This is a genomic window from Mesorhizobium sp. M0296 (genome assembly GCF_040321675.1).
GTDB lineage: Bacteria > Pseudomonadota > Alphaproteobacteria > Rhizobiales > Rhizobiaceae > Mesorhizobium.
On record NZ_JAMYRZ010000011.1, the window covers coordinates 109,152 to 166,822 of the forward strand.

At 64.2% G+C, this 57,671-nt stretch carries 48 protein-coding genes (2 of these 48 cut by a window edge); 26 read left to right on the forward strand and 22 right to left on the reverse strand.

All coding sequences use genetic code 11. The features are described from left to right. The 6 genes from lepA to NKI97_RS13520 form a co-directional block, all read left to right on the forward strand. On the forward strand, nt 1-139 hold the end of the coding sequence (lepA, locus tag NKI97_RS13495) for a translation elongation factor 4 (RefSeq protein WP_352451835.1). It extends 1,667 nt beyond the left edge of the window; the window shows 139 of its 1,806 coding nt (coding positions 1,668-1,806); the start codon falls outside the window, past its left edge; its stop codon occupies nt 137-139. Nucleotides 140-406: 267 nt separating this feature from the next. Next, complete coding sequence (locus NKI97_RS13500; RefSeq protein WP_352451834.1) at nt 407-919, forward strand: hypothetical protein; 513 nt, start codon at nt 407-409, stop codon at nt 917-919. Nucleotides 920-1,197: 278 nt separating this feature from the next. Next, entirely contained in the window at nt 1,198-1,572 is a 375-nt protein-coding gene (locus tag NKI97_RS13505; protein ID WP_352834621.1) for a hypothetical protein, read from the forward strand. Between the two features lie 426 nt (nt 1,573-1,998). Next, a complete protein-coding gene (locus NKI97_RS13510; RefSeq protein WP_352457281.1) occupies nt 1,999-2,622 on the forward strand; it encodes a CDGSH iron-sulfur domain-containing protein in 624 nt (207 codons plus the stop codon). A gap of 245 nt (nt 2,623-2,867) precedes the next feature. Continuing rightward, nucleotides 2,868-4,895, forward strand: a complete 2,028-nt coding sequence (locus NKI97_RS13515; protein ID WP_352834623.1) for a hydantoinase/oxoprolinase N-terminal domain-containing protein — start codon at nt 2,868-2,870, stop codon at nt 4,893-4,895. A 129-nt stretch (nt 4,896-5,024) separates the two neighbouring features. After that, nucleotides 5,025-7,196, forward strand: a complete 2,172-nt coding sequence (locus NKI97_RS13520; RefSeq protein WP_352834625.1) for a malate synthase G — start codon at nt 5,025-5,027, stop codon at nt 7,194-7,196. Between the two features lie 374 nt (nt 7,197-7,570). On the opposite strand, the gene NKI97_RS13525 is transcribed toward NKI97_RS13520, so the two are convergent. The 4 genes from NKI97_RS13525 to NKI97_RS13540 all read right to left on the reverse strand — a co-directional run bounded on the left by NKI97_RS13525 (nt 7,571) and on the right by NKI97_RS13540 (nt 11,819). Continuing rightward, a complete protein-coding gene (locus NKI97_RS13525; protein ID WP_352834655.1) occupies nt 7,571-9,103 on the reverse strand; it encodes a YifB family Mg chelatase-like AAA ATPase in 1,533 nt (510 codons plus the stop codon). Nucleotides 9,104-9,270: 167 nt separating this feature from the next. Further along, nucleotides 9,271-10,212: a glutathione synthase gene (gene gshB, locus NKI97_RS13530; protein WP_352749621.1), complete on the reverse strand. Its 942-nt coding sequence runs from the start codon at nt 10,210-10,212 to the stop codon at nt 9,271-9,273. Nucleotides 10,213-10,428: 216 nt separating this feature from the next. After that, nucleotides 10,429-10,803 carry a GtrA family protein gene (locus tag NKI97_RS13535; protein WP_352834628.1) on the reverse strand — a complete coding sequence of 125 codons (375 nt, stop codon included), beginning with the start codon at nt 10,801-10,803 and terminating at the stop codon, nt 10,429-10,431. Nucleotides 10,804-10,811: 8 nt separating this feature from the next. Beyond that, nucleotides 10,812-11,819 carry a glycosyltransferase gene (locus NKI97_RS13540; RefSeq protein WP_352472814.1) on the reverse strand — a complete coding sequence of 336 codons (1,008 nt, stop codon included), beginning with the start codon at nt 11,817-11,819 and terminating at the stop codon, nt 10,812-10,814. Nucleotides 11,820-11,948: 129 nt separating this feature from the next. On the opposite strand from NKI97_RS13540, the gene NKI97_RS13545 reads away from it, so the two are divergent. The 6 genes from NKI97_RS13545 to NKI97_RS13570 all read left to right on the forward strand — a co-directional run bounded on the left by NKI97_RS13545 (nt 11,949) and on the right by NKI97_RS13570 (nt 18,445). Further along, a complete protein-coding gene (locus tag NKI97_RS13545) occupies nt 11,949-13,751 on the forward strand; it encodes a GtrA family protein (protein WP_352834630.1) in 1,803 nt (600 codons plus the stop codon). Nucleotides 13,752-13,883: 132 nt separating this feature from the next. After that, the gene (locus NKI97_RS13550) at nt 13,884-14,651 is read left to right on the forward strand and encodes an SDR family NAD(P)-dependent oxidoreductase (protein ID WP_352749613.1); all 768 of its coding nucleotides are present in this window, start codon (nt 13,884-13,886) and stop codon (nt 14,649-14,651) included. After that, nucleotides 14,651-15,601, forward strand: coding sequence for a 2-dehydro-3-deoxygalactonokinase (locus NKI97_RS13555; RefSeq protein ID WP_502895044.1), 951 nt, complete (start codon nt 14,651-14,653; stop codon nt 15,599-15,601). Before NKI97_RS13550 ends, NKI97_RS13555 begins: the two co-directional genes overlap by 1 nt. Continuing rightward, entirely contained in the window at nt 15,598-16,236 is a 639-nt protein-coding gene (locus tag NKI97_RS13560) for a 2-dehydro-3-deoxy-6-phosphogalactonate aldolase (RefSeq protein ID WP_023679860.1), read from the forward strand. Before NKI97_RS13555 ends, NKI97_RS13560 begins: the two co-directional genes overlap by 4 nt. Beyond that, the gene (locus NKI97_RS13565; RefSeq protein ID WP_352834658.1) at nt 16,236-17,117 is read left to right on the forward strand and encodes an SMP-30/gluconolactonase/LRE family protein; all 882 of its coding nucleotides are present in this window, start codon (nt 16,236-16,238) and stop codon (nt 17,115-17,117) included. Before NKI97_RS13560 ends, NKI97_RS13565 begins: the two co-directional genes overlap by 1 nt. Nucleotides 17,118-17,386: 269 nt before the next feature. Beyond that, entirely contained in the window at nt 17,387-18,445 is a 1,059-nt protein-coding gene (locus NKI97_RS13570; RefSeq protein ID WP_352834633.1) for a D-alanine--D-alanine ligase family protein, read from the forward strand. Here the strand turns inward: NKI97_RS13570 and NKI97_RS13575 are convergent. From NKI97_RS13575 to dnaK, 6 genes are all read right to left on the reverse strand, one after another. Then, nucleotides 18,442-18,729, reverse strand: a complete 288-nt coding sequence (locus NKI97_RS13575; protein WP_352539832.1) for a DUF1330 domain-containing protein — start codon at nt 18,727-18,729, stop codon at nt 18,442-18,444. The two genes, NKI97_RS13570 and NKI97_RS13575, sit on opposite strands and share 4 nt — an antisense overlap. Nucleotides 18,730-18,899: 170 nt before the next feature. Further along, nucleotides 18,900-19,613 (reverse strand): orotidine-5'-phosphate decarboxylase, encoded by a 714-nt coding sequence (pyrF, locus tag NKI97_RS13580; protein WP_023679855.1) that lies wholly within the window; start codon nt 19,611-19,613, stop codon nt 18,900-18,902. Beyond that, nucleotides 19,610-20,206, reverse strand: coding sequence for an NADPH-dependent FMN reductase (locus NKI97_RS13585; protein ID WP_352449616.1), 597 nt, complete (start codon nt 20,204-20,206; stop codon nt 19,610-19,612). Before NKI97_RS13585 ends, pyrF begins: the two co-directional genes overlap by 4 nt. 60 nt (nt 20,207-20,266) lie before the next feature. Beyond that, nucleotides 20,267-20,872 carry a phospholipid N-methyltransferase PmtA gene (pmtA, locus tag NKI97_RS13590; protein ID WP_023679853.1) on the reverse strand — a complete coding sequence of 202 codons (606 nt, stop codon included), beginning with the start codon at nt 20,870-20,872 and terminating at the stop codon, nt 20,267-20,269. 117 nt (nt 20,873-20,989) lie between these two features. Beyond that, on the reverse strand, nt 20,990-22,120 hold the full coding sequence (gene dnaJ / locus NKI97_RS13595) for a molecular chaperone DnaJ (RefSeq protein WP_023679852.1): 1,131 nt from the start codon (nt 22,118-22,120) through the stop codon (nt 20,990-20,992). A 213-nt stretch (nt 22,121-22,333) separates the two neighbouring features. Then, the gene (gene dnaK / locus NKI97_RS13600) at nt 22,334-24,250 is read right to left on the reverse strand and encodes a molecular chaperone DnaK (protein ID WP_023679851.1); all 1,917 of its coding nucleotides are present in this window, start codon (nt 24,248-24,250) and stop codon (nt 22,334-22,336) included. Nucleotides 24,251-24,820: 570 nt separating this feature from the next. Between dnaK and NKI97_RS13605 the strand changes: the two genes are divergently transcribed. The 4 genes from NKI97_RS13605 to NKI97_RS13620 all read left to right on the forward strand — a co-directional run bounded on the left by NKI97_RS13605 (nt 24,821) and on the right by NKI97_RS13620 (nt 32,924). Continuing rightward, a complete protein-coding gene (locus NKI97_RS13605; protein WP_352449615.1) occupies nt 24,821-26,782 on the forward strand; it encodes a hypothetical protein in 1,962 nt (653 codons plus the stop codon). A 10-nt stretch (nt 26,783-26,792) separates the two neighbouring features. After that, nucleotides 26,793-30,461, forward strand: a complete 3,669-nt coding sequence (locus tag NKI97_RS13610) for a DUF7929 domain-containing protein (protein ID WP_352834635.1) — start codon at nt 26,793-26,795, stop codon at nt 30,459-30,461. A 221-nt stretch (nt 30,462-30,682) separates the two neighbouring features. Beyond that, nucleotides 30,683-31,360, forward strand: a complete 678-nt coding sequence (gene rpe / locus NKI97_RS13615) for a ribulose-phosphate 3-epimerase (RefSeq protein WP_352449613.1) — start codon at nt 30,683-30,685, stop codon at nt 31,358-31,360. Between the two features lie 40 nt (nt 31,361-31,400). Beyond that, nucleotides 31,401-32,924: a malonate--CoA ligase gene (locus tag NKI97_RS13620; RefSeq protein ID WP_352449612.1), complete on the forward strand. Its 1,524-nt coding sequence runs from the start codon at nt 31,401-31,403 to the stop codon at nt 32,922-32,924. A gap of 2 nt (nt 32,925-32,926) precedes the next feature. Here the strand turns inward: NKI97_RS13620 and nagA are convergent, their stop codons facing one another. The 4 genes from nagA to NKI97_RS13640 are packed head-to-tail and all read right to left on the reverse strand — an operon-like array spanning nt 32,927 to nt 36,784. After that, nucleotides 32,927-34,099 (reverse strand): N-acetylglucosamine-6-phosphate deacetylase, encoded by a 1,173-nt coding sequence (gene nagA / locus NKI97_RS13625; protein ID WP_352449611.1) that lies wholly within the window; start codon nt 34,097-34,099, stop codon nt 32,927-32,929. Then, a complete protein-coding gene (locus NKI97_RS13630) occupies nt 34,096-35,127 on the reverse strand; it encodes an SIS domain-containing protein (RefSeq protein ID WP_352449610.1) in 1,032 nt (343 codons plus the stop codon). Before NKI97_RS13630 ends, nagA begins: the two co-directional genes overlap by 4 nt. Beyond that, on the reverse strand, nt 35,124-35,906 hold the full coding sequence (locus NKI97_RS13635) for a GntR family transcriptional regulator (protein ID WP_352449609.1): 783 nt from the start codon (nt 35,904-35,906) through the stop codon (nt 35,124-35,126). The genes NKI97_RS13630 and NKI97_RS13635 overlap by 4 nt, the downstream gene beginning before the upstream one ends. After that, nucleotides 35,903-36,784 carry a glucosamine kinase nucleotide-binding domain-containing protein gene (locus tag NKI97_RS13640; RefSeq protein WP_352449608.1) on the reverse strand — a complete coding sequence of 294 codons (882 nt, stop codon included), beginning with the start codon at nt 36,782-36,784 and terminating at the stop codon, nt 35,903-35,905. Before NKI97_RS13640 ends, NKI97_RS13635 begins: the two co-directional genes overlap by 4 nt. 199 nt (nt 36,785-36,983) lie before the next feature. On the opposite strand from NKI97_RS13640, the gene NKI97_RS13645 reads away from it, so the two are divergent. The 7 genes from NKI97_RS13645 to NKI97_RS13675 all read left to right on the forward strand — a co-directional run bounded on the left by NKI97_RS13645 (nt 36,984) and on the right by NKI97_RS13675 (nt 43,752). Then, nucleotides 36,984-37,943, forward strand: coding sequence for an N-acetylmuramic acid 6-phosphate etherase (locus NKI97_RS13645; protein WP_352834638.1), 960 nt, complete (start codon nt 36,984-36,986; stop codon nt 37,941-37,943). Nucleotides 37,944-37,945: 2 nt separating this feature from the next. Further along, nucleotides 37,946-39,205 (forward strand): ABC transporter substrate-binding protein, encoded by a 1,260-nt coding sequence (locus NKI97_RS13650; protein WP_352449606.1) that lies wholly within the window; start codon nt 37,946-37,948, stop codon nt 39,203-39,205. Nucleotides 39,206-39,445: 240 nt separating this feature from the next. Next, on the forward strand, nt 39,446-40,369 hold the full coding sequence (locus tag NKI97_RS13655) for a carbohydrate ABC transporter permease (protein ID WP_352449605.1): 924 nt from the start codon (nt 39,446-39,448) through the stop codon (nt 40,367-40,369). Between the two features lie 8 nt (nt 40,370-40,377). Beyond that, nucleotides 40,378-41,217 carry a carbohydrate ABC transporter permease gene (locus NKI97_RS13660; RefSeq protein ID WP_352449604.1) on the forward strand — a complete coding sequence of 280 codons (840 nt, stop codon included), beginning with the start codon at nt 40,378-40,380 and terminating at the stop codon, nt 41,215-41,217. After that, nucleotides 41,214-41,681 carry a DUF4304 domain-containing protein gene (locus NKI97_RS13665; protein ID WP_352449603.1) on the forward strand — a complete coding sequence of 156 codons (468 nt, stop codon included), beginning with the start codon at nt 41,214-41,216 and terminating at the stop codon, nt 41,679-41,681. The genes NKI97_RS13660 and NKI97_RS13665 overlap by 4 nt, the downstream gene beginning before the upstream one ends. Nucleotide 41,682: 1 nt before the next feature. Continuing rightward, nucleotides 41,683-42,738, forward strand: a complete 1,056-nt coding sequence (locus NKI97_RS13670; protein ID WP_352449602.1) for a Gfo/Idh/MocA family protein — start codon at nt 41,683-41,685, stop codon at nt 42,736-42,738. Nucleotides 42,739-42,753: 15 nt separating this feature from the next. Next, on the forward strand, nt 42,754-43,752 hold the full coding sequence (locus NKI97_RS13675) for an ABC transporter ATP-binding protein (RefSeq protein ID WP_352834643.1): 999 nt from the start codon (nt 42,754-42,756) through the stop codon (nt 43,750-43,752). 209 nt (nt 43,753-43,961) lie between these two features. Here the strand turns inward: NKI97_RS13675 and NKI97_RS13680 are convergent, their stop codons facing one another. The 5 genes from NKI97_RS13680 to NKI97_RS13700 all read right to left on the reverse strand — a co-directional run bounded on the left by NKI97_RS13680 (nt 43,962) and on the right by NKI97_RS13700 (nt 50,310). Further along, the gene (locus NKI97_RS13680; protein WP_352449600.1) at nt 43,962-44,807 is read right to left on the reverse strand and encodes a fumarylacetoacetate hydrolase family protein; all 846 of its coding nucleotides are present in this window, start codon (nt 44,805-44,807) and stop codon (nt 43,962-43,964) included. Nucleotides 44,808-44,973: 166 nt separating this feature from the next. Continuing rightward, entirely contained in the window at nt 44,974-45,705 is a 732-nt protein-coding gene (locus NKI97_RS13685; RefSeq protein WP_254815741.1) for an SDR family oxidoreductase, read from the reverse strand. 178 nt (nt 45,706-45,883) lie between these two features. After that, nucleotides 45,884-48,256, reverse strand: coding sequence for an aldehyde dehydrogenase family protein (locus NKI97_RS13690; protein ID WP_352449599.1), 2,373 nt, complete (start codon nt 48,254-48,256; stop codon nt 45,884-45,886). A 13-nt stretch (nt 48,257-48,269) separates the two neighbouring features. Next, complete coding sequence (deoC, locus tag NKI97_RS13695; RefSeq protein ID WP_352834646.1) at nt 48,270-49,319, reverse strand: deoxyribose-phosphate aldolase; 1,050 nt, start codon at nt 49,317-49,319, stop codon at nt 48,270-48,272. A 163-nt stretch (nt 49,320-49,482) separates the two neighbouring features. Next, the gene (locus NKI97_RS13700) at nt 49,483-50,310 is read right to left on the reverse strand and encodes a ferredoxin--NADP reductase (protein ID WP_352449597.1); all 828 of its coding nucleotides are present in this window, start codon (nt 50,308-50,310) and stop codon (nt 49,483-49,485) included. A 218-nt stretch (nt 50,311-50,528) separates the two neighbouring features. Here NKI97_RS13700 and NKI97_RS13705 point away from each other — a divergent pair, with 218 nt between their 5' ends. From NKI97_RS13705 to NKI97_RS13715, 3 genes are read left to right on the forward strand one after another with little or no spacing between them, the layout of a single operon-like run. Then, nucleotides 50,529-52,613 carry a hydantoinase/oxoprolinase family protein gene (locus tag NKI97_RS13705; RefSeq protein ID WP_352449596.1) on the forward strand — a complete coding sequence of 695 codons (2,085 nt, stop codon included), beginning with the start codon at nt 50,529-50,531 and terminating at the stop codon, nt 52,611-52,613. 1 nt (nt 52,614) lies between these two features. Beyond that, nucleotides 52,615-54,330, forward strand: a complete 1,716-nt coding sequence (locus NKI97_RS13710) for a hydantoinase B/oxoprolinase family protein (protein ID WP_352449595.1) — start codon at nt 52,615-52,617, stop codon at nt 54,328-54,330. Continuing rightward, nucleotides 54,302-55,045 (forward strand): hypothetical protein, encoded by a 744-nt coding sequence (locus NKI97_RS13715; protein WP_352449594.1) that lies wholly within the window; start codon nt 54,302-54,304, stop codon nt 55,043-55,045. The genes NKI97_RS13710 and NKI97_RS13715 overlap by 29 nt, the downstream gene beginning before the upstream one ends. Before the next feature lie 27 nt (nt 55,046-55,072). Here the strand turns inward: NKI97_RS13715 and NKI97_RS13720 are convergent, their stop codons facing one another. The 3 genes from NKI97_RS13720 to NKI97_RS13730 all read right to left on the reverse strand — a co-directional run. Then, entirely contained in the window at nt 55,073-55,729 is a 657-nt protein-coding gene (locus tag NKI97_RS13720) for a methionine ABC transporter permease (RefSeq protein ID WP_352449593.1), read from the reverse strand. Continuing rightward, the gene (locus tag NKI97_RS13725; RefSeq protein WP_352449634.1) at nt 55,710-56,774 is read right to left on the reverse strand and encodes a methionine ABC transporter ATP-binding protein; all 1,065 of its coding nucleotides are present in this window, start codon (nt 56,772-56,774) and stop codon (nt 55,710-55,712) included. Before NKI97_RS13725 ends, NKI97_RS13720 begins: the two co-directional genes overlap by 20 nt. 134 nt (nt 56,775-56,908) lie before the next feature. Further along, nucleotides 56,909-57,671, reverse strand: partial view of a MetQ/NlpA family lipoprotein gene (locus tag NKI97_RS13730; RefSeq protein ID WP_352449592.1) — the 3' portion only. 86 nt of this gene lie beyond the right edge of the window; only the last 763 of its 849 coding nucleotides appear in the window; its start codon lies beyond the right edge, outside the window — the gene reads right to left on this strand; it ends in the stop codon at nt 56,909-56,911.

Consider the following 57,671-nt stretch of genomic DNA (forward strand, 5'->3'; position numbering starts at 1 on the left):
CAAATGCTACGGCGGCGATGTCTCACGTAAACGCAAGCTGCTCGACAAGCAGAAAGAGGGCAAGAAGCGGATGCGGCAGTTCGGCAAGGTGGATATCCCGCAGGAAGCGTTTATCCAGGCCTTGAAGATGGGCGATTGAGAAGCCGGTTGGCGCGCACAGCGCGCCAAGCCATCGATCCAGTGAATCGATGGCAGGCTTCGAAAGCGGGGGAGCTGCCGGAAGCAGTGGGCCCCCGCCAGCGCGGCGCTGAAGCTGCATGGTGGAGCATGGTGGAGATTGGGCAGAAGAGTGCGACAGGTCAGCAAGCTGGATACGCGCCGGCCATTGCGACCCTTCAGGACAGCGGACCATCATTGGAGAATGCCCCATCCCGAAGTATCCTCGCGTCGGCTTGGGGAGACATCAATGCGTTCCACCTTGGACACCATTGCCGCGATCGGCCTCGCCATCGGCGGCGCTCTGGGCCTCGCCGGCACCTTCGTCGAGAGCGCGCCACTCCGCGAAACGCTCTGGACGATCGACGGCGTGGCGCTCGTGGTGGCGACCGCGCTGCTGACGATGAAGTATCAGCGGCAGGGCAATGACTGGGTGGCGGCTGGATTTTTGACCTTTCTCGCCGGCGAAAGCCTGCTGCTCTCCGGCAATGCGGCCGGGCTTGAGGCCAGCGTGCCCTCCTATGTCGGCGGTATCTCGCTTTGGGCGGCGGCGCTGGTCATGGTCAGCGCGCCGAAAACCTTCGCGCTGTGGATGCGGCTTACCGCTGTCGTGGCGGCTGTGCTGTTTGTCGTCTCAGTGGGCCTGATCCTGTGGGGTGCGCCTTTGCTGCCGACCTCGACGCCGCTGCCCGCTGCCGGATATCCCTTCCTGGTGCTCACATTCATCGGCTGGATCTGGACGCTGCTGAAGCCCAGCCGGTGAGGCCAGTCGGACCGCCCCCTCTCCGGCCTTCGCGGCCACCTCTCCCCCACTTCGTGGGGGCGAGGAACCCAGGTCTTGTGAGGCTTCGGCTATTGGCATTTCCTCGCCCCACGAAGTGGGGAGAGGTGGGTTGCGAAGCAAACCGGAGAGGGGTCTTCCTTGGCAACGCTGCGCCTTTCGCGATGTGCAAATGGCGCACCCCCTTCCACCCATCCCGCCGCCATGCCATGTTCCCCCTCGCGGCCGGGCAGGCCGCTTCATTCCGGGGGGAAATCATCATGTCGTCCTACGCTTTCGGGCGCCGCGTCGCCGCGTCGCTGTTCATTGTCACGCTGTTTGCGCCCGTCGCGGATGCCGGCGATGTCACCTTCGAGATCAAGAACAGCCATCCGAACGCCATGCGCGTCGAGCTCTACAGCCAGGATCGCGATCATGTCTGGCCGGGCAACAATCAGGATTACTATCTCAACGATGGCGAGACCAAGTCGATCCCGCTGTCCTGCAGTGACGGCGAATCGATCTGCTACGGCGCCTGGGTCGACGGCGACGAGAACACCTATTGGGGCGTCGGCCCCGGCAATACGGAAAAGTGCGACGATTGCTGCTACACCTGCAGTGGCGGCGAGACCGAGGAAATCGATCTGGTTCCGTGACGTGGCAGATCTCCCCCCTTGAGGGGGAGATGTCGCCAAAGGCGACAGAGGGGGTCGCCGCGCATAGAGCGCCAACCTGTTCTGCAGTAGTAGGCCGAGTCCGGTCGTGCCGACCCCCTCTGGCCGCTGCGCGACCATCTCCCCCTCGAGGGGGGAGAGGGCCGTCCCGCGAGTGCAGGCCGGCAACGGAATTCAAAGCTGAAACAAAAAACCCGCCTCGGCGGGCGGGTCGTTGGAGCCAATTGGCACCATGCGTAAATTAATAGCATAGCTGCCGGCACAAAGCAAGAACAAAATGTGGTGCTGCGAGCAAAAAATGCGAATTCCCTTACCGCCGCGCCCGAGGTCGGCCCTCACGAGGGGGAGAATGCTGCCTTGACGTCGTCCCGACTGTCGCCATAGCGTAGTCCGACAGGAGACCCACCCATGGCAGTGGTCGAAGGCGAGAACATCGACATCGGCTTTTCGGGAAAACGTTGCATCCATTCGCGCAACTGCGTGCTTGGCGATCCGCATGTTTTCGTGCCCAACGCGCCCGGCCAGTGGATCCACCCCGAGGCGGCCAGCGTCGAGAAGATCGTGGCGCTCGCCGAAGCCTGCCCGTCCGGCGCCATCACCTATATCCGCAAGGATGGCGGGCCGCAGGAACAGCCGCCGGTGGTCAACATTGTGCGCATAAGGGAAAACGGTCCGCTGGCGCTGCATGCCGAGATCGTGCTGGGCGGCGAAACGTCTTACCGCGCCACGCTCTGCCGCTGCGGCGCCTCGGAAAACAAGCCGTTCTGCGACGGCAGCCACGCCAAGACGGGCTTCATCGCCACCGGCGAGCCGGCGCTGAAGGACACGCCGGCGCTGGAAGTGCGAGATGGCCCGCTCACCGTCACGCCGACGACCAACGGCCCGCTCAAGCTCGAAGGCAATGTCGAAATCGTCACCGGCACCGGCCACACGGTCGACCGTACGCAACGCGCCTTCCTCTGCCGCTGCGGCCACTCCGCCAACAAGCCGTTCTGCGATGGCTCGCACAAGCGCGTGGGGTTTGTGGGGTAGCCTAGCGATCTCCCCCCTTGAGGGGGAGATGTCGCCGAAGGCGACAGAGGGGGTCGGTACGTCCTGACGCCAACGCCATCGCGGCCAGAGAATGCCGGGGCTCCACGCGAGACGACCCCCTCTGGCCTGCCGGCCATCTCCCCCTCGAGGGGGGAGATTACGCTGCCTTGGCCCAGCCATCGCGGCTTTATCGGCCCGTTCATATCCGGTAAGGGGCGGGGCAAGAGAATTCTCCGGACCCGCCAATGACCGCCAAGACCAAATCGCCACCCCTGTTCCTCGGCATCGACACCGGCGGCACCTATACCGACGCCGTGCTGTGGTCGGAGGCCGGCGGGCCAAGCGGCAAGGTGCTGGCAAAGGCCAAGGCGCTGACGACACGGCACGATCTGGCGGTCGGCATCTCCGGCGCGGTCGATGCGGTGCTCGAAATGGCCGGCACCGACCCGGCAGCGATCAAACTGGTGTCGATGTCGACGACGCTAGCCACCAATGCGCTGGTCGAGGGCCAGGGCGGCCGCGTGGCGCTGGTGATGATTGGCTTTGCCGAAGGCGACCTTGCCCGCGACGGGCTGAAGGCGGCGCTCGGCACCGACCCGGTGGTGTTCTGCCCCGGCGGCCACGATGTCCATGGCAATGCGGCAACGCTCGATCTTTCCGGGCTGGAGGCAGCTTTGCCGGAACTGGAAAAGTCGGTATCCGGCTTTGCCGTCTGCGCCTATTTCGCCACCCGCAACCCGGCGCATGAGCTAAGCGCGCGGAACCTGATCCGCGACAGGACCGGCCTGCCGGTTACCGCCAGCCACGAACTGTCGGCCAAGCTCGGCGGCCCGCGCCGGGCGCTGACGACATTGCTCAACGCCAGGCTGATCTCGATGATCGACCGGCTGGTCGCGGCAACCGAAGGCTTTTTGGCCGCGCGCAACATCGCCGCCCCGCTGATGGTGGTGCGCGGCGACGGCGCTTTGGTCTCGGCCGCCTTTGCCCGCCAGCGGCCGATCGAGACCATCCTGTCCGGCCCGGCCGCCAGCCTCGTCGGCGCCCGCCACATGACCGGCCTCGACAATGCGGTGGTCTCCGACATCGGCGGCACCACCACCGACGTTGCCGTGCTCGACAAGGGCCGGCCGCGGCTTGATCCGGAAGGCGCCACCGTCGGCGGGTTCCGCACCATGGTCGAGGCCGTCGCCATGCGCACCTTTGGCCTCGGCGGCGATTCCGAAGTGGCGCTGGAGGACGGCGTGCTCAATCCGAGAATCCTGCTCGGCCCGCGCCGCCTGGTGCCGCTGGCGCTGGCCGGCATGATACATGGCGAGGCCGTCACATCAGAGCTCGAACGCCAGCTGCGCGCGCCCAACCCCGGCCGCATGGATGGCCGGCTGGCTGTGCGCACCGGCGTGCCGGAGCGGCTGGCGGCCGGACTGACCGGTGCCGAAGCCAAGCTTTACGAGTTGATCGGTGCCGTGCCGCAGGCTCTCGACAGATTGCTGTCCTCGAACGCCCAGAACGCCACCTTGAACCGGCTGGTGTCGCGCGGGCTGGTGCATGTCGCCGGCTTCACGCCGTCGGACGCCGCGCATGTGCTGGGCAGGCAGGCCAATTGGGATGCCGCCGCGGCGCGTCTGGGTGCCGAGCTGTTCGCGCGCAGGCGCGACGGCCGCGGCCAGTTCATCGCCGCCTCGCCGGAGGCGATCTCGGAACGGGTGCTGACCGCGCTGACCCGCCTGTCGGCGGAAGTCATCCTCGAGACCGCCTTTGCCGAGGACGGGCTGGATGGCGCGGCGACCGTCGCCCATGCCCTGGTCCAGCGCGCCGTCGACGCGCATCCCGGCATCGCCCGCTTGAGCGTCGCGCTCGACCGTCCGGTGATCGGCCTCGGCGCCTCGGCGCCGCTGCATTATGCCGGCCTGGCCGAGCTGGTCGGCAATCGATGCGTGGTGCCGCAGGATACCGATGTCGCCAACGCGCTCGGCGCCGTCGTCGGCCAGGTCCGGGTTTCGGCCGAGGCGCGGGTCAGCCAGCCCAAGGAAGGGCTGTTCCGCGTTGCCTCAGGTGAAAGCGTGCGCGATTTCAACGACGAGGCGGCGGCAATCGCGGCAGCGGAGAAAGATGTGCGCGCGATTGCCGCCGGGCGGGCGAAGGACGCCGGCACCGACAGCGCCGAGATCGAAATCGCCAGCGAATACCGCGTCTCCACAGTAGAGGGCCAGCGCATGTTCATCGAGGCGCATGTCGTGGCGGTGGCGTCGGGACGGCCAAGGATTGCGGTGTGAGCGCGTAATCGCCCCCCTCGAGGGGGGAGATCGGCAGCGAAAACGCCCTACCTTCACCCTGAGCTGAATTGACCCTGCCACCGTGACATGCCAAAGGCCCGGCCTAGCCTTTCGTCTGGAGAAGCCCTGATGACCGATCGCGTCGAGATCGCCGGATTGCGGATTGCCCGCGAGCTTCATGATTTCGTCGTGAACGAGGCGCTGCCGGGCACCGGCATCGAGGCGGAGGCATTCTGGAACGGTTTTTCGGCGATCGTCCATGATCTCTCGCCAAAAAACCGGGCACTGCTCGAAAAGCGCGATGCCATGCAGGACAAGCTCGACCGCTGGTATCGCGACAATGGCGCGCCCGTCGACATGGAGGCCTACAAGACGTTCCTCCGCGAGATCGGCTATCTGCTGCCCGAGGGGCCGGCGTTCGGCGTGACCACCGAAAATGTCGACCCGGAAATCGCTTTGGTTGCCGGGCCGCAGTTGGTGGTGCCGGTGATGAACGCGCGTTATGCGCTGAATGCTGCCAATGCGCGCTGGGGCTCGCTGTACGATGCGCTCTACGGCACCGACGCTATCCCGGAGACGGCCGGCGCCGAGCGAGGCAACAAATTCAATCCGGCGCGCGGTGCCAAGGTCGTCGCCTGGGTGAAAAGCTTCTTCGACGAGGCGGTGCCGCTCACCACAGGCAAATGGGCCGGCGTCAACGGGCTTTCGGTCGCCAACGGCATGTTGCGGCTCGGCGAGGGTGCCGGCGCCACCACGCTTGCCGACCTCAGACAGTTTGCCGGCTATCGCGGCGATGCCGCCGACCCCGAAGCCGTGCTGCTCACCAAGAACGGCCTGCACATCGAAATCGTCATCGACCGCAACAACCAGATCGGCCGCACCGATCCGGCCGGCATTGCCGATGTCGTGCTGGAATCGGCACTGACCACCATCCAGGACTGCGAGGATTCGATCGCCGCAGTGGATGCGCAGGACAAGGTGCTGGTCTACCGCAACTGGCTCGGCCTGATGAAGGGCGACTTGGCGGAGGAGATCACCAAGGCCGGCAAGAGCTTTGTCCGCAGGCTCAACCCCGACCGCTCCTATACCGCGCCCGATGGCGGCACGCTGACCTTGCCCGGCCGCTCGCTGATGCTGGTCAGGAATGTCGGCCACCTCATGACCAATCCGGCGATATCAGACCGCGACGGCAACGAGGTGCCGGAAGGCATCCTGGATGCGGCGCTGACGGCGCTGATCGCGCTGCACGACATCGGCGTGAACGGGCGCCGCGCCAATTCTCGCGCCGGCTCGATGTACATCGTAAAGCCCAAGATGCACGGGCCCGACGAAGTTGCCTTCGCCGTCGAGATTTTCGACCGCGTCGAGGCGCTGCTCGGCGTGCCCAAAAACACCCTCAAGATGGGCATCATGGACGAGGAGCGGCGCACCACTGTCAACCTCAAGGAGGCGATCCGCGCCGCGAAAGAACGCGTCGTCTTCATCAACACCGGCTTCCTCGATCGCACCGGCGACGAGATCCACACCTCGATGGAAGCCGGCCCGATGATCCGCAAGGGTGACATGAAGCAGGCCGCCTGGATCGCCGCCTACGAAGCCTGGAACGTCGACACCGGGCTGGAATGCGGGCTGGCCGGCCACGCCCAGATAGGCAAGGGCATGTGGGCGATGCCCGACCTGATGGCGGCGATGCTGGCCGAGAAAATCGCGCATCCCAAGGCCGGCGCCAACACCGCTTGGGTGCCGTCGCCGACGGCGGCGACGCTGCACGCCACCCATTATCACAAGGTCGACGTCCATGCCGTGCAAGCGGCGCTGAAGAGCCGGCCCAAGGCAAAACTCGACGACATCCTGTCCGTGCCCGTCGCTGTCCGGCCGAACTGGTCTCAGGCGGACATCCAGAAGGAACTCGACAACAACGCGCAAGGCATTCTGGGCTATGTCGTGCGCTGGATCGACCAGGGCGTCGGCTGTTCGAAAGTGCCAGATATAAACGACGTCGGCCTGATGGAGGACCGCGCCACGCTGCGCATCTCCTCGCAGCACATCGCCAACTGGCTGCATCACGGCGTCTGCACGCCCGAGCAGGTCATGGAGACGATGAAACGCATGGCGGCGATCGTCGACCGCCAGAACCAAGGCGATCCGCTCTACCGGCCGATGGCGCCGGATTTCGACAAGTCCATCGCCTTCCTCGCCGCCTGCGACCTGGTCTTCAAAGGCCGCATCCAGCCCAACGGCTACACCGAGCCGGTGCTGCACGCACGGCGGCTGGAGCTGAAGGCGCGGGATAACGGCTGAACCGAAAGCACGATGCACGCAGGCCAAGGGTAAGCGCCGGCGTCCCCCTCCCCCTTGAGGGGAGGGTGGCCCGAAGGGCCGGGTGGGGTCGCCAATGCAGTGCGCCAACCCAATTCTGACGGTGCGCCCTAGAGCAACGGACGCCCAGATGGAATCAATTCTCTTTCCGGGATGGCGAGACAAACCACGCGAAAGGTGGCGAGCCCGATGTCGTGCACCGGCAGAATGATCCCATCTGAATGTCCGTTGCTCTAGGAGGAGCATCGCAACGCTCCGCACCTCGGTCGGTTTCGAAATGCGACAGGCCGAGCGTCTCACCGGCGACCCCACCCGGCCGCTTCGCGGCCACCCTCCCCTCAAGGGGGAGGGGAACGTCACGCCGCTTGTGCCATCCGTTCCGAGCTCATGCGGTAGGAAATCGCTTCGGCCAGATGGATGCGGCCGACCGTCTCGCTGGCCTCGAGATCGGCCAGTGTCCGCGCCACCTTCAAGACGCGGTGATAGGCCCGCGCGGAAAAGCCAAGCTTTTCGCTGGCGTCCCTGAGCAGCGACAGGCCGGCGGCATCGGGAATGGCAATCTCCTCGATGACTGACGGCGAGCAATGCGCGTTGGTGGTGGCGGAGGTCGCGCCGAGCCGCTCGAAGCGCTCTCGCTGGATCGTCCGCGCCCGCGCCACGCGTAGTGCCACGGCTGCGCTCTTCTCCGCCCGGTCCGGCCGGATCAAATCGCTGGCCGAGACCGCCGGCACCTCGATCCTGAGATCGATGCGATCGAGCAGCGGGCCGGAAATGCGCGCCTGGTAGTCGGTGCGGCAGCGGTCGCCGCGCAGGCAGCGATAGCCAGGCTCGCCGGCCATGCCGCAGCGGCACGGGTTCATCGCCGCGACCAGCTGGATACGCGCCGGGTAGGTGACGCGATGATTGGCCCGGGCGATCATGCAGTCGCCGGTCTCGAGCGGCTGGCGCAACGCATCGAGCGCCTGCGGCGAGAATTCGGGGAACTCGTCGAGGAACAGCACGCCGTGATGGGCAAGCGAGGCCTCGCCCGGCCGCACGCGCAGGCCGCCGCCGACCATCGCCGCCATCGAGGCCGAATGGTGCGGCGCGCGGAACGGCCGCCGGTCTGTGAGTTTTCCTTCGCCGAGTTCTCCGGCCACGGAGGCAATCATCGAAACTTCGAGCAATTCCCTGGGCGCCAGCGGCGGCAGGATCGACGGCAGCCGCTGCGCCAGCATCGATTTTCCCGAGCCCGGCGGCCCGACCATCAAAAGATTGTGGCCGCCGGCCGCCGCCACCTCCAGCGCCCGCTTGGCGGTCTCCTGCCCCTTGATGTCGGCGAGATCGGGCAGGTCGCGCGCCGCGGCATGGATGCCGGCTTCCGGCCGCGACAGAACCTGCGTGCCGCGAAAATGATTGGCGATGGCGATCAGGCTGCGCGGCGCCAATATGTCGAAATCCTTGCCGGCCCAGGCCGCTTCCGGCCCGCAGGCGAACGGGCAGATCAAGCCCTTGCCTTCGGCGTTGGCACCGATTGCCGCCGGCAGCGCGCCAGCCACCGCGGCGATGGTTCCGTCGAGCGACAATTCGCCAAGCACGACATAGCCGGCCAGCATGTCGCCCGGAATGGCGCCGAGCGCCGCCATCAGCCCGAGGGCGATCGGCAGATCGTAATGGCTGCCTTCCTTGGGCAGGTCGGCCGGCGCCAAATTGACGGTGACCTTCTTCGACGGCATCGACAGGCCGGATGCATGAAGTGCTGCCTGCACCCGCTCGCGGCTTTCGGCTACAGCCTTGTCGGCAAGGCCGACGATGTGCATGTTGACCTTGCCCGGCGCGATCATCACCTGCACGTCGACCGGCACGGCCTCGATGCCCCGGAAAGCAACCGTGCGAACCCGCGCCACCATGTCTTCACCCCGGATGCAGGCTTTGCCCCAAGCCTTTGCGATCATGCCGCGAACGGCGTCACCGGAGACAACCACAGATTTCCGGCGAAGGCAAGAACATTTGGGGAACAGCTGAGCGCCACGGCTGCAATGGTCCGGAACGCGGCCGCTTCCAGAAGCAATGTACGCTAGTTGCGCTTCTCCTCGACGGCATCCCAGAACAGGCTGGCGATGTCGGCGCCGCCGAAGCGCTGCACTTCGCGTATGCCGGTCGGTGAGGTCACGTTGATCTCGGTCATGTAGTCGCCGATGACGTCGATGCCGACGAGGATGAAGCCGCGCTCCTTCAGCGAGGGACCGATGCGGGCGCAGATCTCGCGTTCGCGTTCCGTCAATTCGGTCTTTTCGGCGCGGCCGCCGACATGCATGTTGGAGCGCGAATCGTGCTCGGCCGGCACGCGGTTGATGGCGCCGACAGGCTCGCCGTCAATCAGGATGATGCGCTTGTCGCCAGCCCGCACCTCCTTCAGATAGCGCTGCACGATGTAGGGTTCGCGGAACAACTGGCCGAACATTTCGAGCAGCGAGGCGAGGTTGCGGTCGGCCTCGTGCAGGTGGAAGATGCCGGCGCCGCCATTGCCGTAGAGCGGTTTGACGATGATATCGCCGAACTCCTTGCGGAAGGCTGCGACCTCGAGCGGGTCCTTGGTGATCAGCGTGTCCGGCATCAGGTCGGGAAATTCAGTGACGAAGATCTTTTCCGGGCTGTTGCGCACCCAGGCAGGGTCGTTGACCACCAGGGTCTTCGGATGGATGCGCTCGAGGATATGCGTGGTGGTGATGTAGTTCATGTCGAAGGGTGGATCCTGCCGCAAAAGGATGACGTCCATCTCCGAAAGATCGGTGCGGACTTCTTCGCCCAGCGAATAATGATTGCCCTTATCGTCGCGAACCTGCATCGCCTCGATACGGGCAAACACCTTGCCGTCGCGCAGCGACAGCCGGTCGGGCGTGTAGTGGAACAATTGGTGGCCGCGCCGCTGCGCCTCCAGCGACAGCGCAAACGACGTGTCGCCGGCTACCGACACGGTGGAGATGTGGTCCATCTGGACGGCGACTTTCAGGGGCATGGCAGCTCTCCGGCGCACTTGGAGCGATCCACTTGGACGCACAAAGTACGCTCCAACATTTTTTGAATCCATGCATCGTGCTTTCCGAAAATCGATTCCGATTTTCGGGCCGATGCATCGACGACAGCGATATAAGGAAATCGGCGGCTTCTGCCAATCGGCCAAGGTCACGATGAGGCTACGCTTCGCTTGGCGCAGACCTCGACGCGATAGTTCTCAGCGGTCGAACACCAGCTTGGAATAGCCGAGGAAGGACAGCGCCATGGCGACCAGCGAGGCGACCGCAAGGGCTATGAGCGGCGACACCATCGGCAGTGCGAACAACATGACGCAATAGACGAGATAATTGACGACGCTGGTGGCAATGCCGACGCCGCCGTAGCGTGCGCCCTCTTGCGCGACGCCGCGGCTGGAAGGCGAGAAGGTCAGATGGCGGTTGATCAGCCAGGTGACGGACAGGGCAAAACCGATCGAGATGATGCGAGCCGCGAAGGGGCCAAGCGGCGCTATCGCCAACACCAGCCAAAGCGCCGCCGCGTCGGCGACGAAGCCGATGCCGCCGGCGACCATGAAGCGGGCGAGGCGTCCCATTTAGGGCTCTAAGCCGCCCGCGGGGTCTTGCGCGGTCCGGTCTTCAAAGTCGCGAGCGCACTTGCACGTTCACGTTCGACGCGACCGGAAGGCATCGACAGATAGAAGATGCGCTTCTGCTCGGCCCGGCCGCGCGACACCGAATCGAGGATCACGCCGGTCACCGCCGCCAGCATCGACAGCAGCAGCAGGCCGACCGACAGAACCCAGGTCGGCATGCGCGGCACAAGCCCGGTTTCGGCGAACTCGATCAGCACCGGCGCCATCAGAAACAGGCTTGATGCCAGGAAGAACACCGAAAAAGCGCCGAAGAAACGCAGCGGCTGCGTCTCCTTCATCAGCATGGCGAACATCCACAGGATCTTCGCGCCGTCGCGAAAGGTCGACAGCTTCGACGAGGAGCCTTCCGGCCGGCGGCCATAGTCGAGCCCGATCTCGCTGACCGGCAATTTGAGCTGCGAGGCGTGCACCGACATTTCGGTCTCGATCTCGAAACCGCCGGAAACGGCGGGAAAACTCTTGACGAAGCGCCTGGTGAAGGCGCGGTAACCCGAGAAGATATCGGTAAAGTCCGAGCCGAACAAACGTTTGTAGAGGCTGTTGAAGATGCGGTTGCCGAAGGCGTGGCCTGTCCTGCCGGCATCGTTGGCGACGCCGCGCCTGGTGCCCACCACCATGTCGGAGCGCTCGGTCAGCAGCGTGTTGATCAGTTGCGGCGCGTCCTCCGGCGCATAGGTGCCGTCGCCGTCGGCCATCAGGTAGATGTCGGCCTCGATGTCGGCGAACATGCGGCGCACGACATTGCCTTTGCCCTGGCGCGGCTCGCGCACCACGATGGCGCCGGCGGCGCGGGCTCGGAGCGCCGTCAGGTCGCGCGAATTGTTGTCGTAGACATAGATCGCGGCGGCAGGCAGCGTTTCGCGAAAGCGCCGCACCACTTCGCCGATCGTCAGCTCTTCATTGTAGCAAGGCAGGAGCACGGCGATGCTCGGCTCATGGCGCACTTCTTGTGGCATATTCGTCTCCGGATGCCCTGTGAGGCCCCTGACCGCTCAAGCGCCGGCCTCGCTCGGGCGGCTTTACTATTTATTGAAGCTGTTAAGGCTAGGTTTAAACCGCCCCGTATTCCTTCCAAAGGTCCCGATATGAGCACAGCCGACGATGGCGCCTCCATTTGGAGGTCCGATATCGCGCTGGCGCTGCTTGCCACGGTGCTGGCGCTTGCCGTCAATGCCTTTGTCGGCTTCCCGGCACTGACCAATGCCGGCGGCGACAACGACAATCTGCTGCGCCTCGTCGAAGTTCGCGACATGCTGGCCGGCCAAAGGTGGTTCGATCTCCACCAGTACAGGATGGGCCTGGAAGGCGGTTTCGTCATGCATTGGTCGCGGCTGGTCGATGCGCCGATCGCGGCCATCATCATGGCCGTATCGGCCCTGACCGGCAGCGCGGCCTTTGCCGAGAATGTTGCGCAAGTGCTGTGGCCGGCGCTGCTCTTTTGCCTGACCGTGTTTTTCACCGCTCGCGCCGTACGCAGCTTTGCCGGTGACAGCGCCGTGCTGCCCGCTGTCGTGATCGGCGCTGCCGCACTGTATTTCCTCGGCATTTTTTCGCCTGGCGCGCTCGATCACCACAATGTCCAGCTGATGCTGAGCATGGCCAGCCTGAGCCTGTTGCTTGAAGCGCCAACGCGCAGGCCGGCGGCATTGCTCTCCGGCCTGTGCGCCGGATTGATGCTGGCCGTCGGCATGGAGACCGCGCCTTATGTGGCCACCATCGGCGCCTCCGTTGCCATGCTGTTTGCTCTCGGCGCCAATGGCGAGAGGCTGATCGCCAGGGATTTCGGCCTCGGCTTTGCCGGCGTGTCCGCGCTCGTCTTTGTCGCCACCATTGCGCCGTCTGCCTGGGGTCAGGCGCAATGCGACGCCTTCTCGACCGTGCAGTTCGTCGTCGCGGCGATTGCCGGAACCGGCCTTGCGGCGATAGCGTCGGTCGAGCCCGCCGGCCGCACGCGCCAATGGCGCATCGCCTCACTTGGCCTGCTTGCCCTGCTATTGGGCGCTGTCGTCGCCTTGTTGTTCCCACAATGCCTGGCAGCGCCCTATGCCAACCTCGACCCGCGCCTCAAGGAGCTATGGCTTGATCACATCGACGAGGCGCAATCGCTGTTCAAGCTGCTCGCTGAAGATCCGGCCGGGGTGGTGGCGCGCTATGCCACGCCGCTCATCGCGCTCGTGCTGATGGCGCTTCGCCTTGGCCGTGGCGGCTGGCGGCGGCAGGACAGCCTTGTCGGCGCGCTGCTTGCCGTGGCCTTCATCGTCAGCGCCTGGCAGGTGCGCGGTTCGACATTCTCGATCGCCTTCGCTGTCATCCCGCTTGCCGCCTGGATTGCCAAATGGCGTCAACGGGCAGAGGCCAGCGCGTCGCGCAGCGTGGCGCTGCGCATGGCTGCCGTCTGGCTGGTTTCGGTGAATGCGGTCTGGACTGGGGCTGCCGCGGCGACCTCGGTCGCCTTCGACGACAGCAACACCACGGCGGATAATGGCGACGGCACCGATGTCGCTTGCCAGCGCATGGCCTCCTTTGCGGCGCTTGGCCGCCTGCCCGGCACCACCGTGCTGGCAATTTCCAATCTCGGATCGCCGATCCTGGCCTATTCCGGACATCGCGTCTTCGCCGGGCCCTATCATCGCAATGTCGCCGGCAACCTGCTGGCGCTCGATGCCTTCCTTGGGTCCGATGCCGATGCCAGGACGGTCGTGGCGGATCATCACGTCGGCCTCGTCGCGCTGTGCCCCGGCAGCGCCGAGAGCAAGCTCCTCGCAGCCAAGGCGCCGGCAGGCTTTCTTGCCGGGCTGATGCGCGGCAGCGTGCCGGAATGGCTTGAGCCGGTTGCCGGGACCAGCGGCGCCGCCGTCGAATTGTACCGCGTCCGGCTGGGCAGCTGATCGATCGGCAGCCCGTGCGGCCTTTTGTCGGACATAAGTCCTGACAATCCACTCTTTCGCCCTTGCCCGCCCGACATGGCTGGATAGGATGCGCGCCGGCCGACCGCGATTATTGGACCGGGAGAGAATTTCATGATGCCATCGGCACGCTTTGCCGACCTCGAAGGTGCTTCGGTGCTGATCACCGGCGGCGGCTCCGGCATTGGCGCTGCCTTGACAGAAGGCTTTGTCGGCCAGGGGGCAAAGGTCGCCTTCATCGATATTGCCGACCGTCCGAGTGTGGCGCTGGCCGATCGGTTAGAGAAGGAGCTGGGCCGGCGGCCGCTCTATCTCAAGACCGACATACGCGACATTGAGGCGTTGCGGCTATCGGCGGCTAAAGCCGCCGAGGCGCATGGCGACGTGACCGTGCTGGTCAACAATGCCGCGCAGGATGACCGTCATGCCGTCGAAGATGTCACGGTGGAGTTCTGGGACAACAACCATGCCATCAACCTGCGCCCGCATTTCTTCAGCGCACAGGCGGTGGCGCCGGGCATGAAGCGGGCCGGCGGCGGATCGATCATCAATTTCACCTCGACCTCGTTTCTCATCAACCATCCCGACATGCCGGCCTATACCGCCGCCAAGGCCGGCATCGTCGGCCTCACCAAGGGTCTTGCCGGCAAGCTCGGCGTCGACGGCATTCGCGTCAACGCGATCGCGCCCGGCTGGGTGATCACCGAGCGGCAGAGAAAGCTCTGGGTCACCGAAGAAGCGCTCGCCGCTCATGTCGCCAAACAGTGCATCAAAGAGGTGATGCAGCCGGAAGACATTGTCGGCACTGTGCTGTTCCTGGCGTCGGATGCCTCACGCATGCTGACCGCGCAGATGCTGATCGTCGATGGGGGGTTCCTGTGATCTCATCGAGCAAGGCAGCTTCCGTCGCGGCCGTCGACTGGGGCACCACCCGTATGAGGGTCTGGCTGCTCGATGGCGCCGGCAAGGTTCTCGCCGAGCGGCGCGGCGATGACGGGCTGATCACCGCCCAGGCTAAAGGATTTTCGTCCATTCTCGAAGGGCATCTGGCTGCCTTGGGCGCAGCCGAGGCGCTGCCGGTCATCATTTGCGGCATGGCCGGTTCGCGCCAGGGCTGGCTGGAGGCGCCATATGTCAGCGTTCCGGCGCCGATCGGCGCCATTCTCGCCGGCGCTGCCCGCATCCCCGGCCAGCGCCGCGACATCCGCATCGTGCCTGGCCTTGCCCAACGCCTCGTTGACGCACCCGACGTCATGCGCGGCGAGGAGACGCAGCTTACCGGCGCCGGTTTGCCGGCAAAGGGACGCCATCTCGTCTGCATGCCTGGCACCCATTCGAAATGGGTGCTGGTCGAGGACGGCTCTGTTGCCGGTTTCGGCACCTGGCCGACCGGCGAGCTGTTTTCGGTGCTGGCCGCGCACTCGATCCTGCGCCATTCGCTGGGCGAGCCGCCGAAGCCGGTTGCCGCCGAAAATCCATTTTTCCGGGAGTGGTGCCTGAAGGCGTTGGCCGAAGGCGGTGACATCGGTTCAAGACTGTTCTCGATCCGCGCCGCCAGCCTGCTGCAGAATCTGAAGCCCGAGGATGCCGCCGCGTGCCTGTCCGGCCTGCTGATCGGCGGCGAGATCGCTTCGGCAAATCGCCGTTATGGGGCGAGTGCCGTGCCCGTCGTGCTGATCGCGTCGGGCGCACTCGGCAAGCTCTATGCCGACGCGCTCGGCCTTGCCGGGCTCGCGGTCAGGGTGGTCGACGCCGACGAGGCGGTGCGTGCCGGTCTTGCCGAAGCCGCGCGCGAAAATGGCATGATCGCCGGAAATGGAGTTGCCGCATGACCGAAACCGCACCTTTTCCAAAGCTCGAGCGGGGTCTGGTCGCCATCCTGCGTGGCCTCAAGCCAAGCGAGGCGGTGGCGATCGGCCAGGCGATCTTCGGCGCCGGTATCGAAGCGATCGAGGTGCCGCTCAACTCTCCCGATCCTTACGCCTCCATCGCCAGCATTGTCGGAGCGCTTCCTCCAACAGCCTTGGTCGGTGCCGGCACGGTGCTCAGCGCCGCCGATGTCGACGGCCTGCACAAGGCCGGCGGGCGGCTGCTGGTCAGCCCCAATATCGATGCCGAGGTCATGGGCCGGGCCATGCACTACGGCATGGTGACGATGCCCGGCGTGTTCACGCCGACCGAGGCATTTCAAGCAATCCGGCTCGGCGCCTCGGCATTGAAATTCTTCCCGGCGAGCGTGCTTGGCGCGGCAGGCATTTCGGCGATGCGCGCGGTGCTGCCGGCCAGTGTGCTGGTCGGCGCGGTCGGCGGCGTTTCAGATAAGGATTTTGCCGGCTACAAGGCAGCCGGCGTCAGCGTCTTCGGTCTTGGCTCCAGCCTGTTCAAGCCGGGCATGAGCGTCGACGAAGTGGCAGCGCGAGCGAAAGCCGCAGTTCAGGCCTGGGACGCGGCGTTTGGAGTGGCATGATGAGCGAGACCATCGTTTCGGTTTTTTCCGACCATGTCTGCCAACTCGGAGAGGGACCAAGCTATGACCCTGCCACCGACACGCTCTACTGGTTCGACATCGTCAATGGCCAGCTCCTGGAAAAGCTCCTGTCCGGCAGTGCGGTCAAAATCCACGAGCTCGGTCAGATGGCCAGCGCCATCTGCATCATCGACGACCAACGCCAGCTGATCGCCACCGAGACCGGTCTGCATGTCCGCGACGTTGCGACCGGCAAGCTGACGCTGCACACGCCGATCGAGGCCGACAATACGGTCACCCGCTCGAACGATTCACGCGTTCACCCTTGCGGCGCCCTCTGGGTCGGCACCATGGGCAAGGGCGAGGAGAAGGCCGCCGGTTCGATCTACTGGTTCTTCAAAGGCGAGCTGCGCCGGCTCTATGCCGACGTCACGGTACCCAATTCGATCTGCTTTTCCGAGGATGGGACGATCGCCTATTACACCGACACCAGCACCGGGCTGTTGATGCGCGTCGGCTGCGATCCGGCGACCGGCCTGCCGGTTGGCGAACCGAAGGTCTTCGTCGACCACCGTTCGGCCAAGGGCTATATCGATGGTTCGGTGCTCGACCGCGACGGCATATTGTGGAACGCCTGCTGGGGCGGCAGCGTCGTCGAAGCCTATGGACCCGACGGCAAGCTTATCCGTTCGGTGGCGATGCCGGCGACGCAACCGTCCTGTCCAGCTTTCGTCGGCAGGAACGCCGACCGGCTGGCGGTCACCTCCGCCTGGTCGGGCAAGAGCGAGAAGCAGCGCCTGCTCGACCCGCAAGCCGGCATGACATTCATGCTCGACATTCCAGTCAATGGTCGCTTCGAGCCACGCGTGCTGATTGGCTAGACCATGATCCCGAAAAGTGGGAACCGGTTTTCGGAAAAGATCATGGTCAAACAGGAAGATGGCGCCGTTGCTGTCGTGCAGGCGTCCGGCTGACGTCGGTTCCGCGACAGCCGAATGCATTCGCCGTGCGATGCTAGAACGGTTCATCGTTTCGCGGGAACGCCGAAACGCTCTATCTCTTTGTTTTGACGCAATTCCGGACGGAAACCGTTTCACACTTTTCCTGGAATTGCTTTAGGCAATCGTGCTGCCGGGAAATCGTTTCGATCATGTCAAGCCGCGAGCCGAAGCTGATCCTTGTCTACGAGCCGGAAAAGGCCTGCTTCGATCGGCTGGTCGCCGATAACCACGTGCCGGAGCGTGCCGCCGAAATCGCCTCCTATCTGGCGCAATCGACCGACATCGCTGCTGAATTCGACGCACTTGCCGCCGCTTGCCAGAAGCGCGGCCTGTCGTTTGCGCCGGTGGCGCTCGACGACGCCGCAAGCGTTCTCGCCGGCGAGGACCCGAAGACCACGCTGGTCTGGACGCTGACCGACGGCGTCGCCTATTTCCGCGGCGGCGCCGCACCGGCTCTGGCACGGCTGAATGGCCTCAAGACGATCGGCGCCGACGATGCGCTGTTCGCGCTCTGTCAGGACAAGTTCCGGTCCGGCGCCGTGCTCGGCGCGCTTGGCCTGCCGGTGCCGCAGGCGGGCCTTGCCCGTGACGGCGCCTGGCTGGTCGCGCCACCGGCCTCGCCCGCCGGCTGGTTCGTCAAGCCGAACCGGCTCGGCGCCAAGATCGGCATCTGGCCGGATTCGCACTGCCACGATCTCGGCCACGCGCTGGCGCTTAGCCGGCGCGTCTTCGCCGCCTATCGCGACGATGTCATCGTCCAGCCCTATGTCGCCGGCCGCAACGCGCGCGCCAGTTTTCTCGGATTGAGGCCGGATACCGGCGTCGAGGCGCTGGGCATCGCCTTTGTCGATTCGGGCGGCGATTTCCAGACCATGCAGGACAGCCTGGCGCTTTACGGCGATGCCGGCGCAGCGGCGAAAGCTGCGGGAAAATATACCGAGCCGGTGCTGCTGCCGGTCGCCGGCAGCCAGCCTGAAGCCGACGCAAGAATCCGTCGCATCGCCGAACGCCTGATGGTCGGGCTTGGCCTGCGGGATGTGTTTTCCATCGATTTCCGGGTCGAAGCCGACGACAGCGTCCACCTCATCGAGTTCGAGGTCTGCCCCGGCCTGCCCTGCTTCGATTTCCGCGATTACTGTCGCCAGCAATGGGGCTTGAGCCTCGCCGACGCGATGGCGGAGGCAGCGGCGAACCGGCTTCTCGCCTAAATCCCCTCGACCAGCACGATTTCACCGTCGGCCACCTTCTGGCGGATCGCGACGGCGCGCTGGTATTCGGGCGAGTGGTAGCAGTCATGCGCCGCCGCAAGCGACGGAAACTCGATGATCACGTTGCGGTCGCGGCCCGGCCCCTCGGCCTTCTCATGCGCGCCGCCGCGCGCCAGGAACTTGGCGCCGAAGCGGTCGAAGGCCGGTTTGGCAGCTGCGACATAGTCCTTGTAGCCTTCCGCATCGCGCACGTCGACGCGAGCGATCCAGTATCCCTTGGGCATGGTATTTCTCCTGGTTTTTGGCCGTGCGCGGACCGATTTTGAAAGTCGCTCCGGTGAGATGGCTGGGGGTGTTTTCGAGAACCGGAGCGGAGCGCACTTAAAGTACATGAGCACCGGAAGCGGAGAAAACGCCGTCAGACGGCCGCCGGAGCCAGTTTCGGAATTGGTCCTCAGGCCGAGCGCATTTCATCGAGGATCGCTTCCGCTGCCGCCCGCCTGTCGGCCGCACCGACGATCGGCCGGCCGACGACGAGGTGGCTGGAGCCGTTGCGGATCGCCTGCGCCGGCGTCACCACCCGCTTCTGGTCGCCATGGTCGCTGCCCTTCGGCCGGATTCCCGGCGTCACGACCGCCAGGTCGGGGCCGACGATGCGGCGCACCGCCTCGGCTTCCTCGGCCGAGCAGACGATGCCGCCCATGCCGGCATGCAGCGCCTGCTCGGAGCGCCTCAGCACCAGTGTATGCGGATCATACTCATAGCCGGCGTCGATCACGTCCTGCTCGTCCATCGAGGTCAGCACGGTGACCCCGAGCAGGCAAAGGTCGCTGCCCCTGGCAGCCTCGACCGCCGCCTTCATCGTCTTCGGATAGGCATGGATGGTCAGCATGCTCATGCCCATCCTGGCGATGTTGTCGACCCCCTTGGCAACGGTGTTATCGATGTCGAGGAGCTTCATGTCGAGAAAGATCCTGGTGCCGCCGCTGGCCAGCTCGCGGGCGAAGTCGAGCCCGCCGGCAAAGGCGAGCTGGTAACCGATCTTGTAGAAGGAGACGATCCCATCGAGCTCGCGCACCGCTTTCTCGGCTTCCTTCAGCGTCGGCAGGTCGAGGCCGACGATCAATCTTTCCTGCATCGTGTCGGCATGCGCGGCGTCCGGGATCATGCCTCGATCCGCGTCGACAGCATGCGCGAGGTTTCGATCAGCGTTCGGCATAGGTGCTCCATCGATTGGCGTAGTCTCTCGTCCCGGAACTTGCCCTCGTCGTCGAAGGCGTTGCCGCCCTCCGGCACCGAGCATTCCGGTGTCACCACCTCCATCCGGCAGCGTACCAGAACGGCGCGCAGATGGTTGATGCAGCGTATCCCGCCGAAGGGTCCGTTGGAAGACGAGCAGAGGCCGGCGACCTTGCCGGCAAGCGGCCTGAACGTCCGGCCGCCATCCTTGCGCAGCTGGCTCACCCAGTCGATGCTGTTCTTGAGCAACGGTGGAATGGAGCCGTTATATTCGGGCGTCGCGATCAGCAGCCCGTCATGGGCGGCGATCATCCGGCCGAGCTTGAAAGCATTGTCGGGAATGCCTTCTTCCTTTTCCAAATCCTGGTCGAGGATCGGCAGCGGATAGTCGGCGAGCGAGATGCGGGTCACCTCGGCGCCCTGCATGGCAAGTTCCTTCTGTGCCACGTCGGCGGTCCTGCCGCTATAGGCGCCGCTGCGCACCGAACCGGCGACGACGAGAATTTTCGGGATCACAGCCATGGGTCTGCCTTGCCACCCGATGGGTATAAGACAAGTGCTATTCAAACCCAACGCTTCAATTCATGCGGCCCCGCGTCGGTAGATCCAAAGCTGCGTCGGCGGAATGTTGCGGATGACGAAATGGAAATGCTCGACCGTATAGTCGCCGCGGCCCGGCGGGATCGGCGACAGCGGCCCGTAAGTCAGCTGCACGATCGGCCGGCCCGCCGGGATACGGTCGAGCAGGCTCTCGACATAGGCGATGCGCTGGGCGACAGGGAAATTGAGCAGCGGCACGCCCGATATCACGGAATCGAAGATCAGGTCGCGCTTGTCGCCAAGCGTCGCGTCGAGATTGAAGGCGTCGCCCTCGATGACGTTGACGCCTGGATAAAGCTGGCGCAGATGGCGCACGAAATCAGTGGAATATTCGACCGCGTAGAGATTCTCAGGCTTAATGCCCTGGGCGAGGATGGCGCGTGTGATGACGCCTGTACCGGGCCCGACCTCGAGCACCGGCAGGCCGGATGTCGGATCGACGATCGAGGCCATCTTGCCTGCGGTGATGGAACTGGTCGGGACGATCGAACCGACCGCCTTCGGCTTGTCGATCCAGCCCTTGAAGAACTTCAGCTCGTCGTCAAACTTTTCCGCCAGCGTCTTTCGCAGTCCGGGACTACGCGTCATTGAAAGTCCTCCTCAACGCTCCCTCGCATGCTACTTAACAGTTACGAGGTGCAAGACAAGGCGAATCCCCGGATAAGGTGTTGATGACGCTCGGGAAGCGTTTTCCAGGGATCAGCTTCAGTGCTCGCCGAACGTTTCGAAAAAGTCTTTCATGCGGGCGAAAAATCCGCTCGACTGAGGCGAATTGTCCTTTGAGGAAAGCTGCTCGAATTCCTCCAGCAATTCGCGCTGACGGCGCGAAAGGTTCTGCGGCGTCTCAACCACGGTCTGGATGTAGAGGTCGCCGATATTAGGCTGGCGCAGCACAGGCATGCCCTTGCCCTTGAGGCGGAACTGGCGACCGTTCTGGGTGCCTTCCGGCACCTTCACCTTCGTCTGGGTACCGTCCAGTGTCGTCACCTCGAACGAGCCGCCAAGCGCTGCTGTCGTCATCGAGATCGGCACCTTGCAATAAAGATCGGCCCCGTCGCGCTGGAAGAATTCGTGCGGCTTGACCGCGAGGAAGATGTAGAGATCGCCCGACGGGCCGCCGCGCAGGCCAGCCTCGCCCTCATTGGCCAGCCGGATGCGGGTGCCATCCTCGATGCCGGCAGGGATGTTTACCGACAGCGAGCGCTCCTCGGTGACACGGCCTTGGCCGGCGCATTTCGGGCACGGATCCTTGATGGTCTGGCCGCGCCCCTGGCATTGCGGGCAGGTGCGCTCGATCGAGAAGAAGCCTTGCGTGGCGCGCACCTTGCCGTGGCCGTTGCACATCGAGCAGGTGACGGGCTGGGTGCCAGGCTTGGCGCCGCTGCCCGAGCATTCCGAGCAGGAAATCGAGGCTGGCACCCGAATCTGCGCGGTCTTGCCGGAAAATGCCTCTTCCAGCGTAATTTCCATATTGTAGCGCAGGTCGGCGCCGCGCTCGCGTCCGCCGGACGAGCGGCGCTGGCGCCCGCCCATCATGTCGCCGAAAATGTCTTCGAAAATGTCGGCGAAGCCGCCGGCGCCAAAGCCTTGCGCCCCGCCATTCATACCGCCGTGCTCGAAGGCGGCGTGGCCGAAGCGATCATAGGCGGCGCGCTTCTGCGGGTCCTTCAGTGTCTCGTAGGCTTCGTTGATTTCCTTGAACTTGTGCTCGCAGGCATGGTCGCCTGGGTTGCGGTCGGGATGGAACTGCATGGCGAGCTTGCGAAAAGCGCTCTTGAGCTCCTTCTCGTCGGCGCCCTTTTGCACGCCTAGCGTTTCGTAAAAATCAGCTTTCATGTTTTCCCGCAGTCCGGATAGTCAACGTCTTGAAGCATCGTTGCGTCGTTTGCCGGCACGCTGTTCCGATTTAGGTGTGATGGAGCCGCGATGCCAGTGTCTACGAGGCTTTGTCCGCATTTTTTCGGGCAGCTCAGCGTTTTTCCGGCAAAGGGTTGCAAAAAAGCCCGGCTGTGCGCCGGGCTTTTTCCCTTACCTGTACCGTCAGGCGGTTCAGGCCGACTTCTTCTTCTCGTCGTCTTCGTCGATTTCCTCGAAGTCGGCATCGACGACGTCACTGTCCTTGGCGGCATCAGCCTTGGCGTCGGCCTCGGCGGCTTCCTTCTGCGAAGCCTCGTACATGGCCTGGCCGAGCTTCATCGAGACTTCGGCGAGCGTCTGCGTCTTGGCCTCGATCTCGGTCACATCGTCGCCTTCGGCAGCGGTCTTCAGCGCCGCGATCGCATCGGCGATCGCCGTGCGGTCGGCCTCGGAAACCTTCTCGCCGTATTCCTTCAGAGATTTCTCCGAGGAATGCACCAGCGCCTCGGCCTGGTTGCGGGCCTCGACCAGCGCGCGCCGCTTCTTGTCGGCTTCGGCATTGGCCTCGGCGTCCTTGACCATCTTCTCGATGTCGGCGTCCGAAAGGCCGCCGGACGCCTGGATGCGGATCTGGTGCTCCTTGCCGGTGCCCTTGTCCTTGGCCGAGACGTTGACGATGCCGTTGGCGTCGATGTCGAAGGTGACCTCGATCTGCGGCACGCCGCGCGGCGCAGGTGGGATGCCGACCAGATCGAACTGGCCGAGCGCCTTGTTGTCGGCGGCCATTTCACGCTCGCCCTGGAAGACGCGGATGGTCACCGCCGACTGCGAATCCTCGGCCGTGGAGAACACCTGGCTCTTCTTTGTCGGAATCGTCGTGTTGCGTTCGATCAGCCGCGTGAACACGCCGCCCAGCGTCTCGATGCCGAGCGACAACGGCGTCACGTCGAGCAGCAGCACGTCCTTGACGTCGCCCTGCAGCACGCCGGCCTGGATAGCGGCGCCCAACGCGACGACCTCATCCGGGTTGACGCCCTTGTGCGGCTCCTTGCCGAAGAACTGCTTCACGATCTCCTGGATCTTGGGCATACGGGTCATGCCGCCGACCAGGACGACTTCGTCGATTTCGCCGGCCTTCAGGCCGGCATCCTTGAGCGCCGCCTTGCAAGGATCGATCGTGCGCTGGACGAGATCCTCGACCAGGCTCTCGAACTTCGCCCGCGTCAGCTTCAGCGTCAGGTGCTTGGGGCCGGTGGCATCGGCGGTGATGAAGGGCAGGTTGATCTCGGTCTGCGTGGTGGACGACAGCTCGATCTTGGCCTTTTCAGCCGCTTCCTTGAGGCGCTGAAGGGCGAGCTTGTCGTTCCGCAGGTCGATGCCCTGTTCCTTCTTGAACTCGGCCGCCAGATATTCGACCAGACGCATGTCGAAATCCTCGCCGCCGAGGAAGGTGTCGCCATTGGTCGACTTCACCTCGAACACGCCGTCGCCGATTTCGAGCACCGAAATATCGAACGTGCCGCCGCCAAGGTCATAGACGGCAATCGTCTTGCCTTCCTTCTTGTCCAGTCCATAGGCAAGCGCTGCCGCCGTTGGCTCGTTGATGATGCGCAGCACTTCGAGGCCGGCGATCTTGCCGGCATCCTTGGTCGCCTGGCGCTGGGCGTCATTGAAATAGGCCGGAACGGTGATGACCGCCTTCTCGACCTTCTCGCCGAGATAGGCCTCCGCCGTTTCCTTCATCTTCTGCAGGATCATCGCCGAGATCTGGCTAGGCGACTGCTTCTTGCCGCCGGCCTCGACCCAGGCGTCGCCATTGTCGCCCTTGACGATCTTGTAGGGGACAAGCTTCTTGTCCTTCTCCGTCACCGGATCGTCGTAGCGGCGGCCGATCAGGCGCTTGACCGCGAAAATGGTGTTCTCAGGATTGGTGACCGCCTGGCGCTTGGCCGGCTGGCCGACAAGGCGCTCGCCGTCGCTGTTGATGGCGACGATGGAAGGAGTCGTGCGCGCGCCTTCCGCATTCTCGATGACCTTGGATTCCTTGCCGTCCATGATGGCCACACAGGAGTTGGTTGTTCCCAGATCGATACCGATTACTTTTGCCATTTCTCTAATCTCTCCGCTAAGCAGGCTCTCAGGACCCGTACAGGCGTTCCGACGAAAGCCCCTGTTCACAAGAAATTCCGCTCCGGCAACCGGCATTCGGCGCTGGACGGCTTGGCGCGTATATAAGAACAGGCTGCGTGGCGCGCAAGCATTCTGCGCAAGGCGTTCACCATTCATCGCGGTTGATCGGATTCGGGACCGGCACGCCCGTATTTTCCGGCCGTGATCCAGCCCGGCCCGGCCCGGCCCATGAACCTTTCCGCCTCACCTCGCGACTGACGCTCAGGTGCCGCGTGGTGCGGCCCCGGAAAGGAAAGCCCCATGACCACAGATCCAGAGGCTCCATGGTCTCCGGGAACAGCAGGAGCTCAGCGCGACTATCGCCTTCGGGACCGGGTCGATGCGCTGGGCTTTTCGCTGGTTCCGTTGACCCTGCGCGGACGCAGGCGTATCGTGACGTTGAGGAAAGCAGACAATTCGATCAGGGATGAACGTGCCGGAACGCCGCGCCTTGCCCTGATTTGCGCGCCGGGACCGGATGTTTCTCCCATGACCTGTGGGGGGAGATCCATGTCTTGCGACCACGGCGCGTTCGTGCGCTCTCGTGCCGGCCGTTTGCGCCGCGCCATCCAGGCTGCCACCGGATTGTCGATCTTGGCGCTCGCCACTGGGCTCTGGCTCGGTGGCTCGGCCCAGGCTCAGGAAACCCGGATCATCTATCCCGGCTCGATGGCAATGACCGGATTCTCCGGCACCATCATTCCCAATTTCGAGGAAGGCCTGCCGCCGGGCGTCGATCCCGTCGACGAAACCTTCATCGACACGGCGCGCGCGACCTTGCGCATCTTCGACGTCTCAAGGCTGGGCGGGCCGGCGTCTGGCCAATTGGTCTTCACCCCGCCACCGTTCGAGGTCACGGCCGGGCAAATCGGCCAGGTGTTCGGCATCACCTACGACGACGGCGTGCGCGACGGCGTTCCATCGGCCATTCCAAACCTCTATGCCGGCGCCACGTCGCTGCACGGCATCCGCATAGTCACGCCAGACGGCGACGCCGACGGCCGGCCGGAGCGGCAGCGCCGCGGCACGGCTGACGCGGTCTTCATGGACGGCCAGTTCGGCACCGAAAACGGCGGCGGCCCCGGAACGATCTGGAAAATCGACGGCATCACCGGCGCCGTCTCGAAATTCGCCGATATCGACGCCAATAGCGGTCCCGGCATCGGCGACGTCACTTTCGACAATATCCACCGCCAGTTCTTCGCCAGCGATCTCGACACCGGCCTCATCCACCGCATCGACGCCAATGGCGCGCTGCTCGACGCGTTCGACCACGGTATAGCCGGCCGCCCGGCGCACGGGCTTGCCGCCCTTGCCGACGACGGCTCGGTGATTGACATCCAGGGTGCTGCCTTCGACAGCGAGGACCCCGACAGCTGGGGCTACACGCAGGACGAGCGCCGCGTCTGGTCGGTCGCCTATCGTGGCAGCCGGCTCTACTATTCGGTCGGTGATAAGGCGGAGATCTGGTCGGTGGGCGTTGCCGGCGACGGCAGTTTCGCCGGCGACCCGCGCTGGGAACTGACGGTCAAGGCCGACAAGGATTACGCGGTCACCGACATCGCCTTCGACAACGAGGGCTTCATGTACCTGGCCCAGCGCGGCCCGGTGGAGAACCGCTACGACTACAGCCAGTTCGCCGATTCCGGCAAGGGTGAGGTCATCCGCTATTGGCGCGAAAATCCGGACGATCCGGCGACGGAATCGGCCTGGGTGGAAGTGCCGCAGGAATATGCGGTCGGCTTCCCGCAAGACAACCGACAGTCAGCCGGCGGCCTCGACCTGCAATATGGCTACGATGCCGAAGGCAATCTCGATACCGGCGTCTGCACCGACACGCTGGTCGATACCGGCGACAAGTTACGCGACAACCCGGAGCTTGCCGAACAACTCGCAGCCGGCGGGCCGCTCGCCGTGCACGGCGTGCAAATCACGCCGACGGCACTGGCCAAGCCGGCCAACATGCCGCCTTTCGGCTCGTGGTTCGTCGACTTCGACAATTATTTCGAAGACCCGGAAGTCGAAGGCCATGTCGGCGACGTCGAGGTCTGGCGCCCCTGCGAAGGCCGTGCCGGCTATTACGAGCAGGTGCCTGGCGGCTATCTGCCACCGTTCTATCCGCCGGACTTTCCGCCCCCCGGCAATCTGCCTCCTTGCCTCGATGTCGAGGATGTCAGGTATTTCTGCACGCCCTCCGGCCTCGAGGCCGATCTCTATCTCCATGACCATGCCGGCTTTGGCGGCGATTCGATCAGGGCTCTGTCCAGGACCCCTGGCGTTGGGGTGACTTCACCTCTGTCGCATGCGCCCGGCGCGCCATACACGATCGGCATCACCGGCCATTACCCTGGCGATACGGTCGATGTCGGGCTCTGCTTCTACAGGCAGTCCGATACCGACAAGGGTGGCTACTACCCTTGCTGCAAGATGACCTTGCCGCTCAGAACCCCAGCCGTCAGCTGCGAACCGTGAGGAGGGGAAGATGAGCAATCTCGCATTTTTCCCGCCTGCGACAAGCAGCCAATCAACCGGCAAACAATCATTCGTCATGGAGACCATCATGAAACCCCTGTCACTCGCCAGGCGCGGCGTGCGCTGGCTGATGGCGGCCGGTATCGCGGTCGCCATGCTGAGTCCGCTGCAAGGCTTCGCTGAAGACCTTGCTCCGGCCAAGACCAAGCCTGCCGATGCGGTCACTGTCATTCCCGATACCAGGCTCGATTTCGACAATCCTCGCACCGTCAATCCGGAGCCGGGCCGGATCGTGCCCTTGTTCACCAAGAAAGGCACCCAGAGAGGCTGCGACTATGTCGTATACTCGCTGAGCTTTGGCTTGCGCGGCAATCCGCAGGGTCTTGCCAGCCCCGGCCTCGCCGCCGTGCTGAAAAAGGTCAGGCTCGATTTCAGGGACCAGCTCCCGCACGGCCTGCGCATCGTCGGCGTGCATGTGACCGGCGACGGCACCGATGCGTCCGGCGGACCGCTGCCCGGTGCTGTGATCAGCAGTTCGGCTGGCCCGGACGATACCGCGACGGTGTCCGATTTCCGGATTTCCGCCAGCGATCTCGACGGCATCGGCGCTGCGAACGAGCGCGTCATCACGTTCCAGATCACCGCCAAGATCGACCATGCGGCGTTTCCGTCGCCGACGATCGTTCACAACCAGGGCGTGGTCAAGGTGAGCCGCGAACGCGGCGCCGGCATCGAAATCCCGTCGCAGGACCCGGGCAAGCCGGACGACGGCAATTATCTCACGGGTGCAAAGACGTCGATCAAGATCGACGTCAGCAGGTGCAACCCGCCGCCTCCACCTCCCGGCAAGGAATGCTTCAAGGTGGAGCGCGGCACGGTCGATTGCGTGCCCGGCGGCGGCGCCTTCATCTACCACATGCCGGTCGGCCCAGAGATGGCTGGCAAATGGGTGCAGCTTTCGACGACGACACCCGGCATCACCATCATTCCCGACACGCAATTGGTGCCGGCCGGCGGCGGTGTGCTCAATTGGAAGATCGTCGGCGCTTCACCCGGCGACGTCATCCACATCATCGTCACCGGTATCGAAACCTATGCCGGCCCGAGGGAGGGCTGGGGCCTGTGCTGCACGCAGACCATCGATATCGTCATCCCGCGTGATCAGCGCTGCCCGCCGAAGGACAAGGAACCGGATCTGAAAGTCGAAAAGCGCGCCGACGTGCAACGTTGCACGATCGGCGGCGGCTGCGACTTCACCATCAGGGTCACCAATGTCGGCGATGCACCCTACCACGGCAAGATCGTGCTCGACGAAGTCACCCTGCCGGCCGGCTCCACCCTCGATTCAGGGCCGAACCCGCCTTGGGTCTGCGCGCCTGGAACCACCCCGATGATTTGCACTCATCCGGTGACCACGCTCAATCCGGGTGCCTCTGTCGACCTCAAGCTCGGCTTCAAGCCGGCCGCAGGCTGGCGAGGCAGCGTCTTGCGCAACTGCGCCACTTACAATTATGCCAGCGGCAAGCCGCTTTTCGGCAGCCAGCAAGACGATCGCGGCTGTGCTTCGATCCCGGTCTGCCGGCGTGGCGATCGTGACCGCGACTGCCGGCCGCCGGTGGAGAAGAAGGTCGACCTGATCCTGAAGAAGCGCGCCCGCACCGAATTCTGTTCGGCCGATGGCGTCTGCACCTTCGTGGTCGACATAATCAACAATGGCAGCGTCCCCTATAATGGGCCGCTGACGGTCGTCGATACCTATCCGGGCGGCGCGCCGGCATCCTCGACCTTCGGCCCGACGCCGCCATGGACATGCGGACCGAACGGTCCCGGCAAGTTCCGCTGCGACAATGCCGGCATCGTGCTGTTGCCTGGCGCCTCGACGCCGATCTTCGTCAGGGCGGTGATGCTGGCCAACTACCGGCCCGACCGTGTCGAGAACTGCGCCGAGGTGAAGGCTATTCCCGGTGAGAACGACATCACCAACAACAGGGCGTGCGCCAAGGAACGCATCCATCATCCGAATGGCGGCCAGCCGGCCCTGCGCATCACCAAGGTGTGCAATGGTTCGCTGGCCGGTGCTGCGGTCGTTTCCTGCCGCATTACCGTCATCAGCCTCGGCACCACTGCCCCGACCGGTCCGGTACGGGTCAACGATGCCGCGACGCTGATAGCCAGCGGAGCGCCGGTCCAGATCCAGACCGTCACCCCAGACGGCGCGGAATGGACTTGCGGACCGGTTCCGGCCAACACACTGTCCTGCCAGATTCCCGGCGCCGTCATGACGCCTGGAACCAGCCGCCATTTCGACGTGACGGTTGCCGCGAACGGCGAATTCGAGAACTGCGCACGCGGCTCCTACGGCCCGGCTCCGGGAGACGACATCGTCTATCCGATCGGCCAGGCCTGCGCCAAGGGCGGCGGCGCCTCGACCATCCGCGTCGAGAAGACCGGTGATGCCGAGTGCAAGCCCGGCCAGCCCTGCTCGTTCGAGATCACCATCACGAACGATGGCGCGAGCGCCTTCTCCGGCCCGGTTCGCATCGGCGATGCGATCGGCGTCGAAGGCCTCGGCCGGCTGGAGGGCGTTGCGATCACCTCGATCGATCCGCCCTTCGGCTGCTCGCCGGAGCCGGCAATCTTGCCTGTGTCCTGCATCGCTCAACTGACGCTCGGCGCCGGGGAAAGCCACGTTCACAACGTGACCGTGGTGCTTCCCGACGACGGTCGCCTGGCAAATCTGCAGGGCACTGTCAATGGTCAGAACTGCGTCGGCGTGCTCTCTCCCGACACGCCGGTGCAAGGCGGCGGCGACGTGTTGTCCCGCGGCGCGGCCAACGTGCAGGGCGATCACGGCAAGGCCTATGCCTGTCATCCCTTCACCATCAGGAATGAGGTGAAGAAGGAATGCTCGGCAGGCTTCGTCATGAACGACGCCGGCAACTGCGTCTGCCCGCCCGGCACGACCTTCCGCAACGGCCAATGCTCGTCCGGCGGCGGCACGGTCATCGTGCCGAAGCCAAAACCTTGCGTTCTGCTCAAAGGCCAGATCCGTACCGAAGACGGACGCTGCGTCTGCCCGCACGGAACCGAACTGGAGAACGGCGCTTGCGTGGGGAAAGAGCCGAAGCCCGAGCAGTGCACCATCCGTGGCCAGATCCACGACGCTGCCGGCGATTGCGTCTGCCCGCGGGGCACGGAAGTCAGGGGTAGTGCCTGCCGGCCAATCCAGCCGAAGCCGGAGCAGTGCACCATCCGCGGTCAGATCCACGACGCCGGTGGCGATTGCGTCTGCCCGCGGGGTACGGAAGTCAGGGGCAATGCCTGCCGGCCAATCCAGCCGAAGCCGGAGCAGTGCACCATCCGCGGGCAGATCCACGACGCCAACGGCGATTGCGTCTGCCCGCGGGGTACGGAAGTGCAAGGCAATGCCTGCAGGCGCAAGAAGCCTGTTGTGGTGGAGTGCCCGATACCCGGTCAGATCCACAACAAGCGTGGCGTTTGCGTCTGCCCGCGTGGGACAGAGCTGCGCGACGGCGCCTGCCGCAAACCGCGGCTGGAGTGCGCACCGGGCGCGCGGCCGATTAATGGCCAGTGCCAGCCGATCCGCAAACCGAGCCTGCTGCTGAATCCAGATGTTCTTCAGCAGCTGCCAAGGCGCAAGCCGCAGCTCGAGCAATAGGATCGCGCGCGAACTTCAAACGGGTGATCATTCGATCAAGAAAACCCCGCCGGAGCGATCCGGCGGGGTTTTTCTTTGGCTGGCAGATGAAAGAGCAGCGAAAACCTGAAGCCGTGGCATCAGCGGAAGGACAAACCGGCTTCCACTTTCCGGACTCGACTCATGGTCTAGGCAGGCGATACAGAGGGTCCGTAAACCGAGGCGTTCGGGAAGACCGCGTCATGAGCAAAAAAACCCTGATCGCGCCATCGGTGCTGGCTTCCGATTTCTCGAAGCTCGGCGACGAGGTCGAGGCGGTGGCGGCCGCCGGCGCCGACTGGATCCATCTCGACGTCATGGACGGGCATTTCGTCCCCAACATCACCTTCGGGCCGCCGGTGATCAAGGCGATCCGCAACCGCACCAAGGCCTTCTTCGACTGCCATCTGATGATCGCCCCCGCCGACCCCTATCTGGCCGCCTTCGCCGAGGCCGGCTGCGACGGCATCACGGTGCACGCCGAAGCCGGGCCGCATCTCGACCGCTCGCTGCAGACGATCAAAAACCTTGGCAAGAAGGCCGGCGTGTCGCTCAACCCCGCGACACCGGAGACGATGATCGAATACGTGCTCGACCGGCTCGATCTTATCCTGATCATGACGGTCAATCCGGGCTTCGGCGGCCAGGCCTTCATTCCGGCGATCGTAGACAAGGTGAAGCGGGTGAAGGCGCTGATCGGTGACAGGCCGATCCGGATCGAGATCGACGGCGGCATTTCGCCGGAAACTGCGCCCCTGGTCACCGCCGCCGGCGCCAGCGTGCTGGTCGCCGGTGCGGCCATTTTCAAGGGCGGCAGCGTCGCAGCCTATCGGGCAAACATCGAGGCAATCAGGGCAGCGGCGGACAAGGCGGCCGGCTGACCGCCGCCGTTCGGCCGGAGACAGCCGCTCGGGGGGACTTTTGAGCAACCATCTGTTCGATGCTTTCCGTGCCCGGATGCCCACGCCCGGACGCCTTTTGATGGAGGCAGAGGACGGGCGCTCGATCAGCTATGGCGAAATGCTGGCGCGCTCCGCTCAACTGGCACATGTGCTGTCGCAGCTGGGCGTCGAAGCCGGCGACCGCGTCGCCGTTCAGGTCGAGAAGAGCCCGGAGGCCATTTTCCTCTATCTCGCCTGTCTGCGTGCCGGCGCGATCTTCCTGCCGCTCAACACCGCCTATACGCTGACCGAGCTCGAGTATTTCTTCAGGGATGCCGAGCCGCGACTGATCGTCTGCGACCCGGCGCGAGTGACCGAGATCGGCGCTTTGGCGCAGGACTCGGGCGCTGCGGTCGCGACACTCGGCAGCAAGGGCGAGGGTTCGTTGACCGATCGGGCCTCTGAGGCGGCCGTGGACTTCCACGACGTGGCGCGCGGACCGGACGACCTTGCTGCGATCCTCTACACCTCCGGCACCACCGGCCGTTCGAAAGGCGCCATGCTCAGCCACGAAAACCTCGCCTCGAATGCGCGGGTGCTGGTCGACCTCTGGCGCTTCACTGCCGCAGACGTGCTGATTCACGCGCTGCCGGTTTTCCACACGCATGGCCTTTTCGTCGCCACCAATGTCGTCCTGATGGCCGGTGCCTCGATGCTGTTCGAAACCAAATTCGACCCGGCCCGCATCGTCTCGCTGCTGCCGCGCGCCACCGTGCTGATGGGCGTGCCGACATTCTACGTCCGCCTGCTGCAGCAGGACGGTTTGAACCGGCAAGCGGCGAAAAACATCCGCCTGTTCATTTCCGGCTCGGCGCCGCTGTTGGCCGAGACGCACAGAGCCTGGCGAGAGCGCACCGGCCACGCCATCCTCGAGCGCTACGGCATGACCGAGACCAACATGAACACGTCGAACCCTTATGATGGCGAGCGGCGTGCCGGCACGGTCGGGTTTCCCGTGACCGGCGTTTCCCTGCGCATCACCGACCCCGAGAGCGGCGAAACACTTGCCAAGGGCGATGTCGGCATGATCGAGGTGAGGGGTCCCAATGTCTTTTGCGGCTACTGGCGCATGCCGGAAAAGACCAAAGCGGAGTTCCGTGACGACGGTTTCTTCATCACCGGCGATCTCGGGCTGATCGATGCCGACGGCTATGTCCACATCGTCGGCCGCGGCAAGGACCTGATCATTTCCGGCGGCTACAATATCTATCCAAAGGAAGTCGAGAGCGAGATCGACGCGCTGCCTGGCGTCGCCGAAAGCGCTGTCATCGGCGTTGCCCATCCGGATTTCGGCGAAGGCGTCACCGCTGTCGTGGTGAGGGCGCCGGGCTCGACCATCAGCGCCGCAGGGATCGTCGAGGCCATCGCCGGGCGCCTCGCCAGGTACAAGCATCCGAAACGGGTGATCTTCGTCGACGAACTGCCGCGCAACACGATGGGCAAGGTGCAGAAGAACCTGCTGCGCGAAGCCTACAAGGACCTCTATACGTCCAAAGCCGGCTAACCCTAACGAGCAGGGCTGCCTGCAAAAACCTTGGCACCATCGATCCAGACGCTTTTAATGTCCAGATCGTCCGACAGCGAAACGATGTTGGCCGCGGTACCGTTGGCGAAGCGCCCGAACCGGTGCGACTGGCCGACCGCCTGCGCCGGATAGAGGGAGGCCATGCGCAAGGCTTCGTCGAGGTCGAGGCCGACGACGCGGTGCATGAAGCGCACCGCGGAAATCATGTCGAGATCCGCGCCCGCCAGCGTGCCGTCGGCAAGTGTCAGCCTGCCATCCTTGCGGTGGATGGTGCGGCCGTTCAGCGTGAACGAGGTCATGTCGGTGCCGATCGTCGCCATGGCATCGGTAACGAGCAGGATCTTGCCCGGCCCCTGCTTGGCGCGCAAGGCGATGGCCATGGTGGCCGGATCGACATGGATACCGTCGGCGATGATCCCGGCATAGAATGCGCCGGTATCGATTGCGGCGCCCGCTAGCCCTGGCTCGCGATTGCCGATCTGGCTCATCGCATTGAACAGATGGGTGACCACCGTTGCGCCGGCCTCGGCAAAGGCGCGAGCCGTGGCATAGCCGATATCGGAATGGCCGATGCTGACGACAATGCCGGCCTTGCTAAGCGCCGACACCTGGCTGGGCTCGACGGATTCGGGCGCCACCGTCGTCAGCAGCACGGGCAGGTTTTTCCGTGCGGCGATCAGCATCGTCTGGTCGGAGTCTAGCATCGGCCGGATCAAAGCCGGGTCATGTGCGCCCTTGCGGGCGATCGACAGATGCGGCCCTTCGAGGTGCAGGCCCAGGAACCCCGGCACCTTCCTCCGTGCCGCCTCGGCTCCGGCCGCAACCGCCGCGGCGGTGATCTCGGACGTGTCGGTGATCAGCGTCGGCAACAGCGCCGCCGTGCCGAAGGGGGCGTGTGCCCGGCAGATGGTCTCGATCGAGGCGACGTCCGGATGGTCGTTGAGCATGACGCCGCCGCCGCCATTGACCTGCAGATCGACGAAGCCAGGCGCCAGCATGCCGCCGCCGGTCTCGATACGCGCAACATCGGATGGAATGGCACCGGCGGCAACAATGGCCTCGACGAGGCCGTCGCGCACGACAAGCGCCGCATTGTCGTGCCAGTCGTCGCCATCGAAAATCCCGGCGCCAGTCAGGGCAAAACGGTCGCTCATAGGGTTTCCGTTACCTTGCGCAGATTGGGCGGCGTGTCGGGGTCGAGGCCGCGATGGCGGGCAAAGGCCTCGACGAAACCATAGAACGACACGATCAGCGTCAGCGGGTCGGTCAGCGGATGACCGGTTGCGACATACGGCAGGCGCTGAGCGCTCTTTGCCTTGTTCGACGTCACAAAGACGGCAGCGCCCTTGCCGGCCAGGCTGTCGGCGGCATCGGCCACCGATGGCTCGGACGCATCGCGAGCAGCCAGCGCCAGCACCGGGAAACCGGGACCGACCAGCGCCAGCGGGCCGTGCATGACCTCGGCCGCACTATAGGCTTCCGCATGCATGGCGCAGGTTTCCTTGAATTTCAGCGCCGCCTCGTTGGCGATCGCCGCCGACGGGCCACGGCCGAGAATGAACAGCGATTTCGGCATCTCGAGTGCCCCAGCCAGCGCCATCCAGTCGCAGGCGATCGCCTTGCGAAAATGCTCCGGCAAGCGCGCGAGCGCCACCAGGAGTTTGTCGTCGCCGGTGCAATGCGCCATCAAGGCGAGTCCTGCGACGGCTGAATTGACGAAGGTCTTCGTCGCCGCGACGCTGCGCTCCGGTCCGGCCAGGATGTCGATTGCGTAGTCCGAAGCCCGCGCCAGCGGCGAATCGGCGGTGTTGGTGATGGCGACGGTCAGCGAACCGCCGGTCCTCGCCGCTTGCGCCATTGCAACGATGTCCGGGCTCTTGCCGGACTGCGAGATCGCCAGGCAGGCCGAGCCGCCCAGCTTCAGCTTGGCGCCATAGATCGAGGCGATCGACGGGCCGACCGATGCAACCGCCAGCCCGGCGGTCAACTCCACGGCATATTTCATGAAGGTTGCGGCATGGTCGGACGAGCCGCGCGCCACGGTGACGACGAAATTCGGATCGCGCTCGCGAATGCCGCGTCCAGCTTCCGTCAGCACCGCGGCCGAGCCATCGAGCAGGCGGGCGGTGGCCTCCGGGATCTCCTCGATCTCGCGCCGCATATGGGTCGTTGTCGCGGTCATGGCCGGCCCTCTTCGCCCGGCCCGCTCAGCCGGAGTTCGGCGACAAAATCATAGGCGTCGCCCCTGTAGATGGAGCGGGTAAACTCGATCACCTTGCCGCTCGCCAGATAGGAGATACGCTCGATGTGCAGGCCGGCAATGCCCGACGGTACTTCCAGCAGATGTGCGTCGCCATCGCCGAGATTGGTGGCGGAAATGCGCTGCACCGCCCGCACCGGCCTGTTGCCGGTCTTTTCCAACGCGGCGTAGAGCGACGAACCAATCGCCGCCGGATCGGGCAGCACGCTTGTCGATAGCGAGGCGCGCTCGATCGCCAGCGGCGTGTCGTTGGCGATACGAAGGCGCGCCACGCGCGCCACCAATTCGTTCGACGCCAGGCCGAGCACCATCATCTCGTCGGGCGACGGCGGATAGAGGCCGCGGTCGAGCCAAGCCGAACGCACCGCCATGCCGCGCCGCGCCATGTCTTCGGTAAACGAGGTCAGCATCGACAGCGACTGCTCGACGCGCTCCATACGTGGCGCAACGAAGGTACCGGAACCATGGCGCTGGACGAGGATGCCGCCCTTGACCAGGTCCTGTACCGCCTTGCGCACGGTGACGCGCGAAATGTCGGCCTTGCTAGCGATGTCGCGCTCGGAAGGCAGCGCATCGCCAGGTCCGATCAGCCCGCGTTTGACCGCATCCTCGATGCTCTTCCTGAGCTGCAGATAGAGCGGCGCGCCACTCTGCGACGATTGTTTCAGCGCCGCGAATATCTGGTCGGCGGCCTCACTCATCGAGCTGCCTCCGCCGTGTTTGCGAAAATCCGAACCGCCATCTGCACCGCGCCGCCCAGCGCGTCGTCGAGCGGCGGTTTCAGCAGCGCCCGGTAGCGGGCCGACAGGCGCGGCGCATAAAGCGGCGCCAGCCCGCCGAGCAGGCAGAGCGGATCGTCGCCGCCGAGGTCGAGCACGCCAAGCGCTGCCTCGACATCGGCGACCGCCTTGTCGAGGATCCAGACAGCGACGGCGTCGCCTTTTTCGGCATGTTCGAACACCTTGGGCGCGAAGCCGCCGAAATCGCCGGGCTTGGCGTTGGTGGTGAATTCGACCAGATTCTCGGGATTGTTGCGGAAAATGGTGAGCATGGCCTGCGTCAGCGGCGATCCCTGGCGGATGCCGTCATAGGCGAGCAGCGTCTGCTCGAGCAGGTCGCGGCCGATACGGGCGCCGCTGCCCTGGTCGCCGACCTGAAAACCCCAGCCACCGATGGCGCGCGACTTGCCTTGTTTGCGTGCCATATAAGCGGTGCCGGTGCCGAGTATGGCCATGGCGCCGTCGCCGGAGCCAACCGCGCCTTCCAGCGCGATCTCGGCGTCGGTCTCGACACGGCTGATGCGAAACGGCAGGATCGCTTCGAGTTGCTGCCGGTAGGTGCCGACATTGGCGCCGGCAAGACCGAGAACGGCCGGAGTTTGCGGGATCAGTGCGGGATCCCTGCCCGCGGCGACAAAGGCCTGCTGCGCTGCGTCGACGATGTTCGTCCTGGCGCCGGTGAGATCGGTTCGGATGTTGGCGGCACCGCTTTTGGCGCGGCCGAGGACGCTGCCGTCGGCCGTTGCAAGGGCCGCCCTGCAGCTGGTGCCGCCGCCATCGATGCCGAGCACGAATTTCACGCGATTTCTCCTCCGGGCGGATAATACCAATAAAATACCAATAGCCAAGGATTAATTTCCGTTTCAAAAAAGTTAAGACGTAGTTTGTTGGAAAATCAGCCAATTTCGTTCGCAAGCCTGCACCGCCGCAAGGATTTCATTAATGCGTGTGGACAAGTGGTATTTTTTTGGTATGGTTTTCTCGATTGGAGGAAAGCGGATGGCCGAAACGCGCACCGAAGCGCTTCACCAGAATGCCGAGGGACTGGATATCCAGGCCCCGGAAGCCATCCTTTCCTCTTTGGCCAACGCACAGATCGAGGCCGCCAAGGCCGTGCACGGCGCCATTCCCGCTATTGCCGCGGCAGCCGAAATCATCGCAAGCAGACTGAAAAGCGGCGGCAAGCTCGCCTATGCGGCTGCCGGCAGTTCGGGCCTGATGGCACTGGCCGATGCGCTTGAGCTGCCGGGCACTTTCGGCATCCAACGCGACCGCATCGCCATCCTGATCGCCGGCGGCGACGAGGCCTTCAAGACACTGGCCGGCGGGCCGGAGGACGACACCGAGGAAGCTTCGGCAGCAGTTGCTGCCGCCCTCATCCGCAAGGACGACTGCCTGATCGCCGTCTCGGCCAGCGGCTCGACACCTTATGCAGTCAGGGCGATCGAGGACGCCAGACGCCGCGGTGCGGCGACCATTGCCATCGCCAACAACAGGGATGCGCCGCTGTTGCGGCTGGCCGACATCGCCATCCTGCTCGAAACGCCACCGGAGCTGATTGCCGGCTCAACGCGCATGGGCGCAGGCACCGCCCAGAAGATCGCGCTCAACATGCTGTCGACGCTCGCCGCCATCCATCTCGGCCATGTCCTTGACGGCTACATGGTCAACCTCATGGCCGACAACATCAAGCTGCGCGACCGCGCCGCACGCATCGTCGCCGCCGTCAGCGGGCGCGACAAGGACGAGGCGGCACGCCTGCTCGAAAGGAGCGGCGGCGTCGTCAAGACCGCTATTCTGCTCGCCGCCGGCGCCGCCAGCGCCGATGCAGCCGAGAAGATATTGGAAGGGACCGGCCACAAGCTGCGGCCGGCCCTTTCCGCGATCGAGGGGAGCAAGGGGCGCAATGCCTCTGTTCTCATCAAAACCGAACCTGAAAAAGGTCAACAGGGAGACTGAGCATGACAACGAAGCTACTGACGGCACTTCTTCTCGGCACCAGCATTCTCGGCTCCGCCGGGGTGGCTTATGCCGACGACGTAACGCTCAACATCGAAAGCTGGCGCGGCGACGACCTTGCCATCTGGAAGGACAAGCTGATCCCGGCCTTCGAAGCCAAGAACCCGGGCATCAAGGTGGTGTTCGCGCCGTCGGCGCCAACCGAATATGACGCCGCCCTCGGCGCCAAGCTCGCCGCCGGCTCGGCCGGCGACCTGATCACCTGCCGCCCGTTCGACAAGTCGCTGGAGCTCTTCAAGAAGGGCAACCTCGCCGACATCTCGACCCTGCCCGGCATGGAGAACTTCTCCGACGTCGCCAAGGCCGCCTGGCAGACCGACGACGGCAAGTCGAGTTTCTGCGTGCCGATGGCCTCCGTCATCCATGGCTTCATCTACAACAAGGACGCCTTCGACAAGCTCGGCATCAAGGTGCCGGAGACGCGCGACGAATTCTTCGCCGCGCTCGACAAGATCAAGGCCGACGGCACCTACATCCCGATGGCGATGGGCACCAAGGACCTCTGGGAAGCGGCGACCATGGGCTACCAGAACATCGGCCCGAACTACTGGAAGGGCGAGGAAGGCCGCCTGGCGCTGATCAAGGGCGAGCAGAAGCTGACCGATCCGCAGTGGGTCGAGCCCTTCAAGGAACTGGCCAAGTGGAAGGACTATCTCGGCGACGGCTTCGAGGCGCAGACCTATCCGGACAGCCAGAACCTGTTCACGCTCGGCCGCGCCGCCATCTACCCGGCCGGTTCGTGGGAGATCGGCCTTTTCAACACGCAGGCGCAGTTCAAGATGGGCGCCTTCCCGCCGCCGGTGCAGAAGGCCGGCGACACCTGCTACATCTCCGACCACACCGACATCGGCATGGGCCTCAATGCTGCCTCGAAGAACGCGGATGCGGCCAAGACCTTCCTGTCCTGGGTGGCCTCGCCTGATTTTGCCACCATCTACGCCAACGCGCTGCCGGGCTTCTTCAGCCTGAACAACACCCCGGTGAAGATGGAAGACCCGCTGGCCCAGGAATTCGTCTCCTGGCGCGGCAAGTGCAAGTCGACGATCCGCTCGACCTACCAGATCCTGTCGCGCGGCACGCCGAACCTTGAAAACGAGACGTGGGTTGAATCGGCCAACGTCATCAACGGCACCGACACGCCGGAAGCTGCCGCCAAGAAGCTGCAGGACGGCCTCGATAGCTGGTACAAGCCGGCGAAGTAAGAGCGCGGCGAAGCGTTGTCTCCCCCCTCGAGGGGGAGATGTCGCCGAAGGCGACAGAGGGGGTCGGTCGAGGCAGGCTGCGGCTTGATCGCTGCTGGAAAGCACGGTCGAACGACGATGGCGCGCTGCCTCTGCCGACCCCACCCGCCTCGCTTTGCGAGGCACCCTCCCCTCGAGGGGGAGGGAGGCGCCGCGCCCTTTGACGGCAATAGCAAGACCTGATCGGCGGGGACCGAACGCATGGCCGCAGCACCGAAAAGACCGTTCCGTTGGCATATCGGCGTTTTCCTGGCGCCGGCAGTGCTGGTCTATACGGCGATCATGATCCTGCCGCTGGCCGGCACGCTGCAGCTGTCGCTGTTCCGCAACATCAATCAGTCGCAGGTCTTCGTCGGACTGGAAAATTTCCGCATGCTGTTCGGTGATCCCAACTGGTCGGTCAATTTCTGGAACGCGCTCAGGAACAATGTCTGGTTCTTCATCATCCACATGCTGGTGCAGAACCCGATCGGCGTCCTTTTGGCCGCACTTCTGTCCAGCCCTAGGCTGCGGTTTTCCGCCTTCTACCGCACGGCGATCTTCGTGCCGACGATCCTGTCCTTCGTCATTGTCGGCTTCGCCTGGAAGCTGATTCTGTCGCCGCTATGGGGCGTGGCGCCGCATATGATGGACCTGGTCGGCCTGAAAAGCCTGTTCACGCCCTGGCTCGGCAAGGCGCAATATGCGCTGACCGCGCTCAGCCTGATCTCGGTCTGGCAGTTCGTCGGCATCCCAATGATGCTGATCTATGCGGCACTGCTGTCCATTCCCGAAGAGGTGATCGAAGCAGCCGAATGCGACGGCATCACCGGGATGGCGCAGTTCTGGAAGATCAAGCTGCCGCTCATCCTGCCGTCGATCGGCATCATCTCGATCCTGACCTTCGTCGGCAATTTCAACGCTTTCGACCTGATCTACACCGCGCAAGGGGCGCTGGCCGGGCCGAACTATTCAACCGATATTCTCGGCACCTTCCTCTACCGCGCCTTCTTCGGTTTCCAGCTGCAGGTCGGCGATCCCAACATGGGCGCGGCGATCGCCACGATGATGTTCCTGATCATCCTGGGCGGCGTCTGCGTCTACCTGTTCCTCGTGCAGACGCGCCTGCGTCGCTACCAGTTCTGAGGCGCCACATGAGCACGGCAACCCGCTCGCTGCCCCGCACCATCGGCGCGCATGCGATCCTTCTGACCTACACCGCAATCGCGCTGTTTCCGGTCATCCTCGTGATCATGAATTCGTTCAAATCACGCGCAGGGATTTTCGGCGCGCCGCTGACGCCGCCGACGCCAGGTACCTTCGACCTGATCGGCTACACGACGGTGATCGGCCAGGGCGATTTCATCCACTATTTCCAGAACAGCCTTGTCGTCACCGTCGCCTCGCTGTTCTTCGTGCTTTTGTTCGGCGCCATGGCGGCTTTCTCGCTGTCGGAATACCGCTTCCGCGGCAATTCGCTGATGGGGCTCTATCTGGCGCTCGGCATCATGATCCCGATCCGCCTTGCCACCGTCGCCATCCTGCAATTGATGGTGGCGAGCGGGCTGGTCAACACGCTGACGGCGCTGATCCTGGTCTACACGGCGCAGGGCCTGCCGCTTGCCGTCTTCATCCTGTCGGAATTCATGAAGCAGGTCTCGGACGATCTGAAGAATGCGGGCAGGATCGACGGCCTGTCCGAATACACCATCTTTTTCCGGCTGGTGCTGCCGCTGGTGCGCCCATCGATGGCGACGGTCGCGGTCTTCACCATGATCCCGATCTGGAACGATCTGTGGTTCCCGCTGATCCTGGCGCCGTCGGAGGAGACCAAGACAGTGACGCTCGGCGCGCAATTGTTCCTCGGCCAGTTCGTCACCAACTGGAACGCCATCCTGGCGGCACTGTCGCTGGCGATCATGCCGGTGCTGATCCTCTACGTCATCTTCTCGCGGCAGCTGATCCGCGGCATCACTTCGGGGGCCGTCAAGTGAGTGAGGGTCGGGACGCGATCATTCGAGGCCTCACCGAGTCGGCAACCCGCCACAGATTCCGCGGCGTTCGCAACACAAACTATTATCGCGAATGGCCGGAAACGGTCTGTCTGCTTAACCTTCAGAAGTCTGCCTGGGGACCGCAGTTCTATCTCAATGCAGCTGTCTGGCTGACTCGGTTCGGGATCGAGCGTCGACCGAAGGAATACAACTGTCATATCATCTGGCGTGTCAACTCCCTGATGGTTAGCGAGCAATCCAAGGCATTCACCGAGGCGCTGGATCTGGACCGTCCGTTGCCGGACGACCGGAGGTCTTCTCTGATCAAAGAGGGAGTCGATACATACGGGTTCGGACTTCTGGCACGTTGTGAAAGCGAAAAGGCTGCTCTGCAGATCGCCAGTGAGTATGGATCGAGTATTAGGATGGACCTGAAAGCCCGCGCTCTACTAAAGGCAAACTGAAATGGACCAACCCCTTCGCGTTGTCATCGCCGGCCTCGGCAATATGGGGCGCAGCCATGCGTTGGCGTATCACACCAATCCGGGATTCCAGATCGCCGCGCTGGTCAACCGCTCCGATGTGCCGCTGCCGGAAGGGCTTTCGACCTACGCCATCCGGCGTTCCTTCGACGAGGCGCTACGCGACGAAAAGCCCGATGTCGCCTGCATCGCCACCTATTCCGACAGCCATGCTGACTATGCCGTCAAGGCGTTCGAGGCCGGCTGCCACGTCTTCCTCGAAAAGCCGCTGGCAACCACCGTCGCAGATGCAGAGCGCGTCGTCGCCGCCGCCAAGGCCAACGGCAAAAAACTGGTGATCGGCTATATCCTGCGCCACCATCCGTCCTGGATCAGGCTGATTGCCGAGGCGCGGAAGCTCGGCGGCCCTTACGTGTTCCGCATGAACCTCAACCAGCAATCCTCCGGACATACCTGGGAGACGCACAAGCAGCTGATGCAGACGACGTCGCCGATCGTCGACTGCGGCGTGCATTATCTCGACGTGATGCTGCAGATCACCGACGCCAGACCAGTCGAGGTGCGCGGCATGGGACTGAGGCTGAGCGACGAGATCGCGCCGTCGATGTACAATTACGGTCATCTGCAGGTGCTGTTCGACGACGGTTCGGTCGGCTGGTACGAGGCCGGCTGGGGGCCGATGATTTCGGAGACGGCTTTCTTCGTGAAAGACGTGATCTCGCCCAATGGCTGCGTGTCGATCGTCATGAAGGAGGGTGTCAGGTCCGACGACATCGACACCCACACCAAGACCTCGACCATCCGCCTGCACAGCGCGGCGACCGGAGCCGACGGCAAATTCGCCAAACCGGACGAGATGCTGTCGATGCAAGGCGAGCCCGGCCATCAGGACCTTTGCGACCTGGAACAGGCGTTTGTGCTGAAGGCGGTCCGCGAGGATCTGGACTTGACCCGTCACATGGACGACGCGGTGAAGTCGCTCGCCGTCTGCCTTGCCGCAGACGAGAGCGTGCGCAGCGGCCTCGCCGTGAAACTCTAGAACAGGGACGACGCCGTGGGCTCGCTGAACATCGAGAACGTGAAAAAGGCCTTCGGGCCGGTCGAGGTGCTGAAGGGCATCAACCTCGAGGTGACGGATGGCGAGTTCGTCGTCTTCGTCGGTCCATCTGGCTGCGGGAAGTCGACGCTGCTCAGGGTCATTGCCGGGCTGGAGGACTCGACCTCGGGCCGCGTGGTGATCGACGGTGCGGACGTCTCCGCAACGCCGCCGGCCAAGCGCGGTATCGCCATGGTGTTCCAGACCTATGCGCTCTATCCGCATCTGACGGTGAAGAACAACATGGGCCTCGGCCTCAAGCAGGCGGGCACGCCGGCGGCCGAGATCGACCGCCGCATCGGCATCGCCTCGTCGATGCTGTCGCTGGAGCCCTACCTCTCGAGGCGGCCGGCCGAGCTTTCCGGCGGTCAGCGCCAGCGCGTCGCCATCGGCCGCGCCGTGGTGCGCGAGCCCAAGCTTTTTCTGTTCGACGAGCCCCTGTCCAACCTCGATGCCGCGCTGCGCGTCAACACCAGGCTGGAGATCGCGCAATTGCATCGCCGGCTGAAGGCCACGATGATCTATGTCACCCACGACCAGGTCGAGGCGATGACGCTGGCCGACAAGATCGTCGTGCTGAACGCGGGAAAGATCGAGCAGATCGGCGGACCGATGGAGCTTTACAATTCGCCGGCAAATGAATTCGTCGCCGGCTTCATCGGCTCACCGAAGATGAATTTCGTCGACGGCGCCAGGCTTGGCGAAACGGCAAAGACCATCGGCGTCCGTCCCGAACATTTGACGGTCGATCCCAGATCCGGCGCCTGGAAAGGCACGGTCGTCCATGCCGAGCACCTTGGCGCCGACACCAACCTCTATCTCGACTGCGAGAAGGCCGGCTTGATCACAGCGCGCATCTTCGGCGTCTATAACGCCGAACCTGGTGCCACGCTCTATGCGACGCCGGATCCGGCAAAGACATACCGGTTTGGAGCCGATGGGAAGGTGCTGAAGTAGCGCAGGCGCCGACTCCCCTTCTCCCCTTGTGGGAGAAGGTGGCCGAGCGAAGCTCGGTCGGATGAGGGGTGTTGGACGATCGCTACGCTGAAGGCGTAAGCGACGGAAATCCTTCGATGTTTTCTCGTCGCGTTTCTTCCAGCACCCCTCATCCGTCTCGGCGCTGCGCGCCGATCCACCTTCTCCCACAAGGGGAGAAGGAAGAGCGCCTACGCATCCGCCTTGAACGTCTGCTTCTGGATGCCCAGCCCCTCGATACCGAGCTCGACCACGTCGCCGGGCTTCAGGAAGACCGGCGGCTTCATGCCGAGGCCGACGCCGGGCGGCGTGCCGGTCGAGATGATGTCGCCCGGGTGCAGCGACATGAACTGGCTGAGATAGGAGACGAGATAAGCGACGCCGAAGACCATGGTCTTGGTCGAGCCGTTCTGCATCGTCTTGCCGTTGACCGTCAGCCACATCGGGATGTTCTGCGGGTCCTTGACCTCGTCCTTGGTCACCAGCCACGGGCCGATCGGCCCGAACGTGTCGCAGGACTTGCCCTTGGTCCACTGGCCCTGGCGCTCGGCCTGGAAGGCGCGCTCGGAGACGTCGTGCGCGACGCAATAGCCGGCGACATAATCCAGCGCCTCGGCCTCGGTGACATACTTTGCAGTCTTGCCGATCACCACGCCGAGCTCGACCTCCCAGTCGGTCTTCACCGAGCCGCGCGGGATCAGCACGTCGTCGTTCGGCCCGACAATAGCCGAGCTTGCCTTCATGAAGATGATCGGCTCCGGCGGCACGGTGGCGCCGGTTTCGGCGGCGTGGTCGGAATAGTTGAGACCGATGCAGATGAATTTGCCGGTGCCGGCGACGCAGGCGCCGATCCGCGGCTTGCCGGAAACCGCCGGCAGCGTCTTCGTGTCGAGCTTCGACAATGTCTCGAGCGATGCCGGGTCAAGTGCCTTGCCGGCAATGTCGGTGACATGGGCGGAGAGGTCGCGGATCGTTCCATCGGCATCGAGCAGGCCGGGGCGTTCGCTCCCCGCCTCGCCATAGCGCAGCAGTTTCATGCAGTTTTCTCCCAGTTGCGACCAGAGGCCGTTTGCAAACTCGCTCCGCTGCGGCGAATGGCGTGGGTTTCGAGAACCGGAGCGGAGCGTACTTAAAGTACGTGAGCACCGGAAGCGCAGAAAGCCGCGTCAGGCGCCCGGCGGAGTAGGGTTTTCAAATGGCCTCTTAGATCGACCAGCCACCGTCGATATTATAAGCTTGCCCCGACGTATAGGTGGCGCCGGCCAGATAGACGGCGAGATCGGCGATTTCCTCGGGCGTGCCGAGCCGGCCCATCGGCTGGCGGGCGATGAAGGCGGCGCGAGCTGCTTCGTAGTCGCCCTGCGCATGCATGCGGTCCTGCAGCGACGGGCTTTCGACCGTGCCCGGACAGATCGCATTGCAGCGTATGCCCTTGCCGACATAGTCGGCGGCGACCGACTTGGTCAGGCCGATGACGGCTGCCTTGGTTAGGCCATATACGAAGCGGTTCGGCACGCCCTTGGTCGAACTGGCCAGCGATGCCATGTTGATGATCGAGCCGTCGCCGCGCTCCAGCATGCCGGGCAGCACGGCGCGGATGGTGCGGATCATCGAGCGGACATTGAGATCATAGGCAAAGTCGAGATCGCCGTCCTTCATCTCGAGGATCGAGCCGGAATGGACGAAGCCGGCGCAATTGAACAGCACGTCCACGGCGCCGATCTCGGCAAAAGCGGCGTTCACCGCCTCGTCGTTCAGCACGTCGAGCTTGCGGGTCTTGATACCGGGCGTCTTGCCGAGGTCGGCGAGCACCACCTCGTTGATGTCGGTGGCATGGACGACCGCGCCGGCCTTGGCGAAAGCCAGCGCACTTGCCCGGCCGATGCCTTGCGCCGCCGCCGTGACGACAACGATCTTGCCTGTCAGATCCGCCATGCTTCTCTCCTCGCCCGTCTGTGATCGTTCGGCTTTTTACCGGCACAAGGCCGGGGCGCAATGTGCCAGCCGGGCAGTACCATCCCGCCTGTTTCGATATTCGCCCTGCCAACCAAATGTTTTTTCTCGGTAAAGAACATTTGTTGGCCCGTCAAGCCCGGACGTCCCTCCGGGACACTCAGTCGCCGTAGGGCACCCAGACGTTCTTGACCTCGATCGCACGGCGCAGCAAGGCATCGCCGGCTGCTTCGTTCGAGGGCCAGTCGAGGCTGTGGCCGTTGCCGGTCCAGACGCGTTTGAGATTGCCGATGGACTCGGCCTCGGCCTTGGCGCAAGTCTCGGCGTCGGCGAACACCCAGAGCCCGTCGACATCGTCATGCTTGGCCAATACGCCGGCAAGCTCGGCGCTACGGCCGGTGACGATATTGATGGCGCCTGCCGGAACGTCGGAATATTCGATGACCTGGTAGAGGTCGGTGGCAAGCAGCGGGTATTTTTCGGATGGCACTGCGACTACGGTGTTGCCCATGGCAAGCGCCGGCGCCACCAGCGAGATCAGGCCAAGCAGAGGCGCGTTGTCCGACGCGACGATACCGACGACCCCGACCGGTTCGTGCAGTGCCAGCGTGACGGCGCGGGCCGGCGGCTGGTGGACGCGGCCCTCGAATTTGTCGGCCAAGCCGGCATAGAGGAACAGGCGCTCGATCGACAGCTCGACCTCGTCACGCGCCGCCTTGGCGGTCGCGCCGGTGAGCTGGGTCAAACGGGCGGCAAACTCGTCGGCGCGGCCGGACAGATTTTCGCCCAGGTAGTAGAGCACTTGGCTGCGGTTGTGGGCGGTCGCCTCCGGCCAGGCCTTGCAGGCGCGCGCGGCCGCGACGGCGTCGCGGATATCCTTGCGGTTGCCGAGACCGACCTCGCTGGCAAGCTTGCCCTTGGCGGTGGCGACGGCGAAGGAATAATTGCCGTCCGGCCGGACCTGCTTGCCGCCGATGAACAGCTTTGCCGTGCGGTCGATGGCATCGCCTTCGGCCTGCTCGACAGGTTGCGCCGAAGACGTTGCCGGTTTGATGATCGGGCCGAGCGGCAGTTTTGCCGAGAGATATTCGAACATGCCCTCGCGCCCGCCTTCGCGGCCAAAGCCGCTCTCGCGGTAGCCGCCGAAGCCGCAGGAGGCGTCGAACATATTGGTGCCGTTGACCCAGACGACGCCGGCCTTCAATTGCGGCGCGACGTGCAGGGCAAGATTGATGTTCTCGCTCCACACCGAAGCAGCCAGGCCATAGCGCGTGTTGTTGGCGAGCTCGACCGCTTCCTCGGTGTTGCGAAAGGTCATGGTGGCGAGCACCGGCCCGAACACCTCTTCCTGTGCCAGAATGTTAGCCGGCGAAACACCTGTCGCCAGCGTTGGCAGATGGTAATAGCCCGAGGAGGGCAGCGCCGAGTCCGGCTGCCAGCAGATCGCGCCCTGCTTGGCGCCCTCGGCGATCAGGCCCTTGACGCGATCGAGCTGAGTCAAGTCGACCAGCGGGCCGATATCGGTGTTCTTGTCGAGCGGGCTGCCGACGCGCAGCCGGCTCATCCGCGTCTTGACCTTGGCGATGAAGGCATCGGCGATGCCTTCCTGCACCAGAAGGCGCGAGCCGGCACAGCACACCTGGCCTTGGTTGAACCAGATACCGTCGACCAGACCCTCGACGGCGCTGTCGAGGTCGGCATCCTCGAAAACGACGAATGCCGACTTGCCGCCAAGCTCCAGCGACAGTTTCTTGCCCGAACCGGCGGTGGCTTTGCGGATGATCTTGCCGACCTCGGACGAACCGGTGAAGGCAATCTTCTGGATGCCGGGATGATTGACGATTGCCCCACCCGCTTCCGGCCCGCCCTGGACGATGTTGACGACGCCCTTCGGCACGCCAGATCGTTCACAGATCTCGGCGAACAGGATCGCGGTGAGCGGCGTGAATTCGGCTGGCTTCAGCACCACGGTGCAGCCGGCGGCGAGCGCCGGCGCGATCTTCCAGGCCAGCATCAAGAGCGGGAAGTTCCACGGGATGATCTGGCCGACGACGCCGACCCCCTTATGGCCTGGAAAATCCCTGTCCAGCGCTTGCGCCCAGCCGGCATGATGGATGAAATGGCGGATGGCCAGCGGCACGTCGATGTCGCGGCTTTCGCGGATCGGCTTGCCATTGTCGATCGATTCCAGCACCGCGAACAGCCGTTGGTGGCGCTGCATGGCGCGGCCGATGGCGTAGAGCACTTTGGCGCGTTGATAACCAGTGCTGGCGCTCCATTTCGGCAGCGCTTTTGTGGCGGCCGAAACCGCCGCGTCGATATCGGCGGCACCGGCATCCGACACCTTGGCCAGCAGCTTTCTCGAGGACGGATCGCTGGTGTCGAAGGTTTTGCCTCCGCTGGCTGCCTTCCAGTCGCCGCCGATAAACAGCGCTTTGCCGAAATCCCACGCGGCAAGCCACGCATCGGCCTCGCTGCGCGCCTCCGGCGCCGGGCCGTATTCCATGGCGTGATAGCGTTCGAGAATGTTCATGGCGCGCTCCGAATCACGCCATCGCGTGGCGATGATTGGCCGAGTAGTGGCCGGTCAGATGATGCTCGAGCTGGCGCTCGATATCGGTCAAAAGGCTCGATGCTCCGAAGCGGAACAGCTCCGGCTCCAGCCACGGCCGGCCCAGCTCTTCCTTCATCAGCACCAGCCAGTCGAGCGAGGCTTTTGCCGTGGAAATGCCGCCGGCCGGCTTGAAGCCGATGAGATAGCCGGTTTCCTCGAAATAGGCGCGGATGGCGCGCACCATGGCAAGGCCGACCGGCAGCGTCGCGTTGACGCTTTCCTTGCCGGTCGAGGTCTTGATGAAATCTGCACCCGCCATCATTGCCACCATCGAGGCGAGCATGACGTTGCGCAGCGTCGCGAGGTCGCCGGTGCCGAGGATCACCTTCAGATGGGCCTCGCCGCAAGCGGCGCGCATCGAGACAATCTCGTTATAGAGCTCCTGCCATTTCGCCCCGAATACCAGGCCGCGCGGGATGACGACGTCGATCTCGTCGGCGCCGTCCCTTACCGATGCTTCGATCTCCTGCAGACGTGTCGAAAGCGGTGCAAGGCCATGCGGGAAAGCCGTGGAAACGGCGGCGACATGGACGCCGCTGCCGCGCAGCGCGTCGACGGCAGTGGCGACGAAGGGATGATAGACGCAGACCGCCGCCGGGCGGATCTTTTCACCAGTAATGCCGAGCCCCTCGGCAATGTCGCGACGGAACGGGTTGACCGCCTTGGCACAAAGCCGGCGCACGCGCTCTTCCGTGTCGTTCGAGTTCAGCGTCGTCAGGTCCATGCAGGCGACGGCGCGCAGCAGCCAGGCGGCCTGGTTATCGGCCTTGATCGAGCGTCTTTTGGTCAGGCTGGCGACGCGGCGTTCCAGCGCCGAGCGGTTGACGCCGCGCATCGATTCCATGAAGCCGAGATCGAGCCTCATGCCGGGATTGCGAGCAATGCCATGGGCTTGCGGGATTGGTGCATTGGCCGCGGCGCGCGCCGGCAGCGGCGTGATCTTGGACGTGCCGAGATCGGTTTCGCGGATTGTGCTGCTCATCTCCTGCCCCTTGTTCAGCGAGTTATGCCGAAGATAGACCGTGAAGCAGCGCTTCACGAGTCCTTCAAGCGGTCATAGCGGAAAAAGACAGTCAAGGCAGCCGATTTTTGACCGTATGGTCAAAATCAGGTTCGCAAACCAGTAGACTCTGAACTGCCGCGTCTCAGCCGACGAAGGCGCGCTCGACGACGAAGCTTGCCGGATGGTGCAGCGAGCCTTCCTGGAAGCCGAGGCTTTCGGCCAGTTCCTTGACGTCCTTGAGCATATGCATCGAGCCGCAGATCATGATGCGGTCGGTCTCGGGATTGAGCTTGTCGATGTCGAGATCGCTGTAGAATTTGCCCGAGCCGATCAGCGCGGTAATGCGGCCCATGCGCTCGGAGGTCTCGCGCGTCGTCGAATTGTAGAGCGTGACGCGGCCGCCGGTCAGTTCGCCGATCAGCGGGTCGTTCTCCAGTGCGGCCACCAGCTCCTGGCCGTAGGTGAGCTCGGCATTGTCGCGGCAGGTATGGGTCAGGATAACCTGCTCGAACTTCTCATAGGTATCGGGATCGCGCAGCAGGCTGGCGAAGGGCGCGATGCCGGTGCCTGTCGAGATCATGAACAGGCGCTTGGCCGGCGTCAGCGCGTCGACCACCAGCGTGCCGGTCGACTTCTGCCGCATGATAACGGTGTCGCCGATCTCGATCTTCTGCAGCTCCGAAGTGAGCGGGCCGTCCGGCACTTTGATCGAGAAGAATTCGAGTTCGTCGTCCCAGGCAGGGCTGGCGATCGAATAGGCGCGGAACACCGGCTTCTCGGCATTGGGCAGGCCGATCATGACGAACTCGCCGGAACGGAAGCGCAGCGATTGCGGCCGGGTGATGCGGAACGAAAACAGCCGGTCGGTATAATGCTTCACCGAGACGACGGTTTCGGCATAGACATTGGCCGGTATCGGGAACTGCAACGGCCGGGCGCCAGCAGTGTTGAACGCGGATGTGGTGTTCATCAAACCTAACCTTCCGGGCCAGCTCAGCGGCCGCGCCAAATCCTCACCTGCGCGCCCGAACCGGTCAGATTCCAGCGTGCCGTTTGCACACTCCGAAGCGGTAAGCTCTTGTGTCCGGAATTTATTAGTATACAAACGATATTTGCGTCAAGACGCCGCCGTAAAACAGCTTTCCAAACTAAGGCATGTAGGCAGTTCGGGCATTTCGGGTTTCGACAATGGGACAGAATTTTTCGGCGCAAGCTCTGGATTCGACGGGCAGCGTCGTCGCCGGTATCGATGTCGGCGGCACCTTTACCGACCTGCTTCTGATCGACGGCCGTGACGGCGGCCGGGTGCACATCGCCAAGACCCCGACGACAGTCGACAACCAGGCGTTCGGTGTCGTTTCGGCGCTTGGCGCCACCGGATTTCCGGTCGACGGCATCGACCTCATCGTGCACGGCACGACGACCACCACCAACGCGGTCCTGGAGCGCCGGCTGGCCAAGACCGGCATGATCACCACGCGCGGCTTTCGTGACGTTATCGAGCTTGGCCGGCGGACACGGCCGCAAGCCTATGGCATGACAGGCACGTTCGTGCCGATCATTCCGCGCAATCTGCGGCTCGAAGTGTCGGAGCGGGTCGAGGCCTCGGGCGCGGTGCGCATCCCGCTCGACGAGGCCGAGATGCGGGCAGCGATTTCACAACTGATCGCGGCCGGCTGCGAATCCCTCGTCATCCATTTCCTGCATTCCTACGCCAACCCGAGGCATGAGCGGCGTGCCGCCGAGATCGCGGCCGAGCTTTGGCCGAACGGCTACATCACGACAGGCCATGCGCTGCTTTCGGAAGCGCGCGAATTCGAGCGCGGCGTCACCGCTTCGGTCAACGCCTCGGTGCAACCGATCCTCGAACGCTATGTCGAGCGGCTGCGCAAGGAGCTGGCGTCAAAAGGCTACGCCCGCGACTTCCTGATCATGAACGGCAATGGCGGCATGATCTCGGCCCGCTTTGTCACACGTGAGTCGGCCAAGACTGTCATGTCCGGCCCCGCTTCCGGCGTCATTGCTGCCGCCTATACGGGAAAACGCGCCGGCTTCGAAAACCTGGTCACCTATGACATGGGCGGCACCTCGACCGACGTGGCGCTGATCCGCAACGCCGAGCCGGCGGTGTCGAACGAGATCGAGATCGAGTATGCGATGCCGATCCACGTGCCGATGGTGGCGGTGCATACGGTCGGCGCCGGCGGCGGCTCGATCGCCCACGTCGATGCGGCAGGCCTGATCCAGATCGGCCCGGAAAGCGCCGGCGCCAATCCCGGCCCGATATGCTACGGACGCGGCGGCTTGGAGCCGACCATCACCGACGCCAATCTGGTGCTCGGCAGGCTGGCGCCGAAGAAGCTGCTCGCGGTGGAAAACCCGGTCACCGTCGAACGGGTCACCGGCATATTCGAGGACAGGATCGGCCGCGCCACAGGCTTGTCCGGCGTCGAGGCGGCGGGTGCGGTGCTGCGGCTCGGCAACGTGAAGATGGCCGGCGCCATCCGCATGGTCTCGGTGTCGCGCGGCCACGACCCGCGCGATTTCGCGCTGTTCGCCTTCGGCGGCGCCGGGCCGCTGCATGCGACGGCACTGGCGCGCGAACTAGGCCTGCCGAAAGTGCTGGTGCCGGCGCGGCCAGGCATCACCAATGCTCTCGGCTGCGTCGTCGCCGATCTGCGCCATGATTTCGTCAACACGGTCAATCAGTCGGTGCCCAGTCTCGATGAAACCCAGCTCCATGAGACATTGGAACGGCACCGAAACGAAGGCGAGGAGCTGATCGGCAAGGAGGCGGTGAAGCCGGAAATGATCCGCGTCACGCATTCCGCCGACATGCAGTTCGTCGGCCAGACGCATATCATCAACGTGCCGCTGCCGTCGTCTGCGGTGACACGCGAGGGACTGCAGCACCTGTTCGAGAAGGCCTATTTCGCCCGCTTCAAGGTCCAGTTGCCGGAAATCCGCGCCAATCTGGTCAACCTCAACACCTCGGTCACCGGCGTGCGGCCGGCAATCGATCTGTCCCGGCTGATCGACCCGGCTGGGCGCGCCAAAACGCTCGAAGAGGCGCGGCGCGAGATCCGGCCTGTCTGGTATGGCGGGCGCTGGTACGACACGCCGGTCTACAGCAGAGAGAAGTTGCCGCTCGACGCAACAATCGAAGGTCCGGCGATCCTCGAACAGATGGACGCGACGACTGTGCTGGAGCCCGGCGACCGGGCGCGATCGGATGCCGACGGCAACATCATCATCGATATCGGCGAGGCCTGAGATGGAAAAACTCGACGCCATCACCCTTTCAGTCATCCAGGCGGCGCTACAGCAAGTCTGCGACGAAATGGACCTGACGTTTTCGCGCGCCGCGTTCTCGCCTGTCATCGCCGAGGCCAATGACCGTTCGGATGGCATCTATTCAGCGCTCGATGGTTCGCTGATCGCGCAAGGCAGCCAGGGCCTGCCGGTGTTCGTCGGCGTCATGCAGTATTCGACCAAAACCGTGATCGAGATGATCGCCGACGGACGCTGCCTGCCGCCCGAGCCGGGCGATATCTACATCGTCAACGATCCCTATCTCGGCGGCACCCACCTGATGGATGTGCGCTTCGCCATGCCGGTCTACCGCGACGGCAGGATATTCTGCTGGCTGTCGAACACCGGCCACTGGCCCGACATCGGCGGTTCGGTGCCGGGCGGCTTTTCCGCCTCGGCAACAGCGGTCGAGCAGGAAGGCTTGCGACTGCCGCCGGTGAAACTGTTCAAGAAGGGCGTGCTCGACCCTGAGATCTACGCCATCATCTGCTCGAACATCAGGGTTGCCGACCAGCGCATCGGCGACATCCGGGCGCAGGCGGCGGCACTGCTGATCGGTCAAGACCGACTGAACGGAATCCTGGATCGTTACGGAGATGAAACGGTCGTCGATGCGATCGCCGAACTGCGCCGCCGCGCCGCCGAACAGATGCGCGCGAACATATCAGCCATTCCCGACGGCATTTACCGGTCGCAGGCTTTTGTTGATTCCGACGGCGTGGTCAACGAGCCGCTGACTATCGCGCTGGCCGTCGAAAAACAGGGCGACACGCTCAGCTTCGACTTCTCCGGTTCGTCAAAGCCCTGCGCTGGGCCGATGAACAGCGTGCTGGCGACGACCTTGTCCTCGGTCTATCTCGCCATGCGGCACATTTTCCCCGACGTGCCGATCAGCGCCGGCGCCTTCGAGCCGCTGATCGTCAAGCGGCCGGAAGGCACCTTCCTCGACGCCAAATATCCGCGCCCGGTATCGGGCTGCGCGGCCGAGGTTTCGCAGCGCATTGCTGAAGCGGTGTTCGCGGCGATGGTGCAGGCGCTGCCGGACAAGGTGACGGCGGCCCCCGCCGGCTCCAGCGGCAATTTCGCGCTCGGCGGCAACGATCCGGCCCGCGGCCGCGATTATGTCATGTATCAGATCTCCGGGGGCGGGTATGGCGGCAATGCCGGTCACGACGGCCTGACCAATGGCTGCTCGACCATAGGCATCTCCAAGTCGCCGCCGGTCGAAATCATGGAGCAGGCCTTCCCGGTGCTCTACCGCCACTATGCCTTGCGCGAAGGCTCGGGCGGCGCCGGCAAGCATCGCGGCGGTTTTGGCCTCGCCTATGAGGTCGAGATCCTGCGCGGCGACGCCCGCGCCTCCTTCGTCATGGATCACGGCCGGTTCGGCCCGCAAGGCGTGCTCGGCGGCAAGGACGGCGCGGTCAACACGGTCACCGTGTTCCGCGACGGCAAGGAACATGTGCCGCCGCATCTGTCCAAGGAGCAGGACATCGCGCTGAAGACAGGCGACCGCGTGTGCGTCGGCACGCCTGGCGGCGGCGGCTACGGCGATCCGTTGCAGCGCGATCCGCAATTGGTCGCTCGGGATGTCAAGCTCGGCTACTATACCGCAGAGCAAGCCAGAGACCTGTTCGGAGTCGTAGCGGATGAGCAATCCAAATCCCCTGGAGGCTGATCTCTCGTCCGAACTGGCCCACGCAGTCGAACGCGTCTATGCCGCTTTCGCGTCTTATCCATCGCCCCGCCACCTGCATGGCTCGCCGTACAAGGATTTGGAATCGATCTTTCGGGGAGTATCCAGTGGTCCGCTTCGGGAGCTCAGTGGTGAAAACCTCGGCGCCTATGCCGGATCGGCCATATGGACGGTCGGCGACGTCGATGACTACCGGCACTTTCTGCCGAGAGTGCTTGAACTTGCCATCCAAGGCGAACCTTCGATGGGGTTCGACGCCAACGTGATTGCCGCAAAGCTCGAAAGGACCTCCTGGCGCGATTGGCCGTTGGAAGAACAGCAGGCTGTCGAGGTGCTGTTTCAGGTTGCCTGGCGAAAAGCGATGACCATACATCCCGATGAAGGGAACGCGGTTCCCTGGCTGGAGGGCATAGTGCTTGCCGGAATGGATGTAGCAGCTGCATTAGCGGCATGGCGTGATAGCCCTTACCCCGAGGCCATGTTGCACTGTGCGGACTTGATTACCGGCAACATCAAGACACTCGATAAGGGGCAGGTGATCTTCAGCGAACAGGTCACCACATGGCTTCTATCCGACAGTCTCGCCTGGCACTTGTTCACCGTCGCGGTCGAGGCTCCCTTGCGCCCCGACGATCGCGAAAAGCTCGCTTGGGCGAGCGAGACCATCGAGAACAATCTGAACTTTCCCGGAAATTAAAGGCGTTGATTGGCCGCGTTTCGCCGGTCACGCTCTGTGGTCCAGCCTCGCGACCAGCCGGTCGCCGGCCCACTGGATGCCGCAGACCAGGATGATCAGCACAATGACAACGGCGATCATGACGGATGTCTCGAAGCGCTGGTAGCCGTAGCGGATGGCGAGGTCGCCGAGACCGCCGGCGCCGATGGCACCGGCCATGGCCGAGGCGCCGATCAGCGTCACCAGCGTCACCGTGAAGCCGGCAACGATGCCGGGCAACGCTTCCGGCACCAGCACCTCGCGAATGATCGTCCAGCGGTTGCCGCCCATGGCGCGTGCTGCCTCGATCAGCCCGTGGTCGACCTCGCGCAGCGACACTTCGGCGATCCGCGCATAGTAGGGCGTCGCCGCGATCGACAGCGGCACAATCGCTGCCCAGGTGCCGATCGAGGTGCCGACGATCAGCCGCGTCACCGGGATCAGCGCAACCAGCAGGATGATGAAAGGCACCGAGCGGAAGCCGTTGATGACCGCTCCGAGCGCGCGGTTCACCCACAGGTTTTCGGCGATACCGCCGCGGTCGGTGGCGACCAGCGCCAGGCCGAGCGGCAGCCCGAAAACCAGCGAGATGAGGCCGGAGGCGGCCGTCATCAGGATCGTTTCCCAGATCGAACGGACGAGAAGCTCAAACAGAACCGGCGACATGGCCAAGCACCTCCACCCGCGCTTGGCGGGCTTTCAAGAACGCGATCACCTCTGCCAGGTGAGCTTCATTGCTGCCGGCGACCGCCACGAACAGTGTCCCGACAGGCTGCTGCTGAACGTGATCGATGCCGCCATGCACGAGGCGGAACGAGCCGGGAACTGCCGAGGCAAGATCGGACAAAAGCGGGCTTCGGGCGGCCTCACCCGCCACGTCGATCCTGAGGATCGCCTCCAGGCCGGCGTTCTGCGTTAGCCGGCTTGCGATCTCCGCCGGCAATTGCGGCCGGATGCCGCCGAGCAGGCTTTGTGTGATCGCCGACTTCGGATCGGCAAACACCGACCACACCGGCCCTTGCTCGACGATCCGCCCAGCGTCAATCACCGCGACACGATCGGCGATCGAACGGATCACCTCCATCTCATGGGTGATGAGCAGGATGGTCAGGCCGAGCTGCCGGTTGATATCCCTGAGCAAGGCGAGGATGGAGCGCGTCGTCTCCGGGTCCAATGCCGAGGTCGCTTCGTCGGACAGCAGCAGCGCCGGGCGCGCCGCAAGCGCCCGGGCAATGCCGACGCGCTGCTTCTGCCCGCCCGACAGCGACGCCGGATAGGCTTTCGCCTTCTCCGACAGGCCGACGAGCTCGAGCAGCTCGGCAGCGCGCGCCAGGCGTTCGGCCCTGGGCCGGCCTTCGATCTTGAGCGGCAGCGCTACGTTGTCTTCGACCGTCTTGGCAGACAGCAGGTTGAAATGCTGGAAGATCATGCCGATACGCCGGCGCAGCGGTTGCAATTCGCGCTCGCCGAGCCGGCTGATGTCGCGGCCTTCAATGAAGACTTGTCCTGTATCCGGCCGCTCCAGGCCGTTCAGGCAGCGTATCAGCGTCGACTTGCCGGCGCCGCTCCGGCCGATGATGCCGAGGATCTCGCCCTGGCGCACGCTGAGCGATACGCCGTCCAGCGCCGCTGTCGCGCCGAAGCGGCGCTTCAGCTCGATGAGGCGCACGACGTCGTTCGGTCCGGCGGAACGGCTGCCGACGGGATGCATGACTTCGGTGACCGAGGCGAAATGCTGGTTCATGAGAGTTCCTGTATTGGTGTCCCGCAAAACGCGATCGCGGTCCGCGTTGGAGCGCGGACCGCTTTATCATGCCGGGCTTCAGCGCCAAGTCGAGCTCGGCATCAATAGGCGCTGATGCCGGTTCCCTTGTAGACTCGGTCGAATTCGGCCTTCACCTTTTCGTTCTGGTAGGAGGCGACCAATATCTTTACCCAGGGCTGGTTTTCATTGCCGGCCTTGACCGCGATGAAGTTGCGGTAGGGATTGTCGGCCACCGCCTCCTGGGCGATGCGGTTCTCCGGTGTGAGGCCGCTTTTAAGCGCCCAATCCGTGTTGACCACGGCCCCGTCGAGGTCTTCCACCGAGCGCCCGACAATGCCGGCGTCCAGCTCCTTGACGACCAATTTCTTCGGGTTTTCGGCAATGTCGGTGGTCGTCGCCAGAATGCCGGTGCCTTCCCTGAGCTTGATCAGACCTTCGCTCTGCAGAACGCGCAGTGCGCGGCCCTCATTGGACGGGTCGTTCGGCACGCCAATGACGGCGCCTTCGGGCAGGTCGGCAATCTTCGTGTACTTCTTGGAATAGAGGCCGATCGGCCAGACCCCGGTATAGCCGACCGGGACGATGTGATAGCCCTGCGTCTTGATCTGGTTGTCGAGATAGGGCTTGTGCTGGAAGGCGTTGGCGTCGATTTCGCCACGCTCGAGTGCTTCATTCGGCTGGGTGTAGTCGTTGAACACCACGGTCTCGATCGTCAGCCCCCTCTCCGCCGCCTGGGCGGTGACGACGCGCCACACATCCTCGTCCTCGCCGCTCATGATGCCGACCTTGACCGCCGTCTTGTCTTCGGCGAACGACGGCGCAGCAAGGCCGACAATCGCAACC

Excerpts from the sequence above, each read along its gene's own strand:
- NKI97_RS13690 (WP_352449599.1), bottom strand. The coding sequence starts at position 48,256 with ATGAACATTCTCGAACGCTATCACGCCATGGAATACGGCCCGGCGCCG.
- NKI97_RS13605 (WP_352449615.1), top strand. The coding sequence starts at position 24,821 with ATGTCTTGCGACCACGGCGCGTTCGTGCGCTCTCGTGCCGGCCGTTTG.
- NKI97_RS13545 (WP_352834630.1), top strand. The coding sequence starts at position 11,949 with ATGAGCACAGCCGACGATGGCGCCTCCATTTGGAGGTCCGATATCGCG.
- NKI97_RS13535 (WP_352834628.1), bottom strand. The coding sequence starts at position 10,803 with ATGGGACGCCTCGCCCGCTTCATGGTCGCCGGCGGCATCGGCTTCGTC.
- NKI97_RS13510 (WP_352457281.1), top strand. The coding sequence starts at position 1,999 with ATGGCAGTGGTCGAAGGCGAGAACATCGACATCGGCTTTTCGGGAAAA.
- pmtA (WP_023679853.1), bottom strand. The coding sequence starts at position 20,872 with ATGACGCGTAGTCCCGGACTGCGAAAGACGCTGGCGGAAAAGTTTGAC.
- NKI97_RS13715 (WP_352449594.1), top strand. The coding sequence starts at position 54,302 with ATGAGCAATCCAAATCCCCTGGAGGCTGATCTCTCGTCCGAACTGGCC.
- NKI97_RS13650 (WP_352449606.1), top strand. The coding sequence starts at position 37,946 with ATGACAACGAAGCTACTGACGGCACTTCTTCTCGGCACCAGCATTCTC.
- NKI97_RS13540 (WP_352472814.1), bottom strand. The coding sequence starts at position 11,819 with ATGCCACAAGAAGTGCGCCATGAGCCGAGCATCGCCGTGCTCCTGCCT.
- NKI97_RS13575 (WP_352539832.1), bottom strand. The coding sequence starts at position 18,729 with ATGCCCAAGGGATACTGGATCGCTCGCGTCGACGTGCGCGATGCGGAA.
- NKI97_RS13500 (WP_352451834.1), top strand. The coding sequence starts at position 407 with ATGCGTTCCACCTTGGACACCATTGCCGCGATCGGCCTCGCCATCGGC.
- NKI97_RS13515 (WP_352834623.1), top strand. The coding sequence starts at position 2,868 with ATGACCGCCAAGACCAAATCGCCACCCCTGTTCCTCGGCATCGACACC.
- NKI97_RS13680 (WP_352449600.1), bottom strand. The coding sequence starts at position 44,807 with ATGAAACTGCTGCGCTATGGCGAGGCGGGGAGCGAACGCCCCGGCCTG.
- NKI97_RS13525 (WP_352834655.1), bottom strand. The coding sequence starts at position 9,103 with ATGGTGGCGCGGGTTCGCACGGTTGCTTTCCGGGGCATCGAGGCCGTG.
- NKI97_RS13550 (WP_352749613.1), top strand. The coding sequence starts at position 13,884 with ATGATGCCATCGGCACGCTTTGCCGACCTCGAAGGTGCTTCGGTGCTG.
- NKI97_RS13670 (WP_352449602.1), top strand. The coding sequence starts at position 41,683 with ATGGACCAACCCCTTCGCGTTGTCATCGCCGGCCTCGGCAATATGGGG.
- deoC (WP_352834646.1), bottom strand. The coding sequence starts at position 49,319 with ATGAGCAGCACAATCCGCGAAACCGATCTCGGCACGTCCAAGATCACG.
- NKI97_RS13585 (WP_352449616.1), bottom strand. The coding sequence starts at position 20,206 with ATGGCTGTGATCCCGAAAATTCTCGTCGTCGCCGGTTCGGTGCGCAGC.
- nagA (WP_352449611.1), bottom strand. The coding sequence starts at position 34,099 with ATGAGCGACCGTTTTGCCCTGACTGGCGCCGGGATTTTCGATGGCGAC.
- NKI97_RS13505 (WP_352834621.1), top strand. The coding sequence starts at position 1,198 with ATGTCGTCCTACGCTTTCGGGCGCCGCGTCGCCGCGTCGCTGTTCATT.
- NKI97_RS13630 (WP_352449610.1), bottom strand. The coding sequence starts at position 35,127 with ATGACCGCGACAACGACCCATATGCGGCGCGAGATCGAGGAGATCCCG.
- NKI97_RS13710 (WP_352449595.1), top strand. The coding sequence starts at position 52,615 with ATGGAAAAACTCGACGCCATCACCCTTTCAGTCATCCAGGCGGCGCTA.
- NKI97_RS13700 (WP_352449597.1), bottom strand. The coding sequence starts at position 50,310 with ATGAACACCACATCCGCGTTCAACACTGCTGGCGCCCGGCCGTTGCAG.
- pyrF (WP_023679855.1), bottom strand. The coding sequence starts at position 19,613 with ATGATCCCGGACGCCGCGCATGCCGACACGATGCAGGAAAGATTGATC.
- NKI97_RS13570 (WP_352834633.1), top strand. The coding sequence starts at position 17,387 with ATGTCAAGCCGCGAGCCGAAGCTGATCCTTGTCTACGAGCCGGAAAAG.
- NKI97_RS13520 (WP_352834625.1), top strand. The coding sequence starts at position 5,025 with ATGACCGATCGCGTCGAGATCGCCGGATTGCGGATTGCCCGCGAGCTT.
- NKI97_RS13565 (WP_352834658.1), top strand. The coding sequence starts at position 16,236 with ATGAGCGAGACCATCGTTTCGGTTTTTTCCGACCATGTCTGCCAACTC.
- NKI97_RS13725 (WP_352449634.1), bottom strand. The coding sequence starts at position 56,774 with ATGCATCCCGTCGGCAGCCGTTCCGCCGGACCGAACGACGTCGTGCGC.
- NKI97_RS13660 (WP_352449604.1), top strand. The coding sequence starts at position 40,378 with ATGAGCACGGCAACCCGCTCGCTGCCCCGCACCATCGGCGCGCATGCG.
- dnaK (WP_023679851.1), bottom strand. The coding sequence starts at position 24,250 with ATGGCAAAAGTAATCGGTATCGATCTGGGAACAACCAACTCCTGTGTG.
- rpe (WP_352449613.1), top strand. The coding sequence starts at position 30,683 with ATGAGCAAAAAAACCCTGATCGCGCCATCGGTGCTGGCTTCCGATTTC.
- NKI97_RS13655 (WP_352449605.1), top strand. The coding sequence starts at position 39,446 with ATGGCCGCAGCACCGAAAAGACCGTTCCGTTGGCATATCGGCGTTTTC.
- gshB (WP_352749621.1), bottom strand. The coding sequence starts at position 10,212 with ATGCCCCTGAAAGTCGCCGTCCAGATGGACCACATCTCCACCGTGTCG.
- NKI97_RS13560 (WP_023679860.1), top strand. The coding sequence starts at position 15,598 with ATGACCGAAACCGCACCTTTTCCAAAGCTCGAGCGGGGTCTGGTCGCC.
- NKI97_RS13685 (WP_254815741.1), bottom strand. The coding sequence starts at position 45,705 with ATGGCGGATCTGACAGGCAAGATCGTTGTCGTCACGGCGGCGGCGCAA.
- NKI97_RS13635 (WP_352449609.1), bottom strand. The coding sequence starts at position 35,906 with ATGAGTGAGGCCGCCGACCAGATATTCGCGGCGCTGAAACAATCGTCG.
- NKI97_RS13705 (WP_352449596.1), top strand. The coding sequence starts at position 50,529 with ATGGGACAGAATTTTTCGGCGCAAGCTCTGGATTCGACGGGCAGCGTC.
- NKI97_RS13610 (WP_352834635.1), top strand. The coding sequence starts at position 26,793 with ATGAGCAATCTCGCATTTTTCCCGCCTGCGACAAGCAGCCAATCAACC.
- dnaJ (WP_023679852.1), bottom strand. The coding sequence starts at position 22,120 with ATGAAAGCTGATTTTTACGAAACGCTAGGCGTGCAAAAGGGCGCCGAC.
- NKI97_RS13645 (WP_352834638.1), top strand. The coding sequence starts at position 36,984 with ATGGCCGAAACGCGCACCGAAGCGCTTCACCAGAATGCCGAGGGACTG.
- NKI97_RS13720 (WP_352449593.1), bottom strand. The coding sequence starts at position 55,729 with ATGTCGCCGGTTCTGTTTGAGCTTCTCGTCCGTTCGATCTGGGAAACG.